Annotated in this window: 51 protein-coding genes and 4 tRNA genes (1 of these 55 running past the window's edge); 25 read left to right on the top strand and 30 right to left on the bottom strand. The window is 59.6% G+C overall.

What is annotated here, in order from left to right:
* Positions 1-986: the 5' portion of an outer membrane protein assembly factor BamD gene (locus HU727_RS13500; protein WP_186532466.1), read on the bottom strand. It extends 31 nt beyond the left edge of the window; only the first 986 of its 1,017 coding nucleotides appear in the window; the start codon lies at positions 984-986; the stop codon falls past the left edge of the window.
* Between the two features lie 151 nt (positions 987-1,137).
* Between HU727_RS13500 and rluD the strand changes: the two genes are divergently transcribed.
* The 7 genes from rluD (at position 1,138) to HU727_RS13465 (ending at position 6,226) form a co-directional block, all read left to right on the top strand.
* On the top strand, positions 1,138-2,100 hold the full coding sequence (gene rluD, locus HU727_RS13495) for a 23S rRNA pseudouridine(1911/1915/1917) synthase RluD (RefSeq protein WP_186532467.1): 963 nt from the start codon (positions 1,138-1,140) through the stop codon (positions 2,098-2,100).
* A complete protein-coding gene (gene pgeF, locus HU727_RS13490; protein ID WP_186532468.1) occupies positions 2,097-2,819 on the top strand; it encodes a peptidoglycan editing factor PgeF in 723 nt (240 codons plus the stop codon). Before rluD ends, pgeF begins: the two co-directional genes overlap by 4 nt.
* A 130-nt stretch (positions 2,820-2,949) precedes the next feature.
* Positions 2,950-5,514, top strand: coding sequence for an ATP-dependent chaperone ClpB (gene clpB / locus HU727_RS13485; RefSeq protein WP_186532469.1), 2,565 nt, complete (start codon positions 2,950-2,952; stop codon positions 5,512-5,514).
* Between the two features lie 295 nt (positions 5,515-5,809).
* Positions 5,810-5,885, top strand: a tRNA-Asn gene (locus HU727_RS13480).
* 9 nt (positions 5,886-5,894) lie between these two features.
* Positions 5,895-5,971 (top strand) — tRNA-Pro (locus HU727_RS13475).
* Positions 5,972-5,976: 5 nt separating this feature from the next.
* Positions 5,977-6,052 (top strand) — tRNA-Lys (locus tag HU727_RS13470).
* Positions 6,053-6,149: 97 nt separating this feature from the next.
* A tRNA-Pro gene (locus HU727_RS13465) sits at positions 6,150-6,226 on the top strand.
* 300 nt (positions 6,227-6,526) lie between these two features.
* On the opposite strand, the gene HU727_RS13460 is transcribed toward HU727_RS13465, so the two are convergent.
* The 4 genes from HU727_RS13460 to HU727_RS13445 are packed head-to-tail and all read right to left on the bottom strand — an operon-like array spanning position 6,527 to position 9,261.
* The gene (locus HU727_RS13460) at positions 6,527-7,825 is read right to left on the bottom strand and encodes an NAD(P)/FAD-dependent oxidoreductase (protein ID WP_186532470.1); all 1,299 of its coding nucleotides are present in this window, start codon (positions 7,823-7,825) and stop codon (positions 6,527-6,529) included.
* Positions 7,826-7,885: 60 nt separating this feature from the next.
* Positions 7,886-8,059 (bottom strand): DUF3094 domain-containing protein, encoded by a 174-nt coding sequence (locus tag HU727_RS13455; protein ID WP_007909875.1) that lies wholly within the window; start codon positions 8,057-8,059, stop codon positions 7,886-7,888.
* A gap of 51 nt (positions 8,060-8,110) precedes the next feature.
* On the bottom strand, positions 8,111-8,638 hold the full coding sequence (locus HU727_RS13450; RefSeq protein ID WP_186532471.1) for an MOSC domain-containing protein: 528 nt from the start codon (positions 8,636-8,638) through the stop codon (positions 8,111-8,113).
* Complete coding sequence (locus HU727_RS13445) at positions 8,635-9,261, bottom strand: DUF1780 domain-containing protein (RefSeq protein WP_007909887.1); 627 nt, start codon at positions 9,259-9,261, stop codon at positions 8,635-8,637. Before HU727_RS13445 ends, HU727_RS13450 begins: the two co-directional genes overlap by 4 nt.
* Positions 9,262-9,466: 205 nt before the next feature.
* Here HU727_RS13445 and HU727_RS13440 point away from each other — a divergent pair, with 205 nt between their 5' ends.
* Positions 9,467-10,156 carry an energy-coupling factor ABC transporter permease gene (locus tag HU727_RS13440; RefSeq protein WP_186532472.1) on the top strand — a complete coding sequence of 230 codons (690 nt, stop codon included), beginning with the start codon at positions 9,467-9,469 and terminating at the stop codon, positions 10,154-10,156.
* A 69-nt stretch (positions 10,157-10,225) separates the two neighbouring features.
* On the opposite strand, the gene yacG is transcribed toward HU727_RS13440, so the two are convergent.
* Genes yacG through pilB form a run of 5 tightly spaced genes read right to left on the bottom strand, consistent with a single transcriptional unit; the run spans position 10,226 to position 14,837 of the window.
* A complete protein-coding gene (gene yacG, locus HU727_RS13435; RefSeq protein WP_186532473.1) occupies positions 10,226-10,426 on the bottom strand; it encodes a DNA gyrase inhibitor YacG in 201 nt (66 codons plus the stop codon).
* Positions 10,423-11,046: a dephospho-CoA kinase gene (gene coaE / locus HU727_RS13430; RefSeq protein WP_186532474.1), complete on the bottom strand. Its 624-nt coding sequence runs from the start codon at positions 11,044-11,046 to the stop codon at positions 10,423-10,425. Before coaE ends, yacG begins: the two co-directional genes overlap by 4 nt.
* Positions 11,043-11,915 carry a prepilin peptidase gene (locus HU727_RS13425; RefSeq protein WP_186532475.1) on the bottom strand — a complete coding sequence of 291 codons (873 nt, stop codon included), beginning with the start codon at positions 11,913-11,915 and terminating at the stop codon, positions 11,043-11,045. The genes coaE and HU727_RS13425 overlap by 4 nt, the downstream gene beginning before the upstream one ends.
* A gap of 1 nt (position 11,916) precedes the next feature.
* A complete protein-coding gene (locus HU727_RS13420; protein ID WP_186532476.1) occupies positions 11,917-13,134 on the bottom strand; it encodes a type II secretion system F family protein in 1,218 nt (405 codons plus the stop codon).
* A 2-nt stretch (positions 13,135-13,136) separates the two neighbouring features.
* Positions 13,137-14,837: a type IV-A pilus assembly ATPase PilB gene (gene pilB / locus HU727_RS13415; protein WP_186532477.1), complete on the bottom strand. Its 1,701-nt coding sequence runs from the start codon at positions 14,835-14,837 to the stop codon at positions 13,137-13,139.
* A 226-nt stretch (positions 14,838-15,063) separates the two neighbouring features.
* On the opposite strand from pilB, the gene HU727_RS13410 reads away from it, so the two are divergent.
* On the top strand, positions 15,064-15,501 hold the full coding sequence (locus HU727_RS13410) for a pilin (RefSeq protein ID WP_186532478.1): 438 nt from the start codon (positions 15,064-15,066) through the stop codon (positions 15,499-15,501).
* Positions 15,502-15,795: 294 nt separating this feature from the next.
* On the top strand, positions 15,796-16,149 hold the full coding sequence (locus HU727_RS13405) for a BON domain-containing protein (protein ID WP_186532479.1): 354 nt from the start codon (positions 15,796-15,798) through the stop codon (positions 16,147-16,149).
* Positions 16,150-16,462: 313 nt separating this feature from the next.
* Here HU727_RS13405 and HU727_RS13400 read toward each other — a convergent pair whose 3' ends face one another.
* The 14 genes from HU727_RS13400 to dksA all read right to left on the bottom strand — a co-directional run bounded on the left by HU727_RS13400 (position 16,463) and on the right by dksA (position 36,111).
* Positions 16,463-16,762, bottom strand: coding sequence for a DUF2845 domain-containing protein (locus tag HU727_RS13400; protein ID WP_186532480.1), 300 nt, complete (start codon positions 16,760-16,762; stop codon positions 16,463-16,465).
* Positions 16,759-19,710 (bottom strand): DUF748 domain-containing protein, encoded by a 2,952-nt coding sequence (locus HU727_RS13395; protein WP_186532481.1) that lies wholly within the window; start codon positions 19,708-19,710, stop codon positions 16,759-16,761. Before HU727_RS13395 ends, HU727_RS13400 begins: the two co-directional genes overlap by 4 nt.
* Before the next feature lie 222 nt (positions 19,711-19,932).
* Positions 19,933-20,949, bottom strand: a complete 1,017-nt coding sequence (locus HU727_RS13390) for a class I SAM-dependent rRNA methyltransferase (RefSeq protein ID WP_186532482.1) — start codon at positions 20,947-20,949, stop codon at positions 19,933-19,935.
* 134 nt (positions 20,950-21,083) lie between these two features.
* Entirely contained in the window at positions 21,084-23,021 is a 1,938-nt protein-coding gene (gene acs / locus HU727_RS13385) for an acetate--CoA ligase (protein ID WP_186532483.1), read from the bottom strand.
* Between the two features lie 200 nt (positions 23,022-23,221).
* Complete coding sequence (gene pgi / locus HU727_RS13380; RefSeq protein ID WP_186532484.1) at positions 23,222-24,886, bottom strand: glucose-6-phosphate isomerase; 1,665 nt, start codon at positions 24,884-24,886, stop codon at positions 23,222-23,224.
* A 356-nt stretch (positions 24,887-25,242) separates the two neighbouring features.
* Positions 25,243-26,103: a pantoate--beta-alanine ligase gene (gene panC / locus HU727_RS13375; RefSeq protein WP_186532485.1), complete on the bottom strand. Its 861-nt coding sequence runs from the start codon at positions 26,101-26,103 to the stop codon at positions 25,243-25,245.
* The gene (panB, locus tag HU727_RS13370; RefSeq protein WP_186532486.1) at positions 26,100-26,900 is read right to left on the bottom strand and encodes a 3-methyl-2-oxobutanoate hydroxymethyltransferase; all 801 of its coding nucleotides are present in this window, start codon (positions 26,898-26,900) and stop codon (positions 26,100-26,102) included. Before panB ends, panC begins: the two co-directional genes overlap by 4 nt.
* Positions 26,901-27,297: 397 nt before the next feature.
* Positions 27,298-27,777 carry a 2-amino-4-hydroxy-6-hydroxymethyldihydropteridine diphosphokinase gene (folK, locus tag HU727_RS13365; protein WP_186532487.1) on the bottom strand — a complete coding sequence of 160 codons (480 nt, stop codon included), beginning with the start codon at positions 27,775-27,777 and terminating at the stop codon, positions 27,298-27,300.
* Positions 27,778-27,780: 3 nt separating this feature from the next.
* Positions 27,781-29,181, bottom strand: coding sequence for a polynucleotide adenylyltransferase PcnB (locus HU727_RS13360; protein WP_186532488.1), 1,401 nt, complete (start codon positions 29,179-29,181; stop codon positions 27,781-27,783).
* A 733-nt stretch (positions 29,182-29,914) separates the two neighbouring features.
* A complete protein-coding gene (locus HU727_RS13355; protein WP_186532489.1) occupies positions 29,915-31,351 on the bottom strand; it encodes a sigma-54-dependent transcriptional regulator in 1,437 nt (478 codons plus the stop codon).
* A 22-nt stretch (positions 31,352-31,373) separates the two neighbouring features.
* Complete coding sequence (locus HU727_RS13350) at positions 31,374-34,328, bottom strand: sensor histidine kinase (protein WP_186532490.1); 2,955 nt, start codon at positions 34,326-34,328, stop codon at positions 31,374-31,376.
* Positions 34,312-34,488 carry a hypothetical protein gene (locus HU727_RS13345; protein ID WP_003176118.1) on the bottom strand — a complete coding sequence of 59 codons (177 nt, stop codon included), beginning with the start codon at positions 34,486-34,488 and terminating at the stop codon, positions 34,312-34,314. Before HU727_RS13345 ends, HU727_RS13350 begins: the two co-directional genes overlap by 17 nt.
* A gap of 77 nt (positions 34,489-34,565) precedes the next feature.
* Positions 34,566-35,462: a tRNA glutamyl-Q(34) synthetase GluQRS gene (gene gluQRS, locus HU727_RS13340; RefSeq protein WP_186532491.1), complete on the bottom strand. Its 897-nt coding sequence runs from the start codon at positions 35,460-35,462 to the stop codon at positions 34,566-34,568.
* 205 nt (positions 35,463-35,667) lie between these two features.
* Entirely contained in the window at positions 35,668-36,111 is a 444-nt protein-coding gene (gene dksA / locus HU727_RS13335) for an RNA polymerase-binding protein DksA (protein ID WP_186532492.1), read from the bottom strand.
* Positions 36,112-36,444: 333 nt separating this feature from the next.
* Between dksA and HU727_RS13330 the strand changes: the two genes are divergently transcribed.
* Positions 36,445-37,617: a pyridoxal phosphate-dependent aminotransferase gene (locus HU727_RS13330; RefSeq protein WP_186532493.1), complete on the top strand. Its 1,173-nt coding sequence runs from the start codon at positions 36,445-36,447 to the stop codon at positions 37,615-37,617.
* Positions 37,617-38,330 (top strand): DNA/RNA nuclease SfsA, encoded by a 714-nt coding sequence (gene sfsA, locus HU727_RS13325; protein WP_186532494.1) that lies wholly within the window; start codon positions 37,617-37,619, stop codon positions 38,328-38,330. Before HU727_RS13330 ends, sfsA begins: the two co-directional genes overlap by 1 nt.
* Here the strand turns inward: sfsA and HU727_RS13320 are convergent.
* Positions 38,327-38,644: a Rieske (2Fe-2S) protein gene (locus tag HU727_RS13320; RefSeq protein ID WP_186532495.1), complete on the bottom strand. Its 318-nt coding sequence runs from the start codon at positions 38,642-38,644 to the stop codon at positions 38,327-38,329. The two genes, sfsA and HU727_RS13320, sit on opposite strands and share 4 nt — an antisense overlap.
* A gap of 163 nt (positions 38,645-38,807) precedes the next feature.
* Here HU727_RS13320 and HU727_RS13315 point away from each other — a divergent pair, with 163 nt between their 5' ends.
* Genes HU727_RS13315 through HU727_RS13300 form a run of 4 tightly spaced genes read left to right on the top strand, consistent with a single transcriptional unit; the run spans position 38,808 to position 42,349 of the window.
* Complete coding sequence (locus tag HU727_RS13315) at positions 38,808-39,680, top strand: heme/hemin ABC transporter substrate-binding protein (protein WP_186532496.1); 873 nt, start codon at positions 38,808-38,810, stop codon at positions 39,678-39,680.
* Between the two features lie 50 nt (positions 39,681-39,730).
* Positions 39,731-40,714, top strand: coding sequence for a FecCD family ABC transporter permease (locus HU727_RS13310; protein WP_186532517.1), 984 nt, complete (start codon positions 39,731-39,733; stop codon positions 40,712-40,714).
* Entirely contained in the window at positions 40,714-41,481 is a 768-nt protein-coding gene (locus HU727_RS13305; RefSeq protein ID WP_186532497.1) for a heme ABC transporter ATP-binding protein, read from the top strand. Before HU727_RS13310 ends, HU727_RS13305 begins: the two co-directional genes overlap by 1 nt.
* A 19-nt stretch (positions 41,482-41,500) precedes the next feature.
* Positions 41,501-42,349 carry a ChaN family lipoprotein gene (locus tag HU727_RS13300; protein ID WP_186532498.1) on the top strand — a complete coding sequence of 283 codons (849 nt, stop codon included), beginning with the start codon at positions 41,501-41,503 and terminating at the stop codon, positions 42,347-42,349.
* Positions 42,350-42,580: 231 nt separating this feature from the next.
* Here the strand turns inward: HU727_RS13300 and HU727_RS13295 are convergent, their stop codons facing one another.
* The 4 genes from HU727_RS13295 to HU727_RS13280 all read right to left on the bottom strand — a co-directional run bounded on the left by HU727_RS13295 (position 42,581) and on the right by HU727_RS13280 (position 45,946).
* Positions 42,581-43,375: a Crp/Fnr family transcriptional regulator gene (locus tag HU727_RS13295; RefSeq protein ID WP_186532499.1), complete on the bottom strand. Its 795-nt coding sequence runs from the start codon at positions 43,373-43,375 to the stop codon at positions 42,581-42,583.
* A 15-nt stretch (positions 43,376-43,390) separates the two neighbouring features.
* The gene (locus tag HU727_RS13290) at positions 43,391-43,666 is read right to left on the bottom strand and encodes a TfoX/Sxy family protein (RefSeq protein WP_186532500.1); all 276 of its coding nucleotides are present in this window, start codon (positions 43,664-43,666) and stop codon (positions 43,391-43,393) included.
* Positions 43,667-43,953: 287 nt separating this feature from the next.
* Positions 43,954-44,298 (bottom strand): pentapeptide repeat-containing protein, encoded by a 345-nt coding sequence (locus tag HU727_RS13285; RefSeq protein WP_186532501.1) that lies wholly within the window; start codon positions 44,296-44,298, stop codon positions 43,954-43,956.
* A 91-nt stretch (positions 44,299-44,389) separates the two neighbouring features.
* Positions 44,390-45,946: a bifunctional aminoglycoside phosphotransferase/ATP-binding protein gene (locus tag HU727_RS13280; RefSeq protein ID WP_186532502.1), complete on the bottom strand. Its 1,557-nt coding sequence runs from the start codon at positions 45,944-45,946 to the stop codon at positions 44,390-44,392.
* Positions 45,947-46,063: 117 nt separating this feature from the next.
* On the opposite strand from HU727_RS13280, the gene mrcB reads away from it, so the two are divergent.
* From mrcB to HU727_RS13265, 3 genes are read left to right on the top strand one after another with little or no spacing between them, the layout of a single operon-like run.
* Complete coding sequence (mrcB, locus tag HU727_RS13275; RefSeq protein ID WP_186532503.1) at positions 46,064-48,388, top strand: penicillin-binding protein 1B; 2,325 nt, start codon at positions 46,064-46,066, stop codon at positions 48,386-48,388.
* A gap of 16 nt (positions 48,389-48,404) precedes the next feature.
* Positions 48,405-49,154 carry a tetratricopeptide repeat protein gene (locus HU727_RS13270; protein ID WP_186532504.1) on the top strand — a complete coding sequence of 250 codons (750 nt, stop codon included), beginning with the start codon at positions 48,405-48,407 and terminating at the stop codon, positions 49,152-49,154.
* A complete protein-coding gene (locus tag HU727_RS13265; protein WP_186532505.1) occupies positions 49,154-49,489 on the top strand; it encodes a YqcC family protein in 336 nt (111 codons plus the stop codon). The genes HU727_RS13270 and HU727_RS13265 overlap by 1 nt, the downstream gene beginning before the upstream one ends.
* Positions 49,490-49,617: 128 nt before the next feature.
* Here HU727_RS13265 and HU727_RS13260 read toward each other — a convergent pair whose 3' ends face one another.
* Positions 49,618-50,034 carry a DUF4124 domain-containing protein gene (locus tag HU727_RS13260; RefSeq protein WP_186532506.1) on the bottom strand — a complete coding sequence of 139 codons (417 nt, stop codon included), beginning with the start codon at positions 50,032-50,034 and terminating at the stop codon, positions 49,618-49,620.
* A 400-nt stretch (positions 50,035-50,434) separates the two neighbouring features.
* Here HU727_RS13260 and HU727_RS13255 point away from each other — a divergent pair, with 400 nt between their 5' ends.
* The 6 genes from HU727_RS13255 (at position 50,435) to msrQ (ending at position 56,422) form a co-directional block, all read left to right on the top strand.
* Positions 50,435-52,159: an acetolactate synthase 3 large subunit gene (locus tag HU727_RS13255; RefSeq protein WP_186532507.1), complete on the top strand. Its 1,725-nt coding sequence runs from the start codon at positions 50,435-50,437 to the stop codon at positions 52,157-52,159.
* Positions 52,160-52,161: 2 nt separating this feature from the next.
* A complete protein-coding gene (gene ilvN, locus HU727_RS13250) occupies positions 52,162-52,653 on the top strand; it encodes an acetolactate synthase small subunit (RefSeq protein WP_003176102.1) in 492 nt (163 codons plus the stop codon).
* A 46-nt stretch (positions 52,654-52,699) separates the two neighbouring features.
* Positions 52,700-53,716 (top strand): ketol-acid reductoisomerase, encoded by a 1,017-nt coding sequence (gene ilvC / locus HU727_RS13245; protein WP_003228216.1) that lies wholly within the window; start codon positions 52,700-52,702, stop codon positions 53,714-53,716.
* Positions 53,717-53,864: 148 nt separating this feature from the next.
* The gene (pssA, locus tag HU727_RS13240) at positions 53,865-54,722 is read left to right on the top strand and encodes a CDP-diacylglycerol--serine O-phosphatidyltransferase (RefSeq protein ID WP_016773182.1); all 858 of its coding nucleotides are present in this window, start codon (positions 53,865-53,867) and stop codon (positions 54,720-54,722) included.
* A 63-nt stretch (positions 54,723-54,785) separates the two neighbouring features.
* The gene (gene msrP / locus HU727_RS13235; RefSeq protein ID WP_186532508.1) at positions 54,786-55,799 is read left to right on the top strand and encodes a protein-methionine-sulfoxide reductase catalytic subunit MsrP; all 1,014 of its coding nucleotides are present in this window, start codon (positions 54,786-54,788) and stop codon (positions 55,797-55,799) included.
* Positions 55,799-56,422, top strand: a complete 624-nt coding sequence (msrQ, locus tag HU727_RS13230; protein WP_186532509.1) for a protein-methionine-sulfoxide reductase heme-binding subunit MsrQ — start codon at positions 55,799-55,801, stop codon at positions 56,420-56,422. The genes msrP and msrQ overlap by 1 nt, the downstream gene beginning before the upstream one ends.
* The last annotated feature ends 196 nt before the right edge of the window (positions 56,423-56,618 follow it).

Here is a 56,618-nt window from a genome sequence, read left to right as displayed (position 1 = left end):
AACCAGGAGCGGTCAGTGTCGGTGGATTCCGGCTCCGGCTCTTCGATCACGTCGCCATTTTCGTCTTTAGGCTTGAGCTCGTTCGGGATGGCGTCCTTGGCATCCTGGAATTGCTTCTGCACGTCCTGGTTGGCGCGGGTTTCGCCCGGCGGCAGGGGTGGACGCGACTCGATCAGGCCCAAGGTAGCCTTGCTCAGGAACGAACGGTTGTCGGCTTCGGCCACGCGAGGCACGAACTGACCGTCCTGCAGGCTTGGGTGGTCCGGGTAGTTGAGCTTCAGGGTTTCCAGGCTGGTGGCGGCCAGATCATCGAGGTGCAGACGCTGGTACGCTTCGGTCATGACCGCCAGGCCGTCGCCGACCGATGGGGTTTCCTGGAAGTTTTCCACCACGTAACGGCCACGGTTGGCGGCAGCGACGTAGGCCTGACGGGTCAGGTAGTAGTCGGCCACGTGGATTTCGTAGGCAGCCAGCAGGTTGCGCAGATAAATCATGCGCTGCTTGGCGTCCGGCGCGTAGCGGCTGTTCGGGTAGCGGCTGGTCAGCTGCGCGAACTCGTTGTACGAGTCGCGTGCGGCGCCCGGGTCACGCTTGGTCATGTCCAGCGGCAGGAAGCGCGCCAGCAGGCCGACGTCCTGGTCGAACGAGGTCAGGCCCTTGAGGTAGTACGCGTAATCCACGTTCGGATGCTGCGGATGCAAACGAATGAAACGCTCGGCGGCGGACTTGGCAGCTTCCGGCTCGGCGTTCTTGTAGTTGGCGTAGATCAACTCCAGCTGAGCCTGATCGGCGTAGCGACCGAACGGATAACGCGACTCCAGCGCCTTCAGCTTGGCTGTGGCGCTGGTGTAGCTGTTGTTGTCCAGATCAGTCTGAGCCTGCTGATACAGCTCGGCTTCGCTGAGGTTTTCGTCTACGACTTCCTTCGATGAGCAAGCAGCGGTCAATGCGAGGATGGCGATCAGCAGCAGGTGTTTCACTTGCATGGCGGCTTGCGTCCCTATGACGGCCGCTGTCTTGGGCGGGGCCGTCCTGTTATGATGAGCGCCCCGTTGAAAAGCCTCGGGGCAAAAGACGCCGTATTTAACCACAAGCGCGCAGCCGAAACCAAAGGCTGTGCCGACGCCCAGTCAGAGCATGTCCGATAAAATAGAACTTCGCGCAGAGGTGCCGTCCGAATTGGGCGGCCAACGCCTCGATCAAGTCGCCGCCCAACTCTTCGCTGAGCACTCACGCTCGCGCCTTTCCGCCTGGATCAAAGAAGGTCGCCTGACTGTGGACGGGGCGGTGATCCGCCCGCGCGACATTGTGCATGGCGGTGCCATCCTTGAGCTGACTGCCGAGCAGGAAGCCCAGGGCGAATGGATCGCCCAGGACATCGAGCTCGACATCGTCTATGAAGACGACGACATTCTGGTGATCAACAAGCCGGCGGGCCTGGTGGTGCACCCGGCTGCCGGTCACGCCGATGGCACCCTGCTCAACGCCTTGCTGCACCACGTGCCGGACATCATCAATGTCCCGCGCGCCGGTATCGTGCATCGTCTGGACAAGGACACCACCGGTCTGATGGTGGTGGCCAAGACCATTCAGGCGCAGACCAAACTGGTCACGCAGTTGCAGAGCCGCAGCGTCAGCCGTATCTACGAGTGCATCGTGATCGGCGTCGTGACGGCCGGGGGCAAGATCAACGCCCCGATCGGTCGTCATGGCCAGCAGCGTCAGCGCATGGCAGTAATGGAAGGCGGCAAGCCTGCCGTCAGCCACTACCGCGTGCTGGAGCGCTTCCGTTCGCACACCCACGTACGGGTGAAGCTGGAAACCGGTCGTACCCACCAGATCCGCGTGCACATGGCTCACATCAACTTCCCGTTGGTCGGCGACCCTGCATACGGCGGTCGTTTCCGCATTCCGCCCGCCGCCAATATCAACATGGTGGAAACCCTCAAGCAATTCCCGCGTCAAGCGTTGCACGCGCGGTTCCTTGAGCTGGATCACCCGACGAGCGGTGAGCGGATGAGCTGGGAATCTCCGCTGCCGGAAGATTTTGTCTGGCTGCTGACCCTGCTCAAGCAGGATCGCGAGGCCTTCGTCGGATGAACTGGCTGACGCCGGACTGGCCTGCGCCGGCCAGCGTCAGAGCCTGTGTCACCACCCGCGAGGGTGGTGTCAGCGAAGCGCCGTACGAAAGCCTCAACCTGGGCGATCATGTCGATGATCGCCCCGAAGCGGTCGCCGAGAATCGTCGGCGTCTGACCGATCACTTCTCTATAAAGCCTGCCTGGTTGCAGCAAGTGCACGGGACTGCCGTGGCGCATGCTGATCCAGGCGTGGTTGCGACCGCCGATGCCAGTTGGACGGCGACGCCCGGCATTGCCTGCGCCGCAATGACCGCTGACTGCCTGCCGGCATTGTTCTGCAACCGCGCCGGCACCCGGGTTGCAGCGGCCCATGCCGGTTGGCGTGGTCTGGCGGCGGGCGTGCTTGAAGCCACGCTCGACAGCCTCGATGTTCCAGCGCAAGACATTCTGGTCTGGCTTGGCCCGGCCATCGGTCCAACAGCTTTTGAAGTCGGCCCGGAAGTGCGTCAAGTCTTCGTCGAGCAATTGCCGGAAGCGGCGACAGCCTTTGTCCCGAGCCACAACCCCGGCAAGTTCATGGCTGACATCTATGAGCTGGCGCGCCTGCGTCTGGCGGTCCGTGGCGTCACGGCGGTTTACGGCGGCGGATTCTGCACCGTGACCGATCCGCGCTTCTACTCTTACCGGCGTTCCCCGCGCACCGGTCGGTTTGCCTCTTTAGTCTGGCTCAGCCGCTAGACTGTCTGATCTGCATCAACCCTGCGACGCTTGAATCTTGCAGAATCGACCGCATCTATAGCGGTATCTGGCAGGTTTCTTCATTCAGGATGGTTTCTTAGGTCCGGCCTGCTCAAAAGGAAGGTGACCCATGCGTATAGACCGTTTAACCAGCAAATTACAGTTGGCCTTGTCCGACGCCCAGTCGTTGGCGGTTGGCCACGATCATCCGGCCATTGAGCCGGCGCACCTGATGCACGCCATGCTTGAACAGCAGGGTGGTTCGATCAAGCCTCTGCTGATGCAGGTTGGCTTTGACGTCAACAGTCTGCGAAAAGAGCTGACCAAAGAGCTCGATCAATTACCGAAAATCCAGAATCCGACGGGCGACGTGAATATGTCGCAGGATTTGGCGCGCCTGCTCAACCAGGCCGACCGTCTGGCCCAGCAAAAAGGCGATCAGTTCATCTCCAGCGAACTGGTGCTGCTGGCCGCGATGGACGAGAACAGCAAGCTTGGCAAGTTGCTGCTTGGTCAGGGGGTGAGCAAGAAGGCCCTGGAAAACGCGATCAACAACCTGCGTGGTGGCGAAGCCGTCAATGACGCCAACCACGAGGAGTCGCGTCAGGCGCTGGACAAATACACCGTCGACCTGACCAAGCGCGCCGAAGACGGCAAGCTCGATCCGGTGATCGGTCGCGATGACGAAATTCGTCGCACCATTCAGGTCCTGCAGCGCCGGACCAAGAACAACCCGGTGCTGATCGGTGAGCCCGGCGTCGGCAAGACCGCCATCGCCGAAGGCCTGGCTCAACGCATTATCAACGGCGAAGTGCCGGACGGCCTCAAGGGCAAGCGTCTGCTGTCGCTGGACATGGGCGCACTGATTGCCGGTGCCAAGTATCGCGGTGAATTCGAAGAGCGCCTCAAAGGGCTGCTCAACGAGCTGTCGAAACAGGAAGGGCAGATCATTCTGTTCATCGACGAATTGCACACCATGGTCGGCGCCGGTAAGGGCGAAGGCTCGATGGACGCTGGCAACATGCTCAAGCCCGCGCTGGCTCGCGGCGAACTGCATTGCGTCGGTGCGACCACGCTCAACGAGTATCGCCAGTACATAGAGAAAGACGCGGCGCTTGAGCGGCGTTTCCAGAAAGTATTGGTAGATGAGCCGAGCGAAGAGGACACCATTGCGATCCTGCGTGGCCTGAAAGAACGTTACGAGGTTCACCACAAGGTTGCGATCACCGACGGCGCGATCATCGCGGCGGCCAAGCTCAGCCATCGCTACATCACTGACCGTCAGTTGCCGGACAAGGCCATCGACCTGATCGACGAGGCCGCCAGCCGCATCCGTATGGAGATCGACTCCAAGCCGGAAGTGCTCGATCGTCTGGAACGACGCCTGATTCAGTTGAAGGTTGAATCCCAGGCGCTAAAGAAAGAAAGCGACGACGCGGCGAAGAAACGCCTGGAAAAACTTCAGGAAGAAATCGAGCGCCATGAGCGTGAGTACTCGGATCTCGAAGAAATCTGGAACTCGGAAAAAGCCGAGGTGCAGGGTTCTGCGCAGATTCAGCAGAAGATCGAACAGTCCCGTCAGGAACTGGAAACCGCACGGCGCAAAGGTGACCTGAATCGCATGGCCGAGTTGCAGTACGGGGTGATCCCTGACCTGGAGCGCAGCCTGCAGATGGTCGATCAGCACGGCAAGAGCGAAAACCAGTTGCTGCGCAGCAAAGTGACTGAGGAAGAGATTGCCGAAGTCGTGTCGAAATGGACCGGCATCCCGGTGTCGAAAATGCTCGAAGGCGAGCGCGACAAGCTGATGAAGATGGAGAGCCTGTTGCACAAACGGGTGATCGGTCAGGAAGAAGCCGTGGTCGCGGTGGCCAACGCTGTCCGGCGTTCGCGTGCCGGGCTGTCGGACCCGAACCGTCCGAGTGGCTCGTTCATGTTCCTCGGCCCGACCGGTGTGGGCAAAACCGAGTTGTGCAAGGCGCTGGCCGAATTCCTCTTCGATACTGAAGAGGCGATGGTGCGAATCGACATGTCCGAGTTCATGGAAAAACATTCCGTGGCTCGCCTGATCGGTGCGCCGCCGGGATACGTCGGTTACGAGGAGGGCGGTTACCTGACCGAAGCCGTGCGGCGCAAGCCTTACTCGGTGATCCTGATGGACGAGGTCGAAAAGGCGCATCCGGATGTGTTCAACATCCTGCTGCAGGTGCTTGAGGATGGTCGCCTGACCGACAGCCATGGCCGTACGGTGGACTTCCGCAATACCGTGATCGTGATGACCTCCAACCTTGGCTCGATGCAGATCCAGGAACTGGTCGGTGATCGTGAGGCGCAACGTGCAGCCGTCATGGACGCGCTGACGTCGCACTTCCGGCCGGAATTCATCAACCGGGTAGACGAAGTGGTGATCTTCGAGCCGCTTGCGCGAGATCAGATCGCGGGCATCACCGAGATCCAGCTGGGCCGTCTGCGTAGCCGTCTGGCCGAGCGCGAGCTGAAGCTGGAGCTGAGTCCGGAAGCGATGGACAAGCTGATTGCTGTCGGTTACGACCCAGTGTATGGCGCGCGGCCGTTGAAACGTGCCATTCAGCGCTGGATCGAAAACCCGCTGGCGCAGTTGATCCTGTCGGGGCATTTCCTGCCCGGCGCGACGGCGACAGGCGCTGTCGTGAACGACGAAATCGTTTTCAACTGAGTCTCGGCGTCAATGAAACAGGGAAGGCCTCGCATTGCGAGGCCTTTTTTTCGCCAGGCTGTTGAACTCAAAGGAAAAGGCTTGTAAAGTGCGCCCCGCAGTCAGTCACCGGCAGCGTTTCAGCTTACTGAGCTGGAAACTGAAATAAGTTGCAAATCATTAACTTGAAAGCAATTTAGGGGGTTGACAGAGGTGTTCTAGGTTGTAGAATAGCGCGCCTCAGACACACGAACGCAGCGATGCGAACAGTGTCGAGAAGCTTCAGGTTTCAACGTTGTAAATTGAAATATGTAGTTCCGTGATAGCTCAGTCGGTAGAGCAAATGACTGTTAATCATTGGGTCCCAGGTTCGAGTCCTGGTCACGGAGCCAATTTCAAATCGGGGTATAGCGCAGTCCGGTAGCGCGCCTGCTTTGGGAGCAGGATGTCAGGAGTTCGAATCCCCTTACCCCGACCATATTTGGGTCGTTAGCTCAGTTGGTAGAGCAGTTGGCTTTTAACCAATTGGTCGTAGGTTCGAATCCCACACGACCCACCATTTTTGAAACCAGTTAGCGCTGGGATCGAATCTTAAGATCAGAGGCCAAAAGCGCTGATCGAAGAAGGCGATCTTTGAAAGGTCGCCTTTTTTTTACCGGGGTATAGCGCAGTCCGGTAGCGCGCCTGCTTTGGGAGCAGGATGTCAGGAGTTCGAATCCCCTTACCCCGACCATACTAAAAATCCTCGTATCGAAAGATACGGGGATTTTTTTTGTCTCTCGAAAGCCGAATCCCTTCAGGCGCAGGTCGCGCGTGAAGTGGTCGCAACCTGATGAACATCCGCAATCTTTCGGTACGATCCGCTGCAGGCGCAGATCAGCGCATCGAGTCATGAATTGTTGCAACTGGCCAATGCCCTGCAGGGCATGGTGCGGCGCTTTCCACTGTAATCGAAGGCCAATGAAAAGCCCCGCTCGATGCGGGGCTTGGAACGATCAATGTGGGAGCAAGCCAGCTCCCACACGTTTTGGTTTCAGTGCAGTTTCAGACGCGGTTCGGTGCCGCGGCCGATCTTGCTGCCGAGCATCAGCATCGCCGTGCGGAACGGTCCATACAGCGCCACTTGGTGCATGCGGTACAGCGACACGTAAAACATCCGTGCCAGCCAGCCTTCGAGCATCACACTGCCGGTAAGGTTGCCCATCAGGTTGCCCACCGCGGAAAAACGCGAAAGCGAGATCAGTGAGCCGTAGTCGGTGTATTTGTACTCCGGCAGGGTCTTGCCTTCGATTCGCAGCTTCAGCGATTTGGCCAGCAGGGAAGCCTGTTGATGCGCCGCCTGAGCGCGCGGAGGCACGTTGCGATCGGTGCCCGGTTGCGGGCAGGCCGCGCAGTCCCCGAAGGCAAAGATATTTTCGTCGCGAGTGGTTTGCAGGGTAGGCAGCACTTGCAGCTGGTTGATGCGGTTGGTTTCCAGTCCATCGATGTCCTTGAGGAAACCTGGCGCCCGAATGCCCGCCGCCCACACTTTCAGGCTGGCCTTGATCTCGTTGCCATCGGCAGTGATCAGGCTATCGGCCGTCACTTCGCTCACCGAGGCGTTGGTCATCACGTTGACCCCGAGTTTCTCCAGGGTCTTGTGCACCGGGCCGCTGATGCGCTCCGGCAAGGCAGGCAGCACCCGTGGACCGGCTTCGATCAGGGTGATGTGCATGTTTTCCGGTTTGATCCGGTCCAGGCCATAGGCCGCCAGCTCATGGGCGGCGTTGTGCAGCTCCGCGGCCAGCTCGACGCCTGTGGCACCGGCGCCGACAATCGCCACGCTGATCTGCTCGACCACATCGGTCTGCCCGGCATGGGCGCGCAAATAGTGGTTGAGCAGTTGTTGATGAAAGCGCTCGGCCTGTTTGCGGGTGTCCAGGAACAGGCAATGCTGCGCTGCGCCCTGGGTGCCGAAATCATTGGTGGTGCTGCCGACTGCGATTACCAATGAGTCATAGGCTACTTCGCGAGCGGGCACCAGTTCGACGCCGTTTTCATCGTATGTCGCGGCCAGCTGAATTTTTTTCTGTGCGCGGTCGAGCCCGCTCATGCGCCCCAACTGGAACTCGAAGTGGTTCCATTTCGCTTGGGCGACGTAGTTGAGTTCGTCTTCGGAAGAGTTCAGCGAACCGGCGGCCACTTCGTGCAGCAGGGGTTTCCAGATGTGTGTCAGGTTCGCGTCGACCAGCATGACACTGGCCGTTCCACGCTTGCCCAGAGTCTTACCCAGACGGGTAGCCAACTCCAGGCCGCCGGCGCCGCCGCCGACAATGACAATACGATGGGACATGAGGATAACTCGCAAGGCTAAAGGAAATCGGTGTGGCTACCTTCGCGAGCGCGATGCGGCTCATAGCGTCAGGTAACTGATAAATCGGCTCAACAGGCCAAGACCAATGGTCACTGCCAGCACCAGCACCAGGAGCATCCACGGCCTGAAAGGCCTGCGCTCGACACGGTGTTGGGACAGTTGCAGATATTCTTCGACATGCTTTTGGTCTTCGGGGTTCAGGCGGCTGGTCATATTTGCCTCGTCAGGTAGACGTTGCTGGATGTGCGCAAGCTACAGCGGTTTTTAACCGGGGTTGAATGCAGCATAGCCGCTGTCAGGAACCGGCTCGACGCGAACGCCATCGCCCAAGCGAATGATGCCGCTTTGTAGCACCCGGGCGGTGATTCCGCCATGCCCGCGCACGGCCTGGAAAGTACCGGGGCCCAGGTTGTTTTGCAGGCGCGCGCACGGCTGACACCAGCCCGTGGTTTCGAATATTGCCTGACCGATGCGAAAGCGCCGCCCCTTGAGGCTAAACAAATTGATTCCACTTATAACGAGATTGCGTCGCAGGTCTTCAGGCCTGATCGGTTGATCCTCTGGTCGCCCCATTAATGCGCTTATGACCGCCAGGTGTTCCCATTGAATCAGCGTCACCTGCCGGGCGTTGCGTATGCCGGGGCGGGCATGGTCGCCGGTCAGCCCTGCTTCCAGCCGCGCTTCGACCGCCTCTAGTTCTAGCATCGGACCACGGGACTCGGGACGCACGCCGATCCAGCGCACGCGGCCCGTTTGCGGAACCTCGGCGATCAATTCCTGCAGAGGCGTCACAGGCTGATGCCCACGTCGAAAACGATGCTGCGCCCCAGGTTGCTGCGCAGAAAGTCAGGCGCATCGGGGTGAGCGAACAGCACACGGGCGAACGTCGGCCCGACCAAAGACAGCGAGCGCCAGCCCTGGCGCAGGTATTCGGTGGGTGGCGGAAAGTGACTGTTGAGGTCCAGCACTTCGCGTTTGAGGCTGGCGAAGGCGATGATGTCGAGCTCGCCCAGATCCATGCCGCGTTCCTTGTAGTTGTGCGCTTTTTTGCGCAGGGTCGGCGCCAGGCGCAAGAGAAATTCGTTGGCCGGGATGCGTTTGGGCTTGGCTTCGCGGCGCACCAGCTGGCTGAGGGAAAACGCACTGCGCCGCCGCTGCAATTCATCGCGCCATTCGTCATTCAAACGGCGGCCTTCATCGAGGACAAAAAACACTTCGAAATTGGCATCGCGAAACAACACGTCCGGGGGCTCACCGGCCGGAGCAAATTCGTCGGCGCGGTAGGGGATGTTCAAGCCTTGCAGCAGGCGCTGGCAAACCCAACGCTCACGCTCCCACTTGCGGGCATTGGACAGGAACGCGTTGGCTTGCTCGGCCGCGATGGTCAGCAAACGTAAATAATCTGAATCATCCATAAGCCCAAGCTTAGCGTCCAAATGCGACAAACAGGTAGCTTTGCATCGGCTGACGGATACAGCTGTCGCGGCATTGCGCACTTGTAGGCGCTGCCGAAGGCTGCGATCTTTTGATTCTGTTCTTTTAACGTCAAAGGATCGTCCGATCGCGGCCCGAGCCTTCGGCAGCTCCTGCGGGGAATTTGCGTTGGCGAGGTGAAGGGTCATGATTGGAGCTGAACTGCTTTCGATGGCAAGCCTGACGCTCGGCTGGCTGATTTATCTGCCGGTGCTGCTTTGGGCAATCGCGCGGGCGCCGTGGGTCGAGTTGTTCAGCGACAGTCGGCGCCAACACCTGCTGTTCGGCACGGTGTTCGCTCTGTTTCTGCTGTGGCTGGTGCGCAGGGATTTCGACACCGGGGTGTCTTATCACTTCATTGGCATGACGGCGGTGACGTTGCTGCTCGACTGGCCATTGGCAATTGTCGGTGGCCTCGTCGCGCAAGTGGGGCTGACCCTGCTCGGGCGTCAGGATCTCGCGGCGCTCGGCGTCAACGGCGCCTTGTTTATTCTGTTGCCGGTGCTGATTACCGAATGCGTGGCGATCCTCGTCGAGCGCGCCCAGCCTCGTAATCCATTCGTCTATATCTTCTGTTCCGGTTTTCTTGCTGCCGCATTGTCAGCGCTGATGTGCCTGACGCTGAGCCTCACGTTGCTTTGGTACGACGGTCTCTTCGCCATGCCCGAATGGCTGGAGGACTTCGTCGGCTACCTGTGGCTCATCCTCTTCCCCGAGGCGTTTATCAACGGCATGGTCGTCAGCGCGCTGGTGGTGTTCAGCCCGGAGTGGCTGGAGACTTTCAACCGCACCCGCTACCTATCGGCGCCGTGGAAGGACGACGATCCGAAGTCCTGATCCCTATCAAAGCGGCGTTCGCCGCGTAATTTCATGCTCAGGACTACGGCTTTATGAGGCCCTGACGGATCAGTGGCGCGGATCGAAATCGCCGGAAAACAGTTCGTCTTCGGCATCCGGGGCGACCGGAATCTTGTGTTCTTCCGACGCCCAGGCGCCGAGGTCAATCAGCTTGCAGCGGTGGGAACAGAACGGACGAAATTCGTTTTGCGGGGTGAACTCGACGGGTGCGCCGCAGGTTGGGCATTCAACGGTTGGAATCTGGCTCATGCTTGGCCTCCGGATAATGTCAGGTAAAAGTGGTGCAGACGCTCGACTTCGCTCTGCAACCAGGCGAGGTCGCGATCATTGACGATCACGTCATCGGCACGGCTCACGCGGTCTTCACGGCTCGATTGCGCCTTGAGGATCGCCTCGACCTGCTGTTCGCTGGTCTGGTCACGCTGCAAGGTGCGTTCGATCTGCAATTGCTGTGGCGCATCGATCACAAGGATGCGCTGAGTCATCGCGTATTGCCCCGACTCGATCAACAACGGCGAAACCAGAATCGCGTAAGGCGATTTTGCCTGCGCCAGATGATGGACGATTTCTTCGCCGATCAACGGGTGCAGCAGGGCTTCGAGCCAACGACGCTGTTCGGGTTCTTCGAAAATCAGCTTTCGCAGGGCGGCGCGATCCAGGGTGCCATCGGCCTGCAACACCGTGGGGCCGAAATGTGCGGCGATTTTTGCCAGCGCCGGACGCCCCGGCTCGACTACCCAGCGTGCAGCATGATCGGCGTCCACCACATGCACACCGAGGTCGATAAAGTGCTGCGCCGCCGCGCTTTTCCCGCTGCCGATGCCGCCGGTCAGGCCGAGAATCCAGGGTTTTTCCACAGGGGTATTCATTTCAAACCGACAGACTGCCAATAGAAGTCGGTCATTTGACCACCCCAGAGCAAGGCAATCCAGCCGGCAATCGCCAGAAAGGGCCCGAAGGGGATCGGCGTCGAGGTTTCCTGGCCGCGCAGGCGCAGCATGACGACGCCCAGAATCGCCCCGACCAGTGATGACAACAGAATCGTCAGCGGCAGAATCTGCCACCCGCCCCAGGCCCCTAGCAGCGCCAGCAGCTTGAAATCGCCATGGCCGATGCCATCCTTGCCGGTGAGCAGCTTGAACAGCCAGAACACCGACCACAGCGCCAGGTATCCCGCCACCGCCCCCCACAGTGCATCATGCAGCGGCGCGAATACGCCGAAACTGTTGACGATCAGCCCCAGCCACAACAACGGCAGCACCAACACATCGGGCAGCAGTTGGTGTTCGCTGTCGATCAGACTCATCGCCAGCAACCCCCAGGTGAGGACGATCAGCAACCCCGCCGGCCAGCCGAATCCGAAGTGCCAGGCGATGAACGCCGAGAGCAGGCCGCAGGCCAGTTCGGTCAACGGGTATCGCTTGCTGATCGGCGCAGAACAGGCTGAACAGCGCCCGCGTAACCACAGATAGCTGAGCAGCGGAATGTTTTCCCACGGGCGAATCCGGTGCGCGCAATGAGGGCACTGCGAATGCGGCAGCATCAGGTTATAAACAGGCGCTGGCATTTCAACGGGCATGCCGAGGACGTCATGGGCCTGCTGACGCCAATCGCGCTCGAGCATTTTCGGCAGCCGCCACACGAGCACATTGAGGAAGCTGCCAACGACCAGGCCAAGCAGCAGCGCAGTGAGGACAAACGCCAGTGGGTACACGGCAAACATTTCGTCGACAGGCATATCAGATCGCTGAGCCGAGCTGGAAGATCGGCAGGTACATGGCCACCACCAGTCCGCCGACGATGACCCCCAGCACCACCATGATAAAGGGCTCCATCAGGCTGGTGAGGTTGTCGACCATGTTATCGACTTCGGCTTCGTAAAAACCGGCAACCTTGTCGAGCATGTCGTCCAGTGCGCCGGACTCCTCACCGATTGCAGTCATTTGCACCGCCATGTTGGGAAATACGCCGGTGCTGCGCATCGAGAAATTCAGCTGCATGCCAGTGGAGACGTCCTGACGAACCCGCAGCACCGCGCGCTTGAACACCACGTTGCCAGTAGCGCCGGCGACCGAATCGAGCGCTTCGACCAAAGGCACACCGGCGGCAAACGTCGTGGACAACGTGCGGGCAAAACGCGCGACCGCTGACTTGTACATCAACGTCCCCACCAGCGGCAGTTTCAGCAGCCAGGTATCCCGGCGGTCGCGCAAGGCCTGGGACTTCTTCAGGGCGTGGCGGGTCCCGAAAAACGCCGCCACCATTGCGAACAGAATCGCCCACCACCATTGCTGCATGAACTCCGACAAACTGATGATCATCAGCGTGAAACCCGGCAATTCAGCGCCGAATCCGGAAAAAACCGACTGGAATTGCGGCACCACTTTGACCAGCAGAATGCCGGTCACCACCGCCGCGACCAGCACCACGGCGGTGGGATACGTCATGGCTTTCTTGATCTTGGCTTTGAGCGCTTCACTTTTTTCCTTATAGGTTGCGACCCGCTCAAGCAAGGTATCGAGGGCACCGGACTGCTCCCCGGCATCGACCAGATTGCAATACAACTCGTCGAAATATTGCGGCTTCTTGCGCAGCGACGTGGCGAAGCTGTTTCCCGAGGCGACTTCCTGTTTTACCTCATCGACCAGTTTGCGCATGGCCGGGTTTTCAAAGCCTTCGCCAATGATGTCGAAGGACTGCAACAACGGCACACCGGCCTTCATCATGGTTGCCATTTGCCGGGTGAACAGGGCGATGTCCTGAGCTTTGATGCGTTTGCCAAAACTCAGCAAGGCTCCGGATTTCTTGCGCACCTTGCCGGGGTTGATGCCCTGTTTGCGTAACTGGGCCTTGATCAGCGCGGGGCTTTGCCCACTCAATTCGCCGGTGACCTTGCTGCCTTTTCTGTCCGTGCCCTCCCAGGCGTAGACGCTGACTTTCGCTGCCTTGACCGCCATGTTCAATCCTTGGTGACCCGGTTGATCTCTTCAAGGCTGGTGACGCCTTGCATGGCTTTGTGCAGCCCCGACGTGCGCAGGTCAGCGAAGCCGTCGCGACGCATCTGGCTGTCGATTTCCAGCGAATTGCCTTCGGCCATGATCAGCCGTTGCAGGTCCGGTGTGTTCTTCACCACTTCATAAATCCCCACGCGTCCTTTGTAGCCGCCGTTGCAGTGATCGCAACCGACCGGCTCGTAGATCGTGAAACTGCCGATACGTTCCTCGGGCAGGCCTTCCTTGAGCAAGGTTTCGCGAGGAATCTCCAGCGGCCGCTTGCAATGAATACACAGCTTGCGCGCCAGGCGCTGGGCAATGATCAGACTGACCGAGGTGGCGATGTTGAAGCCGGGAATGCCCATGTTGTGCAGGCGCGTCAGCGTTTCCGCCGCGCTGTTGGTGTGCAGGGTCGACAGCACCAGGTGACCGGTCTGCGCAGCCTTGATCGCGATCTCGGCGGTTTCCAGGTCACGGATTTCGCCGACCATGATCACGTCCGGGTCCTGACGCAGAAACGAGCGCAGCGCCTGCGCAAAATCCAGCCCTTGCCGGGGATTGACGTTGACCTGGTTGATGCCTTCCATGTTGATTTCAACCGGGTCTTCGGCGGTAGAAATGTTGATGTCGACGGTGTTGAGGATGTTCAGGCCGGTATAAAGCGACACGGTTTTACCCGAGCCGGTGGGGCCGGTGACCAGAATCATGCCCTGAGGCTGTTTGAGCGCGGCCAGATACAAGGCTTTTTGCTCAGGCTCGTAACCCAGCGCGTCGATGCCCATCTGCGCACTGGACGGGTCAAGAATCCGGATCACTACTTTTTCGCCCCACAGGGTCGGCAGGGTGTTGACCCGGAAATCGATGGATTTGCTTTTCGACAGGCGCATCTTGATTCGCCCGTCCTGCGGTTTGCGCCGTTCCGAAATATCCAGGCTGGCCATGACCTTCAAGCGCGCGGCGATGCGCCCGGCCAGCTGGATCGGCGGCTTGGCCACTTCGCGCAGCATGCCGTCGGTACGCATGCGCACGCGGTAGTTTTTCTCGTAGGGTTCGAAATGCAGGTCGGAAGAGCCGCTCTTGATCGCGTCCAGCAACATCTTGTGCACGAAGCGCACGACCGGCGCGTCGTCGGCGTCGAGGCCGCCGATCACGTCCTGCTTGCTGTCGTCGATGGATTCGACGTCGAGCCCGTCAAGATCGACATCGGCCATTTCCTCGAGGCCGGTGGTGTGGGTATCGAAGAATTTGTCGATGGCGTCGCTGAGTTTGTCGTCCTCCACCAGAATCGCTTCGGTGCTCAGGCCGGTGCTGAATTGGATATCGCTGATCGCCTGTTGATTGCTCGGGTCTGAAATGCCCACGAACAGTTTGTTGCCGCGCCGCCACAGGGGCAGGGCGCAATGCTGACGCACGAGTTTTTCGCTGACCAGGCCCCTGGGCTGGGTTTCCTTGTCGAGGCAGTTCAGATCGATAAGGGCCATGCCGAAATGTTCCGAGGCGATCTCGGCAATCTGCCGGCTGTTGACCAGTTTGTTGTGCACCAGATAGTTCACCAGCGAGACGCGGTTGCGCTGGGCCTGCGTCCAGGATTGCCGGGCGCTTGTTTCCGTAAGCAACTCGGCCTGGACCAATTGCTTGGCCAGACCGCTCAGAGCGATGTCATTCATGGGAATTCCGCACACTTGCTGTTCATGACTTATAGCCTAGTCAAGTGACAGCGCCAAACACGGCCGGTGCAGGTGACAAAAAGCGTCAGATAGTGCGGTTGCAGGTTGTAGGAAATCGCGTTGTTGTCTGCTGGCGCCCGGCAAGCAGGGGCTGAAAGCCGTTGGCATGGCCTGTGCTGGGCCTTGATCAGATCATGAGATTTCCACTCATGCATGGAGCGAGTCTATGAAAAAACAACAAGGTTTTACGCTGATCGAACTGCTGATCGTGGTGGCGATCATCGGCATTCTGGCGACTATTGCCCTGCCCCAGTATTCGAAATATCAGGCGCGGTCGAAGGTGACGGCGGGGCTGGCGGAGCTCAGTGCGCTCAAGGTGCCGTTTGAAGACACGATCAATCAGGGGACCGCACCGACTCTGGCCAATGTGGCTAACGGTACGACAGCCACTTCCAACTGTACGTTGGCAGTTACAGGTACAGCGGCGACTGGCGAGGGCACCATCACATGCACTTTGCTCAACGCCCCGGGACCTGTATTGGGCAAAACCATTACGCTCTCTCGTTCCGGTGCCGCCACCGGTAATACATCGGGCACCTGGACTTGCGCAACGACCGTCAATGCGGATTATTCCCCTCGAGGCTGCACTGCGAGCGGCGCGTAAACCAGCCATTGCATTGGAATGCCCCGCACTGCGGGGCATTTTCGTATCTCTGCCGCTTCACAAAAGCTCTAATAATTTCAGCAGCTTATGAACTTTCCAAAAAACCGCAACTTGCATGTGATTCTCGCTCGAGTCATGCATTTTGCACGAAAATGAAAATTGCCTGAATTCATAACCTATTGATTTGAATCGATTTTATCGAGTACAAAAAGTTGGCACAGCGTTCGCACTATCCTCGGTAACCCTGCTGACAAGCGTTACAGCAGACTTCAAGTAAAAACAGGAGTTACTCGTATGAAGAAGTTCGCTATCACTGCCGCTGCTACCGCTCTGACCCTGACCATGGCTGGCGGTGCATTCGCCCAGTCCGCTCAGGCAACCCAGTCTCCGATGGTTCTGGCTGCCGGTGAAGTTACCCAAGCGAAAGAAGCTACTTCCGACACCTGGATCACCACCAAGGTCAAAGCTGACCTGGTTACCGAAAAAGGCATTCCTGGCACCGACATCAAGGTTGAAACCAACAAAGGTGTTGTTTCCCTGTCGTCCACCACTGCGGTGACCGAATCGCAAAAAGATACAGCGGTTGCCATTGCCAAGAAAATCAAAGGCGTCAAAGCAGTCTCTGCTGACGGCCTGAAAGCCGAGTAAGACAAGACTTCTCGCCTGGACCGGGAGAAGGTGCGACAGACGGGCCGAGCCATACGTCTGCCGCAACTTTAGAGTTCATGCGAACGGTCACACGGATGTGACCATTACAGGCCCCGGCACTTGTGTCGGGGCCTGTTCTATTTCGTAAAAGAAAAGATCGTCCGATCTTTTCAGTTACCGCGCTACCCGTGGGACCGACCGGATACCAATGTGGGAGCGAGCCTGCTCGCGAATGCGTAGTGTCGGCAAATTCGTCCGCAGACAGACCGTATTCGCGAGCAGGCTCGCTCCCACAGGGTAAATTCCGTTTGGCTTAATTACCGCGTTTGCTGGTGATCTGCCGCAGGCGATTGCCTTCAAAGCGCAGGTATTGGTACATGCCGTTGTTCGGGCCGTAGGTCCATTCTTCGACCTGAAACTCTTCGCGGCGATTGGCGCTGCGCTTGTAGCCGAGCAGGTCCCGGCTGGCCGGCTCGCCACATTTTTGCAGCACCTCGCTTGCGCGGTCGCCGAGGCTGATCAACTGGCTGCCGCAGCGCAAGGTGTCCGAGGCCGACGCGTGGCCAGCGGCGCACGCCAGTGCGAGCACGGCCAGCCAGTTACGCAGGGTCATTCGGCATCCAGGTGCATTTGCGTCACCACGCGGCCATCGCTCTCGGCCTCGCCAAGGTTGGCGTCGATGAAGTACACCCGGTCGTCCTCCAGCTTGCCCTTGTCGACCAGGTAATCCTTGATGGTGCTGGCGCGATCCTGACCCAACTGACGCAACAGCACATCGCTGCCACTCCAGAAACCGATCACGCCTTCGCGCATTTTCGCCGTGCGTTCTTCCTTGCCCAGGTCTTTCCATTGTGCCGGTGGCTGGGTTTTCAGACGGGTGCGGTAAATGCCTTCGAGCAGCGCGCCTTTCTCGCCTTCGGGCACCTGCAGCAAAGAGGCCTGCGCAGGGACTTTGTCGCCACGGCGCTGGAGCATTTTGTAGTAGTTGTATTGGTATTCGCGCTCCAGACGTTGCTCGGCGAGCAAAGGCCCATCGCTGCTTTTCGCGGCAGTGCCTTCGATTTCCAGGCGCAAGGCCGGACGTTCCTTGAGCGCTTGCGACAGTTTTACCAGCGCCGCTTCGGCGTCCTTGCTCAACTCGCTGGAGCCCGGCGCGAAAGACACGGTACCGAGGTCTTCGGAGCCGCCGCCGCTGACCAGCCCGCCAATCATCTTGAACGGCGCGGCGGCCGCTTTGACGATCAGATTGCGCAGGGTCTGCCAGACAATCGGCATCACGCTGAACTGCGGGTTGTTCAGGTCACCGGTCACTGGCAATTCGATAGAGATCTTGCCATCGACATCCTTGAGCAAGGCGATCGCCAGTTTCAACGGCAGGCTCACCGCATCGGGACTGTCGACTTTTTCGCCCAGTTGCAGTTGCTCGACGACCACTTTGTTCTCGGCTTTCAGTTGCCCTTTGGTGATCAGGTAATGCAGATCAAGGTTAAGCCGGCCTTTGCGGATGCGGTAACCGGCGAACTTGCCCGAGTAGGGCGTAAGGGTTGTCAGCTCGACCCGTTTGAAGCTGGTGGCGATGTCGAGACTGGCCATCGGATCGAACGGGTTGACGGCACCTTTGATGGTCACCGGCGCATAACGGTCGACCTTGCCTTTGATGTCGACGCTGGCCGGTTTCGCCTGCCGGCTGTCGATGGTGCCGATCTGGCCGTTGAGCTGTTGCACGGCGGTGGCAAAGTTCGGTGTCAGGCTGAAGTCGGCGAAGTTGGCGGAACCGTCATTGATCGCGATGGCACCGATGTGAATACCCAGCGGCTTTTCCTTGCCGGCCGGTTTGGCGCCGGCGGTTTTTGCGCTGTTGTCCGCGGGTTGCGGGATGAGCAGGTCATCGACGTTGGTGGTGCGGTCATCGTTGATCATGAAACGCACGTACGGCTGGAACAGGTTCACCTTGGCGATCGACAGGCTGTCGCCATGTTGATAGTTCAGACCCTCGACCACCACTTGCTGCCATTTTAGGAAGTCGCGCGTCTTGAGCGTGTCGAGCGTGTGCAGTTGATCGATCTGCGCGCGGCCGGTCACGCTGAGCGCGAGAGGTTCGGTGCTTTTGAGGTTGACCTTGAGATCACTGCCCAGCATGCCGCTGCGCAGTTCCAGACGAATGAAGGGATTGATGTAGGACTGCGCGACACGCAAGTCGATGTCCTGGGTTTTTACATTGAGCTGCGCATTGACCGGGGCCAGATTGACGGTGCCGTCCGCACTGATCTTGCCTTGCTTGCCCAATCCGCTGTCGAGCTTGAGCTTGAAAGGCGAGCCGTTGAGGCTGTCGAAATCCTGCAGATCGACGTTCAGCGGGGTGATGTCCAGCGCCACCGCCGGTTGAGCTGAACGGTCGGCGAGGTGCACGGTGTAGTTGCGCAACTGCACGTCTTTGATCAGCACTTGCCATGGCTTGCCGGGTGAAGTCGGCTCAGCTTTCGGCGAGTCGGCGGCGGCAGGGGCATCGGCCGGTTCTGCGGCAGCTTTGGCGGCCGCTTTAGACGGTTGGCTAGCGAAGAGTTTCTGCCAGTCCAGTTGACCGTCGGCTTCCAGTGCCGCCCATGTCTCCAGTTTGCTGCTGCGGATCTTGCCGACCACCACCTGCTGCCTAGCCAGATCAACAGAGGTTTCGCTGACGTCCAGGCGCTCGAGTTTCGCCAGCGGGCGTCCGTCTGGTGCCTTGATGGCGAACGGCGCGATGCTCACTGCCACGTCGTTCAACAGCAGTTCGGTTTCTTTCGACAGGTTGAGTTTGTACTTTGTACTGAGGCTGATCACGCCGTTTTCCAGCACCAGCGGCACAGCGTCCCGCACGTAAGGCCAGAAGGATTTCATCTGGCCATCGGTGACTTTCAAGGTGCCCTCGGAGGTGAACGGGATGAGGCTGAAGTTGCCGGTCCAGTCGATTCGCCCGCCAGCAGGGCCGATCGCGACGAGGGTCATGTCGGCGCTGTCTTCGGGCAGGGTGCTGAGGTTTTTCAGTTCGAAGCTGAGATCGTCGTACAGGAATTCGATGGGCTCGCTGGGGCGTACGTCCTCGAAATGCACGACGCCGCCGGCCAGTTTGATGTTGTCGATGCGCAGCGGAAATGGCTTGGCGTCGGGATCGGCGGGCGTTGGCTCGCTGGGCGGGATGTTGAACAGGCCCAGCAGGCTAAGCTTGCCGTCCTTGGCGAAGAGGATTTCGCTCTTGGGTTTGTCCAGCTCGATGTCGGACAGGTGCAGCGCTTTGGTCCACAGGCTGTCGAGTTGCAGGTTGGCGTACAGGCGATCGAAGGCGACCTGTTCCTTGCCCGGCTCGCCGATGACCAGACCCCACAGGGTGACTTCAAGGCTGAACGGGTTCAGTTCGATGCGCTGCAGGTGCGCCGGCACCGTCGCGTAGTTGGCCAGTTGCTGGTTGGCCACGCGCAAGGCAATGCCCGGCAGGATCAGAAACCCCAGCAGGCTGTACAGGGCCAGGGCAGTCAACAGGGCGCCAATCGCGCGAATCAATCCTTTGGGCATGTGCGGCTTCATCTGTCTGAATCGGAGTGCCTTGGAGTATGGCACGCGATTCTGGTTCCGAAGTGCTTGATGTGGGACAGGATTGTTCAGTTTTATCTGCAGGAGCAAATACCCAGTGTGGGAGCGAGCCTGCTCGCGAACTCGGCGGTGCAGTAGACAAAAAGTCGACTCGCCCACCGCTTTCGCGAGCAGGCTCGCTCCCACAGAAAAATATGATCACTCATGCCTGAGGTGTTACAGCTGCAGGATCAGCGTCTTCAGCGGTGGTTGCTGGTCCAGCGACGGGAAGTCGGCGCCCGGGGTCATCACGCTCCACTCGCGCACCGGGCGGCCTGCCTTCTCGGCGCAACGCAGCACCTGTTCGCGCCAGTCGTCCATGCTGACTTTCGCCAGGTTGTTGCAGCAGATCAGCACGCCGTTGTCGGCGGTGGTCAGCAGGGCCGGTTTGAGGAGGCTCTGATAATCACGCAACAGGTCGACAGTGCCGAACGCGCTTTTTGCCCAGGCCGGCGGGTCGAGCAGAACCAGATCGTATTGGCGCTGTTCGAGGCGCTGATAGCTCGGCAGTTTCTGCCCGCGACGCTGGGTGATGGGCAGACCGGCGAGCTGGCGGATCGCCGGGAAATAATCGGACTGGACGAATTCCATTTCCGGCAAGTGCGGGTTGAGCAGGCCGTTTTCGCGCCCTACCGCCAGATTGCCCTCGGCGAAATCAAGATTGCACACCTCACGCGCACCGCCAGCCGCAGCACTGAGGCCAACGCCACAGGTATAGGCGAACAGGTTGAGCACGCTTTTGCCTTTGGCGTGATCCTTGACCCAGCCGCGAGTGTTGCGCAAATCGAGGAACAGCAGCGGATCCTGCCCGGCGTGCCGGCCGCGCACGCGGTAGTTCAGTCCCCATTCATGCCCCACCAGATCCGCCAGTGCGGCGTCGTCGGCTTTGTAGACGCTGTCCTCACGATCGATGCGCGAGTTGCCACGGGAGCGGTCGTTGTAGACCAGCAGGGTGTCGAAGCCCAGCGTCTGGTTGGCCATCGCATGCAACTGCAGCAGATCATCCCGCTCCAGCGTTTGGTGAAAACTCTGCACCAGCAGTTGCGGGCCGTAGCGGTCGATCGTCAAGCCGCCGGCGCCTTCCTGGCTGCCATGGAACAAGCGATAACAGTCGGTGCCCTGGCTGTGCAGTGCAGCGAGCAAATCCTGGCGTTGGTCGAGAGCGGCGCGCAGCGCCTGGTTCAAGAAAGACATGCGGCGCCTTGCTGAGGGGTATTGGGGCGCGGAAGTTTAACAGTTTGACGGAGGATCGCGTGATGGGCCTTCGCGAGCAGGCTCGCTCCCACAGTGACAATGCGCTCACTCTGGATGCGAGCCTGTTCGCGAGGCTATTGATTCAAACGCTTGTCAACGAGGTCCTGCACCACACTCGGGTCGGCCAGGGTCGAAGTATCACCGAGGCTGTCGAGTTCGTTGCAGGCGATCTTGCGCAAGATCCGCCGCATGATCTTGCCTGAACGGGTTTTTGGCAGGGCGGGGGCCCACTGGATCAGGTCCGGTTTGGCGAAACTGCCGATCTCCTTGCTGACATGGGCCAGCAAGTCCTTCTTCAACTCCTCATTGGCGTCGGTGCCGTTCATCGGCGTGACGAACGCGTAGATTCCCTGGCCTTTGACGTCGTGGGGGTAGCCGACCACCGCAGCTTCGGCAATGCTGTCATGCAGCACCAGCGCGCTTTCCACTTCGGCGGTGCCGATGCGATGACCGGAAACGTTGATCACATCGTCGATGCGTCCGGTAATCCAGTAATCGCCGTCCTCGTCGCGGCGGGCGCCGTCGCCGGTAAAGTAATAGCCGGGGTAAGGCTTGAAATAGGTGTCGATCATTCGCTGCGGGTCGCCGTAGACACTGCGGATCTGGCCCGGCCAGCTCGATTTGATCGCCAATACGCCGCTGCCGGCGCCTTTGATTTCCTTGCCGACTTCGTCGAGCAGCACTGGCTGCACGCCGAACATTGGTTGCGTGGCGCAGCCGGGTTTGATGCGTTGCGCACTGACCAGCGGGCTGAGCATGATGCCGCCGGTTTCGGTCTGCCACCAGGTATCGACGATCGGGCAGCGCTGATCGCCCACGACGTTGAAATACCACTCCCACGCTTCCGGGTTGATTGGCTCACCGACGCTGCCGAGTAGTCTGAGGCTTTCGCGCGACGTTCCCTCCAACGGTTTGGCGCCTTCGCGCATCAGGGCGCGCAGGGCGGTCGGCGCGGTATAGAAAATGTTGACCTTGTGCTTGTCGATCACCTGCCAGAACCGCGAACTGCTCGGATAGCTCGGCACACCCTCGAACATCAGCGTGGTCGCTCCGTTGGCCAGCGGGCCATAGACGATGTAACTGTGACCGGTAACCCATCCAACGTCGGCGGTGCACCAGAACACTTCGCCGTCGCGGTAGTCGAGCACGTATTTAAAGGTCATCGCCGCTTGCAGCAAATAACCGCCGGTGGTGTGCAGCACGCCTTTGGGTTTGCCGGTGCTGCCAGAGGTGTAGAGGATGAACAGCGGATCTTCGGCGTCCATGGGCTCTGGCGGGCAATCGTCGCTGACATCGCGCACCGCCTGGTGATACCAGAGGTCACGGCCCTCAACCCAATCGACTTTGCCTTGGGTGCGTTCAACCACCACTACAGTGCTGACGTCGGGGCAGCTCAGCAGGGCTTTATCGACATTGTTTTTCAGCGCCACAAACCGGCCGCCGCGCACGCCTTCATCGGCGGTGATCACGGTACGGCAGTCAGCATCGAGAATGCGGTCGCGCAGTGAGTCCGGTGAAAATCCGCCAAACACGACGGAATGAATTGCGCCGATCCGCGCGCAGGCAAGCATGGCGTACGCGGCCTCGGGAATCATCGGCATGTAAATGCACACACGGTCGCCTTTCTTCACGCCACGGTTTTTCAGCACATTGGCCAGGCGGCAGACATGGTGGTGGAGTTTTTTGTAGGTGATCTGTGCCGATTCGGCCGGGTCGTCGCCTTCCCAGAGCAGGGCCGTCTGGTCGCCGCGTTGTTCGAGGTGACGATCGATACAGTTGTAACTGACGTTGAGCTTGCCACCGGCAAACCAGGCGGCTTCGCCGGTTTTCAGGTCATAGCGCTGAACGGTCTGCCACGGGGTGCTCCAGTCGAGAAAGCGCGTGGCCTGCTCGCCCCAGAAGGCGCTGGGGTGTTCAATGGATTCGCGGTAGAGGCGCCGATAATCATCCTGACTCAATTGAGCAGCCCGGCGGACGGCATCGGCTTTGGGGAACGTGCTGATATCGAACATGACGGTTCCTTATTCTTGTGGTGCGACAGGAATAAAGATGCGCCGAGCGGTGCAGAGGTTCAAGTCATGCGCCAAAACAACTGTGGGAGCGAGCTTGCTCGCGAAGGCGCCTTGCCAGCCACCAATGATGTCGACTGACCGATCGCATTCGCGAGCAAGCTCGCTCCCACAGGGAAAAGCGTTAACCCGAAGGCCGCTCTTTAGCCGCGGTGACGACCGCGGAAGTAGTTGATCAGGCCCTGAGTGGACGCGTCGTCAGCGGTGGTTTCATCGCTGCCGACCAGGCGGTTGTAGACACCTTTGCCCAATTCCTTGCCCAGCTCCACGCCCCATTGGTCGAAGGCGTTGATGCCCCAGACCACGCTTTGCACGAACACTTTGTGTTCATACATGGCGACCAGCGCGCCAAGACGACGCGGGCTGATGCGTTCAACCACCAAGGTATTGCTCGGACGGTTGCCCGGGATCACCTTGTGCGGCGCGAGTTTGCGCACGTCTTCTTCGCTCATGCCTTTGTCGCGCAGCTCGACTTCAGCTTCCGGCAAGGTTTTGCCGAGCATCAGCGCCTGGCTCTGCGACAGGCAGTTGGCGTACAGCCACTGGTGGTGGTCGGACACCGGGTTGAAGCTGACGATCGGCACGATGAAGTCGGCCGGGATCAGTTGGGTGCCCTGGTGCAGCAACTGGTGGTAAGCGTGTTGACCGTTGCAGCCGACGCCGCCCCAGATCACCGGACCGGTCTCGGTCGACACGCTGGTGCCGTCCTGACGCACGCTCTTGCCGTTGGATTCCATGTCCAGCTGTTGCAAGTGCTTGGTGATGTTGCGCAGGTAGTGGTCGTACGGCAGGATCGCGTGGCTTTGCGCGCCCCAGAAGTTGCCGTACCAGACGCCGAGCAGTGCGAGCAGCACGGGCATGTTCTGCTCGAACGGCGCGGTCTGGAAATGCTGGTCCATGGTGTAGGCACCGGACAGCAGTTCCTTGAAGTTGGACATGCCGATCGCCAGGGCAATCGGCAAACCGATGGCCGACCACAGCGAGTAACGACCGCCGACCCAGTCCCACATCGGGAAGATGTTTTCTTCGCGGATACCGAACGCCACGGCGGCGGCGTTGTTGCTCGATACGGCGATGAAGTGACGATACAGCTCGGCTTCGGAACCGCCCTGCGCCAGGTACCAGGCACGAGCAGCCTGAGCGTTTTTCAGGGTTTCGAGGGTATTGAACGATTTCGACGAAACGATGAACAACGTGGTTTCAGCACGCAGCTTTTGCGTCAGCTCGTGGAATTCACTGCCGTCGATGTTCGCCAGGTAGTGGCAACGCACGCCTTTCTGGGCGTAGGACAGCAGCGCTTCGGACACCAGTTCAGGGCCGAGGAACGAGCCGCCGATGCCGATGTTGACCACGTCGGTGATCGGTTTTTCGGTGTAACCGCGCCACAAGCCATCATGAATGCGGCCGACCAGATCGGTGATCTGGTTCAACACCTTGTGCACTTCCGGCATCACGTTGACGCCGTTGACCGACAGCTTGTCGCCGACCGGACGGCGCAGCGCGGTGTGCAGGGCAGGACGCGCTTCGGACGAGTTGACGATTTCGCCGTCGAACAGCGCCTTGATCGCGCCCTTCAGATCGACTTCATTGGCCAGACCGACCAGAAGGTTGCGGGTCTCGGCATTGATCAGATTCTTCGAATAGTCGAGAAACAGTCCGCAGCTGCTGAGAGTGAACTGATTGAAGCGCTGCGGATCGGCGTTGAAGGCCTCGCGCATGCTGAAATCCTGCATGGCCTGGCGGTGATCTTTCAACGCTTGCCAGGCAGGCAGAGCGGTAACGTCATGAGGGGTGCGGTAGTACGCCATCGCTGCGGTTTTCCTTTTTACTTGAACGGCTTTTTGAACACTGTACAGATGCGGCACGCCGCGCCGGGCGTGGATCAACTGCGTCAACACGATTTCTGGACACAGGGCGGATACAGTAAACCTCGCGCTGCGTTCTGTCTTGACTTTGTCTGACCAGATCCCTGTACTTTTTTAACATCCGAACAGTAATTTGGCCGACAAACGGAGTGGGGCGACCTCGGCGGGAATCTTTCAGGTGCGCAAAAAACCTGTGGGAGCGAGCCTGCTCGCGAAAAGCGTCGTGTCAGTCGGCCTCACAGTCACTGATAGATCGCATTCGCGAGAAGGCTCGCTCCCACAGGATGATGGCGGGGGCTTCAGGTCGGGTTGTCGAGGTTCAGATGCAGGTTATCGATCAACCGCGTAGTGCCCAGGAACGCTGCCACCAGAATGACCAGGTCGCGATCTTCCGCCGTCGCCGGGCGCAGTGTCAGGCCGTGACGGATTTCCAGGTAATCCGGGCGCAGCCCCGCCGCTTCCAGCTGCTGCAACTGCGCATTGATCAGCGCCGGGTAATCGCGCTCACCTTGCTTGATCGATTCGGCAATGTTGCTCAGGGTGCGATAGACCACGGGTGCCACCGCACGTTGCTCCTCGCTGAGAAAACCATTGCGCGACGACAGCGCCAGGCCGTCCGCCGCACGCACGGTCGGCTCGCCGATGATCTGGATCGGCATGTTCAAGTCGTGCACCAGCGCGCGGATCACCGCCAGTTGCTGGTAATCCTTCTGGCCAAAGATTGCCAGATCCGGCTGAACCATGTTGAACAGTTTGCTGACCACCGTCGCCACGCCTTCGAAGTGCCCCGGACGGCTGGCGCCACACAGGCCTTCGGACAATTGCGGCACGCTGACCCGGGTTTGCCCGGCCATGCCGTCCGGGTACATCTCTTCGACGGTTGGCGCGAACAGCAGATCGCAACCGGCTTCAAGGAGTTTTTCCTGATCGGCCGCGAGCGTGCGCGGGTATTTGTCGAGGTCTTCGCCCGCGCCGAATTGCAGTGGATTGACGAAAATACTGGCGACCACGAAATCCACTCGCTGCGTGGCTTTCGTGATCAGGGCGACGTGGCCGCTGTGCAGGTTGCCCATGGTCGGCACGAAGCCGATGCGCTTGCCTTCACTGCGGGCGCGCGCTACGGCTGCGCGCAATTCGCGTACGGTTTTGACGGTGTTCATGCAGAGAATCCGTGTTCGATGCCGGGGAACGTGGTGGCTTTGACTTCGCTGACGTAAGCCTTCAGCGCGGACTGGATACTGTCCTGGCCGTGCATGAAGTTCTTGACGAATTTCGGGACGCGGCCGGTGATCGACAGACCGAGCATGTCGTGCAGGACCAGGACCTGACCGTCGGTGGCGTTGCCGGCGCCGATACCAATCACCGGAATGCTCACTGCCTGGCTGATTTCGGCTGCCAGTTCGCTTGGCACACATTCCAGCAGCAACATCGCCGCGCCGGCCTGTTCCAGGGAGATCGCATCGGCACGCATCTGTCGCGCCTGGTTCTCGTTGCGGCCCTGTACTTTATAGCCGCCGAGAATGTTCACCGCTTGCGGGGTCAGGCCCATGTGCGCGCAGACCGGCACGCCGCGTTCAGCCAGCAGGCGAATCGATTCGGCCAGCCACAGCGCGCCTTCGACCTTCACCATGTGCGCGCCGGCCTGCATCAGCATGGCGCAGTTGGTCATGGTTTGCTCAAGGGTCGCGTTGGCCATGAACGGCAGGTCGGCGAGGATCAGGGCATCGCTGTTGCCACGTTTGACGCAGGCGGTGTGGTAGGCCATTTCTGCAGTGGTCACTGGCAGGGTGCTGTCGTGACCTTGCAGAACCATGCCGAGAGAGTCTCCCACCAGCAGCACTTCGACACCAGCCTCGTTGCAGGCTTGGGCAAAAGTCGCGTCATAGCAGGTCAGCATGGTGATCTTTTCACCTTTCTGCTTGAGGCTCTGGAGCGTGGTCAGGGTGATGGCTGGCATGTAAAAAATCCTCGTTCAGGCGCTCTGGAAACTACTGCGAGTAACGCGCGTGATTCGTCATCTGCTCAGGCGCACGCTCTTGTGTCGTGCTTATAAGGCCTGGATTGCGCCCGTATATACCGGGTTGTCGGCAGCGGGACGCCTATAGTCGTGATGAGCCAACAGGAAGTCAATTGCGTGTGTTACCGCGTTGTTACGCCGGCGGTGTTACCGGCGTTACTGATGCGATTCAGCGGTGCGGCGGGGCTGATTCGGGGGATTTTTGTCTGACAAAAACAGAATGCCGAACGCTGCACCTGTGTAGGCGCTGCGGAACGCTGCGATCTTTTGATTTGATGTTGGAGATCAAAAGATCGCAGCCTCGTTTTACTCGACAGATCCTACAGAGGGATTGTTGTCAGGGGAGGCGTTCAAGGCCGACGAATGGGCAGGCGGCGAGCAGGGCGGGGAGGGTGCGACCGTCCGCGAGGCGCAGGTCTGGCGGGGCCAGTTCGGCGAGGGGATAGAGCACAAACGCGCGCTCCTGAATCTGGTAGTGAGGAACCTTCAGGCGCGGCTCGTCTATCAGTCGATCGCCGAACAGCAGGATGTCCAGATCCAGCGTACGCGGGCCCCAGCGCTCCAAGCGTTCGCGGCCCTGGTCGTTTTCGATCGCCTGCAGAGCATCGAGCAGTTCAATCGGTGCAAGCGAACTGTCGAGCGCGGCCACTGCGTTGGTGTAACGCGGCTGGCCGGGGAGCAGGGAATCGCTCTGGTAAAAGGCTGAAACGCCGGCGAGGGAGGTCTTCGGCAATTGCCCCAGCGCCGTAATGGCGCTGCGCAATTGTTCGGCCGGGTCAGCGAGGTTGCTGCCCAGACCGATGTAGATGCGCTCCATGGCTTATTCGCCCGTCGCGCTCGGCGCACCCGCGCGCTTGCGTTTGGAACCACTGCTGCGGCGACGCTTGCGTGGCGCGCCGCTGGCATCGTCACCCTTGCCGCTGAGGTCGCGGATCATGTCGCGGCGTTCGCTGTCGTTGGCGTCCTGATAGTCCGTCCACCATTCACCGAGGCCGTCGGTCTCCTCGCCGGCGCTTTCACGCAGCAACAGGAAATCGTAACCGGCACGGAAACGCGGGTTGTCCAGCAACAGGTCGGCGCGCTTGCCGCTGCGCCGTGGCAGGCGTTCCTGCATGTCCCAGATTTCGCGGATCGGCATGGTGAAGCGCTTCGGAATCGCGATCCGCTGGCACTGTTCAGCGATCAGCTCGTGCGCGGCCTCTTGCATCGCCGGAATCGGCGGCATGCCACGTTCCTGTAGACGCAGCACGCGGGCCGGCAACGCAGGCCAGAGCAGGGCGGCAAACAGGAACGCCGGGGTGACCGGTTTGCTCTGCTTGATTCGCAGATCGGTATTGGTCAACGCTTCGCTGATCAGCGTGTGGGTGTATTCCGGGTTGTATTCCAGCGCCTCGGCACTGGCCGGGAACAGCGGGGCAAACAGCTGCAGATCGACCAGCATTTCAAAGGTGATCGCGCCGTGGCCGGAAAGGAACAGCTTGAGCACTTCTTCAAAGAGCCGCGCCGACGGAATCTCGCGCAGCATCGGCGCCAGCTCACGTATCGGCTGGACGGTGTGCTTCTCGATACCGAAATTGAGCTTGGCGGCAAAACGAACGGCGCGCAGCATGCGCACGGGGTCTTCCTGGTAGCGCTGCTTCGGATCGCCGATCAGACGGATCAGGTGATTGCGGATGTCGTGCACGCCATTGGCGTAGTCGAGAATGCGCTCGCTGACCGGATCGTAATACAGGGCGTTAATGGTGAAGTCGCGGCGTTGCGCGTCTTCTTCCAGGGTGCCGTAAACGTTGTCGCGCAGAATCCGCCCGCTCTCGTTGCGCGAAGACTGGTTGCTGTCCTCGTCGTCTTCGTTGACCGGATGATTGGCGCGGAAGGTCGCGACTTCAATGATTTCGCGCCCGAAATGGATGTGCACCAGTTTGAAGCGGCGACCGATGATTCGCGCATTGCGGAATTCGGCACGGACCTGCTCGGGGGTGGCGCTGGTGGCGACGTCGAAATCCTTGGGCGTGATGCCCAGCAGCATGTCTCGCACGCAACCGCCGACCAGATAAGCCTGGTAACCGGCGCCTTGCAGACGTTCGACGATATTCACCGCATAGCGGCTGAACTGCGTTTTCTGCAGCGAATGTTGACCGCTATTGAGCACTTCAGGGGTGCTGCGGATGTGTTGCGTACGACGCACGGGAGTTCGGAATGACTGGAACAGCTTCTTCAGCATGGGATGCACTGTTTGAAGGAATGTTCGGCCATACCAAAGAATGACCGCATGATGGGCGCAGATTCTAGCATTTAGTCGAGGGATGGTGTAGGCGACAGCAGATTCGAGCTGCAAGCCGCGAGCTACAAGGGTCGAGGGAGGCGAAAAGGGAGGATTTCGCAGAAGGGAGAAACTACAAGGGGAGCCGAAGCTCCCCAAGAAGTAGTTGCGTGCTCTTTTTATTATTGATTCGGGCTTCTTGTTTTTGTTGAGTGCCCTCGCCACGAAGTGTTTCCTTCGTGACCCTCCCAATCGGGAGCCAAGAGCAAACGGATTGCTTTGGTCGCTGAATTGCAGTGATCTATCGATCCAACCAGTACAGGCTCTGTCTTAGGACAGTTTTTGTTGTTCTCGGCCTGGTCGTGGGGCAAGCCCCAAATACAACGCCTCTCCAAAAGAATCAGTTAGCTGCGCCTCTCGCCGTCTTGTTTTTATTGTGCGTGAGTCGATTCGTCTTATTTTTATTGTCTTGTGCATTGCTTGTTATTGTTCTTGTACCAAACATATAGCAGGGTGCGTGCCAACTTTTGCGTAGCCCAGTAAAACATGGGGTTAGGTCGATATAACCGTTTTGTCGGGGCGAAAAAAAGCCGGGGTTTCGTTACCGATAACCCCGGCTTCTGTTACGTGAATCGACTGCGGTAACAGTTTTTTCACATTGTCATGCGTTACCCGCGCACACGGTGGGTAACGCTCAGCTCTCGCTGGCGACCCCGGTCTTGCGCCGTGGGATGCCCAGGCGCTGGCGGCGTTCCCACAGGCATTTACGGCTGACGCCCAGTTTGCGCGCCAGTTCGGTCTCGGTCATGTGGTCTTGATGCTCGAGAACGAAGTGCTGGAAATAGTCCTCCAGCGACAGATCCTCGGTCGGCTCATGGCTGCTGTTGCTGGCGTTACCGCCGGTCTGCGGTGGCAGGCCGATGAATTCGTCGTCCTCCAGATCGCTGAGCTCGATGTCGATGCCCAGCAGGTCGGCCGAAATTTCAGGGCTTTCGCTGAGAATGACCGCGCGCTCGACGGCGTTCTCAAGTTCGCGAACGTTGCCCGGCCAGGAATAATGCCGGATCGCCTGTTCGGCATCCGCCGCGAATTTCAGATCGGTGCGGTTGATGCGCGCACTCTGGCGGGCGAGGAAGGCATTGGCGATTTCATTGACGTCGGCGCCACGCTCGCGCAGGGCCGGCAACTTCAAGGCAATCACGTGCAGACGGTAATAAAGGTCTTCGCGGAACTGGCCGATTTTTGCCAGGCTCTTCAAATCCCGGTGCGTCGCGGCGATCAAACGCACATCGACTTTTTGCGATTGCACCGAACCAACCCGGCGAATCTCGCCTTCCTGCAATACACGCAGCAGACGGGCCTGGGCTTCGAGCGGCAGTTCGCCGATCTCATCGAGGAACAGCGTGCCGCCGTCCGCCGCTTCGACCAGACCGGCGCGACCAGCGCTGGCGCCGGTGAACGCGCCTTTCTCGTGACCGAACAATTCGGACTCGATCAGACTCTCCGGAATGGCTGCGCAGTTCACCGAGATCATCGGTGCCTTGGCGCGTTTCGACAGGTTATGCAGGGCGCGGGCTACCAGTTCTTTACCGGTACCGGACTCACCCTGAACCAACACATTGGAATCCGTCGGCGCGACCTTGCGGATCTTGCTGTACAGATCCTGCATCGGAGGGCAGGAACCGATGATGCCGATGTCGCCATTGCTGTTGTCAGCAGCGGCTTTACCGTTACCGTTGGTCGGCTTGCTGGCAGCGGCTTCACTGGCGGCGGGCGCCGACTGGCGGTCACGCAGGATCCGGGCGACAGCCTGGAGCATTTCATCGTGGTCGAAGGGCTTGGCGATGTAGTCCACCGCGCCCATCTTCATCGAGTCGACCGCCGAGCGCAGGCTGGCATAGCTGGTCATGATCAGCACCGGCGTGCCCTGGCCGAGCTTGATCAGCTCGGTGCCCGGAGCGCCGGGCAGGCGCAGATCACTCACGATCAGATCGAACGTAGGAATGGTGAAGCGTTCTTGTGCTTCCTGCACTGAACCGGCTTCGCTGACCTGGTACTGGTTGCGTTCCAGCAGGCGGCGCAAGGCGGAGCGGATAATTGTTTCGTCTTCGACGATCAAAATGTGCGGCATTGATTCGATACTCTCGACGGTCTCAGTTCACAGCGGACGTCGCTTCGACATGACGCGGTAAGGTCACCCGGATACGGGTGCCGCGCTGGCTTTCTACATCAGCCGGGCTGTCGATGGTGATTTGTCCATAATGCTCTTCAACGATGGAATAGACCAGTGCAAGGCCCAGACCGGTGCCTTCACCCGGGTCCTTGGTGGTGAAGAAAGGTTCGAACAATCGGTCCATGATGCTCGACGGAATTCCGCTGCCTTCATCCTCCACGATCAGGTCGACCGTGTGTTCGCCGGCTTCGCTCTTGACCCGCACGGCACTGCCCGCAGGCGAGGCATCACGGGCGTTGGAGAGCAGATTGATCAGCACCTGAGCGAGCCGCTGCGGGTCGCCTTCGACCCAATGGTCGGGATCGCACAGGTTATAGAATTGCACTTCGAAGTTGCGTCGGTTCAACGCTAGCAAGCCGATGGCGTCCTGGGCGACTTCTGCCAGACAGACGGGCTCGTCGCTGTGCTGATGGCTGCCGGCATGGGCAAAACTCATCAGCGACTGGACGATGCGCGACACGCGTTTGGTCTGTTCGAGAATCTGCCCGCTGATTTCGGTCAGCTCGCCGTCGTCTTCACGTTCTTCGCGCAGATTCTGCGCCAGACAGGCGATGCCGGTGATCGGGTTGCCAATCTCATGGGCCACACCCGCGGCGAGGCGACCGATGCTGGCCAGGCGCTCGGAGTGCACCAGTTTGTCTTCGAGCATCTGCGTTTCGGTCAGATCCTCGACCAGCAACACCAGACCACTGTTGCCGGGCGCCAGTGGCTCGTCGATCGCGGCTTTGTGCAGATTGAGCCAGCGAGTCTGGCCGTCGAGGGCCAGGTGCTGTTTGTGCAAATGCTCGTCGGGCAGATCGATGAAGCCTTGCAGCAGGCCTTTCCATGGCTCGGCGATGGTGCTCAGGCGCGAGCCGACCACACGTTGCGCGGCGATTCCGGTGAGTTCTTCCATGGCCTTGTTCCACATCAGGACCTCTTGATCCTTGGCCAGCGAACACACGCCCATCGGCAATTCCTGCAAGGTCTGGCGGTGGTAGCGGCGCAAGGCATCGAGTTCGGCGGCAAGGCCGGTGAGACGCGAGTGGTAATCCTCGAGACGGCTTTCGATGAAGTGAATGTCTTCGGTGACGTAGTTCTCGCCGCCAGCCTTGTACGGCAGGAAGGTCTCGACCATGTCCTGGGCAACGCTGGGGCCCATCAGGCCGGACAGGTTGGCTTCGATGCGGTCGCGCAATCGGCGCAAGGCGTACGGCCGGCGTTCGTCGAACGGCAGATACAGATCACGCAGCGCCTGTTCGACTTCCTTTTGCGCGGCTTTGGCGCCCAGCGGTTTGGCCAGTTGCGTGGCGAATTCCTGAGGCGAGGCGGCGTGCAGTTCCCGGCGTTGCGGACGACGGACGTTATCCACAGCGCAAGCCTCGGCGGCGCTGGCTTCTTCGGGACTGGCATTGGTGAACAGCGAAATCAGCGTGAACATCAGCACGTTGGCTGCCAGCGAGGCGATGGCCGCCATGTGCCAACTGGTGTCGTCCAGCACGTAAATCATGTTCAGCAGCGGAATGTAGAACCCCTGCAAATTGCCGACCAGCGGCAGTAACATGGTCACCACCCAGACCAGGATCCCTGCCAGCAGGCCGGCGATGAAGCCGCGTCGGTTAGCGGTCGGCCAGTACAGAACCGACAACACGCCCGGCAGAAACTGCAGAGTGGCAACGAAAGCGACGATGCCGAGGTTGGCCAGGTCCTGCCCCGCGCCGAGCATCAGGTAGAAACCGAACCCGGCCATGATGATCGCGACAATCAGCGCTCGGCGCGTCCATTTCAGCCAACGGTAAATGTTGCCTTCGGCGGGCGGCTGATAAAGCGGCAGCACCAAATGGTTCAGCGCCATGCCTGACAGCGCCAGAGTGGTGACGATGATCAGGCCGCTCGCCGCCGAGAGGCCGCCGACGTACGCGAGTAATGCCAAGGGCTTGCTGTTGGCGGCAATGCCGATGCCGAGGGTGAAATATTCCGGGTCGGTGGTGGCGCCGAGCTTGAGGCCGGCCCACAGGATCAGCGGCACCGCCAGGCTCATCAACAGCAGGAACAGCGGCAGGCCCCAGCTGGCGCTGACCAGTGAGCGCGGATTGAGGTTTTCGGTGAACGTCATGTGATACATGTGCGGCATCACGATCGCCGAGGCGAAGAACACCAGCAGCAGCGTCCGCCACGGGCCCTCCTGTAGCGGCGTATGCAAGGCGGCCAGGGCGGTCTGGTTCTGCAACAGCCACAGTTCCAGTTGCTGCGGACCGTCAAACACGCCGTACAACGCATAAAGGCCAACCCCGCCGAGGGCGATCAGTTTGATCACCGACTCGAACGCGATCGCGAACACCAGTCCTTCGTGCTTCTCGCGGGTAGCGATATGTCGCGAGCCGAAGAAAATCGTGAACAGAATGATCAGTGCACAGAAGGCCAGCGCCACACGGCTCTGGATCGGCTCGCCCGTGAGAATGCCAATGGAATCCGCCACCGCCTGAATTTGCAACGCCAGCAGCGGCAGGACGCCGATCAGCATGAATATGGTGGTCAGTGCCCCGGCCCACGTGCTGCGAAAGCGAAAGGCAAACAGGTCGGCCAGCGACGACAGTTGATAAGTACGGGTGATCTTCAGGATCGGATAGAGCAGCACCGGTGCCAGCAAAAATGCGCCGGACACGCCGAGATAACTGGAGAGAAAACCATAGCCATATTGGTAGGCCAGGCCGACCGTGCCGTAAAACGCCCAGGCACTGGCGTAAACCCCGAGCGACAAGGTGTAGGTCAGCGGGTGGCGAATGATCGCGCGCGGGATCATGCCCCGTTCGCTGACCCAGGCCACGCCGAACAGCGTCGCCAGGTAAGCGGCGCTGATCAGGAGCATCTGGGTCAGGCTAAAGCTCATCGGCATCTTTTTGGCTCTGCAGGATGAAGGTCACGACAATCAGGATCAGCCAGAGCAGATAAGGGCGATACCAGGCGCCCGTCGCGTCGATCCACCAATCCATGATGGCCGGCGAAAACAGGTAGATCCCTACGACCAAAAGCAGGACCAAGCGATAGATGTACATCCCGGCCTCTCTTTTTTATGCGCGTGCCCGAAAACGTGCGGCGATGGTAACGGATGGGCGCGCGACTGCAAGTGTCGTCATAGCAGTTGCGCTTCGGGCAAGGTCAGTGTGCGCGGGATCTTCGCGGCGTCCCAGTGGGCGCTGCCCCAGGTGAGTAGTTCCTGCGGCGAGGCGTGCAACAGCTCCGCGCCGGGGTTTTGTCCCAGCGCCCGCAATGCCCGCAGCAGCAAGGGCGTGGCCTGATCCGCTTCAAGCGGTGGCGAACGATAGGACTTGCCGAGTTTGTTGCCGTCCGGTTGAGTGATCAGCGGCAGGTGCAAATAGCGCGGCTGTTTCAAACCGAGCAGCTCTTGCAGGTACAACTGACGTGGGGTCGAGTCGAGCAGGTCGGCGCCGCGCACGATGTCGGTGATGCCTTGCCACGCGTCGTCAAGCACCACGGCCAGTTGATACGCATAGAGCCCGTCGCGACGACGAATGACGAAATCTCCGACGTCGCGGCCCAGGTGCTGACGGTATTCGCCCTGGACGCGATCGATAAAGTGATATTCCAGCTCCGGCACGCGCAGACGGATGGCCGCGTCCTGCTGATCGTGGCCGGCGTTGCGGCACAGCCCCGGATAAATTCCATGATAGGGCTCCAGTTGTTTGCGCGAACAGGTGCAGGCGTAGGCCAGGCCATGATTGAACAGGCTGTTGAGCACTTCGGCGTAGGCGTTGTGCCGGGCACTCTGGCGCACCATTTCGCCGTCCCATTCGAAGCCGTAGCTTTCAAGCGCCTTGAGAATGGCGGCCTGCGCGCCGGGTTCTTCTCGCGGCGGATCAAGGTCTTCCATGCGCACCAGCCAGCGACCGCCGACCGAGCGGGCGTCGAGGTAGGAGGCCAGCGCAGCGACCAGCGAACCGAAGTGCAAGTGGCCACTGGGGGTTGGGGCGAAACGGCCGATGTAAGCAGGGGAGGTTTTGGCAGTCATGGAAACGATAAAAGCTATTCAGAATTTACGCAGGTTACCCCTGTGGGAGCGAGCCTGCTCGCGAAAGCGCTGTGTCAGTCAACAATGAGTTTTCTGAAAGGGTGCTTTCGCGAGCAGGCTCGCTCCCACAAAGGCCAAGGGCAGAGGCAAACCGCAGAAACAAAAACGGAGCGTTCGCACGCTCCGTTTTTCGTTCAGGTCGAGATTACTTGCCGACCTGCTTTTCCTTGATCTCAGCGAGATTCTTGCAGTCGACGCACATGTCGGCGGTTGGGCGGGCTTCGAGGCGCTTGACGCCGATCTCGATGCCGCAGGATTCGCACCAGCCGTATTCACCGTCTTCGATCAGTTGCAGTGTCTTGTCGATCTTCTTGATCAGCTTGCGCTCACGATCACGGGCGCGCAGTTCGAGCGCGAACTCTTCTTCCTGACTCGCACGGTCGGCCGGGTCGGGGAAGTTGGCTGCTTCGTCCTTCATGTGATCAACAGTTCGGTCGACTTCCTGCATCAAGTCCAGTTTCCACTTGGTCAGGATCTTGGTGAAGTGCGCGCGCATGGGCTTGCCCATGTACTCTTCATCTTTGGCCTGAACGTAAGGTTCGAAGCCACTGATCGCCGTTTGCTGCTGTTGCTTTGCTTGGGTGGACATGAAATAGACCGCCTCTACTCTTGTAATCCATTGCGCAGGATTGCTCCATCACCGACACCTGCCGGCCCTGCGGCTGCAAGCGGGCGAACTTACCAGATCAACTCAGCCTGCGCTACTCCCGGATGTCGAGCCCCCGGCGGGTGGCGCTTGCAGATATTTGGCAAGTCGTGTCTGGCGGGATGGGAGACCTGTTCAATCACTGATGTTAGTCAATCCTGGAGCGTACGTTGAGATCGTTACAGTCCAGCGTTCTTGAGGCTGTGACCGCTACGGGTTCTCGCTCGTTCCGGTAGATGAGTAGAATCGTCTCTTTTTTCCGTCGAAGGCGACCCAATGGCCCAGCCCTACAGTGCGCGCAGTCGTGCAATCGAACCGTTTCATGTGATGGCGCTGCTGGCGCGGGCCAACGAATTGCAGGCCGAAGGCCGCGACGTGATCCACCTCGAAATTGGCGAGCCCGATTTCACCACGGCCGAGCCGATCATCCGTGCCGGGCAGGCTGCGTTGACGGCTGGCAAGACACGATACACCGCAGCCCGTGGCATTCCTGAACTGCGCGAGGCGATTGGCGGCTTCTATCAATCGCGTTACGGCTTGAACATCGATCCGCGGCGAATCCTGATCACGCCCGGCGGCTCTGGCGCGCTGTTGCTGGCGACCGCGTTGCTGGTCGATCCCGGTAAACACTGGTTGCTGGCGGACCCCGGCTACCCGTGCAACCGGCATTTCCTGCGCCTGGTCGAAGGCGCGGCGCAATTGGTGCCGGTCGGGCCGGACGTGCGTTATCAACTGACACCGGATCTGATCGAGCGGCACTGGGATCACGACAGCGTCGGCGCACTCGTCGCTTCGCCGGCCAACCCGACCGGGACCCTGCTGACTCGCGATGAACTCGCCGGGTTATCCACAGCGATCAAGGCCAGACACGGCCATCTGGTGGTGGATGAGATCTACCATGGCCTGACCTACGGCACCGATGCCGCCAGTGTGCTGGAGGTCGATGACAGCGCCTTTGTCCTCAACAGTTTCTCCAAGTATTTCGGCATGACCGGTTGGCGCCTCGGTTGGCTGGTGGCGCCGGAGGCGGCGGTCAGCGACCTGGAAAAACTCGCTCAGAATCTCTACATCAGCGCGCCGAGCATGGCGCAGCACGCGGCACTGGCGTGTTTCGAGCCAGCCACCATCGCGATTTTCGAAGAGCGCCGTGCCGAATTCGCGCGCCGTCGCGACTTCCTGCTGCCAGCCCTGCGCGAACTGGGTTTCAACATCGCCGTCGAGCCGGAAGGCGCGTTTTATCTGTACGCCGATATCAGCCGGTTCGGCGGAGATGCCTTCGCGTTCTGCCGACATTTCCTTGAAACCGAGCACGTTGCATTCACGCCGGGCCTGGACTTTGGCCGTTATCAAGCAAGTCATCATGTGCGTTTTGCCTACACGCAAAACCTTGCGCGCCTGCAGGAAGCGGTGGAGCGGATCGCCCGTGGCTTGAAGAGCTGGCAAGGCTGATGCGCTTTTATCCTGCTCTGGAAGAGGCGCGCCTGATCCGCCGTTACAAGCGTTTTCTCGCCGATGTCGAAACCGTGGGTGGCGAGTTTCTGACCATTCATTGCCCAAACACCGGTTCGATGCTCAATTGTCAGGTCGAGGGCGGGCAGGTCTGGTTCAGCCGCTCCAACGATCCGAAGCGTAAGTTGCCCGGCACGTGGGAAATCGGCGAAACCCCGCAGGGAAGGCTGTTCTGCGTTAACACCGCGCGCGCCAACGGCCTGGTAGAAGAGGCCTTGCAGGCCGGTGTCATTACCGAGTTGGCCGGGTTTACCGCGTTGAAGCGTGAAGTGGCTTACGGGCAGGAAAAAAGTCGCATCGATTTCCGCCTCGAATACCCCGGCGGTCCGGCGTATGTCGAAGTGAAAAGCGTCACCCTGGGCTTCGACGGTACGGCGGTAGCGGCGTTTCCTGATGCCGTGACCCAGCGCGGCGCGAAACATCTGCGTGAACTGGCGCATCTGGCGCGTGACGGGATTCGGGCTGTTCAGCTTTACTGCGTGAACCTCACCGGAATCGATGCGGTGCGCCCGGCCGAGGAAATCGATTCGGCCTATGCCGAGGCGTTGCGTGAAGCGGTCGCCTGCGGTGTGGAAGTGCTGGCCTACGGTGTTCGGCTTGACCATGAAGAGATGGTCATCGACCGCCGACTCGATGTGCGGCTTAACGGTTAAACGTCGATCCACAGCCCTTGCGCGTCTTCCCGGCAGGCAATCGCTGTGAGTGACTGCCCGGCGCAAGGGCCGGCGACGCATTCTCCATCCTCGATCAAGAACAGCGCGCCGTGGGTGGCGCACTGGATCAGGCTGTTGCTCGGGTCAAGGAACCGGTCGGGCTGCCATTCGAGGCCGACGCCACGGTGGGGGCATCGATTGAGATAAACGTAGGCCTGACCTTTGCGGCGTACGGCGAAGATTTTTTTTCCGTCGATTTCGAAACCGCGACTGCCGGCCTCGGCCAGATCGCTGCCAGCGCAGAGAAACTTCATGGCTATCCTCAGGTGTCCGCTCATGTCTGGATGTGTCCGAGCTTGACGTTTAAATGCAAACAATTATCAAATGGCCGCCTTCTCCTCAGGGAGTCTGGCAGCTGTCGAGGATACTTGGCTCGCTCTGCCGATGCTCGGGAAACCTTCTTCAAGGAAGCTGTGTATGCGCCTGAAAACCCGCGTTGCTGTGCTGTGTATCGGCCTTTTTATCTGCCATCAGGCGGCAGCGGCGGATTTACCGCAACGCTGGGTCAGTGCGGGCGGCGCGCTGTCGGAATGGGTCAGCGCCCTGGGCGGCGAGTCCAGGCTGGTGGGAGTCGACACCACCAGTCAGCATCCCGAGTCGTTGCAGGCACTGCCGAGCATTGGGTATCAACGCAGTCTGTCGGCAGAGGGCATTTTGAGTTTGCGCCCCGATATCCTGATCGGCACTGAGGAAATGGGCCCGCCGCCGGTGCTGGCGCAGGTAAAAGCGGCCAAGGTGAGGGTCGAGTTGTTCTCGGCGCAGCCTGATCTGCCGACGCTGGAAAAGAATGTCACTCATCTGGGCCAGTTGCTCGGTGCGCAAAAACAGGCAGCGCAGCTGCTGCAGGCTTATCAACAGCAACTCGATGCGCAGAAAGCGCGAGTTGCCCAAGTGCAAACCGTACAGAAAACGCCGGGCGTATTGCTGTTGCTCGGGCACGCCGGCGGCAAGCCTTTGATCGCCGGCAAGCACACCGCCGCGGACTGGCTGCTGCAACAGGCTGGAGGGCATAACCTCGCAACGCACACCGGTTACAAACCGTTTTCCGTGGAGTCCCTCGCCAGCCTCGATCCCGAGGTGCTGGTTTTCGCCGACCGTGCGCTGACCGGCGAAGCGGCAAAAGCGGCGTTGTTCAAGGAAAACCCCATCCTCAATTCAAGCCGTGCGGCAAAGTCCGGGCGCGTAATGGAGCTGGATCCGACGCTGCTGGTAGGCGGTCTCGGGCCGCGCCTGCCGGCTGCGCTGAAAACGCTGTCTGACGGTTTCTATCCGGTCAAGAGCAACCAATGACCACACTGGTCAAACCCCGTGGCCTGTTCATCGGCCTGACGCTTTTGTGCCTGCTGGCGATCTGGCTGTCTCTGGCGCTGGGGCCGGTCAGCCTGCCGCTGTTCGATACGCTGCGCGCAGCGTTGCGCCTGATCGGCATACCGTTGGCATCTGAGGGCCTGGAGCAGGCCGAGTTGATTCTCGGGCAGATTCGCCTGCCACGAACCTTGCTCGGACTGGCAGTCGGAGGTGTGCTGGCCTTGTCCGGGGTGGCAATGCAGGGATTGTTTCGCAATCCGCTGGCCGATCCGGGCCTGGTCGGTGTTTCCAGTGGCGCGGCGCTTGGCGCGGCGATTGCGATTGTCGGCGGCTCGTTCTTCGGCGACTTACCCGAATGGTTTGGGCCTTATCTGTTATCGGTGTGCGCGTTTCTCGGCGGGCTCGGGGTGACGGCGCTGGTCTATCGCCTGGGCCGACGTAACGGCCAGACGCACGTGGCGACGATGTTGCTTGCCGGCATCGCACTGACCGCGCTGGCCGGTTCGGCGGTCGGGCTGTTCACTTATCTGGCCGATGACGCGACGCTGCGCACCCTGACGTTCTGGAATCTCGGCAGCCTCAATGGCGCCAGTTATGAGCGGCTGTGGCCATTGCTGATCATCACCGCCGGTGTGGCACTGTGGTTGCCACGTCGGGCCAAGGCTCTGAACGCGCTGTTGCTGGGTGAGTCAGAAGCCGGACACCTGGGCATCGATGTTGAACGGCTCAAGCGCGAACTGGTGTTCTGCACGGCGCTTGGTGTTGGCGCGGCAGTGGCGGCGGCAGGGATGATCGGGTTTGTCGGGCTGGTGGTGCCGCATCTGGTGCGCTTGCTGGTGGGGCCGGATCACCGGGTGTTGTTGCCAGCCTCGGTGCTGGCGGGTGCGAGCCTGCTGTTGTTGGCCGATCTGGTGGCGCGACTGGCGCTGGCGCCGGCGGAGTTGCCGATCGGCATCGTCACGGCGTTTATCGGCGCGCCGTTTTTCCTTTATCTGCTGCTGCGAGGGCGTACCTGATGCTGCGAGCGCATCATCTGCATGTCCGCCGTGGTCGCAAGGCCGTGCTCAGTGACGTCACGCTGCAACTCGAACCGGGTGAGGTGCTGGGTGTACTGGGGCCCAATGGTGCCGGGAAAAGCACATTGCTCGGCGCCCTTTGCGGGGAGTTGGCCGTCAGTGAAGGTGACGTCTCGCTCGATGGTCAAGCATTGAGCCATTGGAGCGGAACGCAGCGGGCGCAGCGTCTGGCAGTCTTGCCGCAGGTCTCGACGCTGGACTTTGCCTTTGCGGTTGAAGAGGTCGTCGGCATGGGGCGTTTGCCGTATCACACGGGGCGGGCGCGCGATGACGAGATTGTCGCGGCGGCGCTGGCGGCTGCGGATGCCGGCCACCTGAGCGGCCGCAGTTATCTGGCGTTGTCCGGTGGCGAGCGTCAGCGTGTGCATCTGGCGCGGGTGCTGGCGCAACTGTGGCCTGGGCAGGCTGGGCAAACGTTGCTGCTGGATGAACCGACGTCAATGCTCGACCCGTTGCATCAGCACACAACGCTGCAGGCAGTGCATGAATTTGCCAATCGCGGCGCGGCGGTGCTGGTGATCCTGCATGACCTCAATCTGGCAGCACGCTATTGTGATCGGGTGTTGTTGCTTGAGAATGGCCGTCCGGTCGCGTTGGATACCCCGGAGCAGGTGTTGCGCCCGGAGACGCTGCAGGCGGTGTTCGGCCTTGAAGTGCTGGTGCAACCGCATCCGGAGCGCGGGCACCCACTGATCATCGCCCGCTGATTCATCATTGAGGTGTTGCATGCGTGGAGTCTGGCTGTTGACGTTGATGTTGCTTGCCGGGTGCCAGCATGTTGCGCCGCCGCCCGTCAGCGGTGAAATCCGTGAACTTCGCAGCGGCAAGGCGTTGACCGCGCAGCAACTGCTGGAGCGTCTCGCGGCACCGGAACGCGTAATCATTGGTGAACAGCATGACAATGCCGATCATCACGCTGCTCAATTGTGGCTGCTGCAGTCGCTCGGCGAGCAGCGGGCGCAAGGCAGTCTGCTGCTGGAAATGCTCAATACGGATCAACAGGTGAAAGTAGACGCGGTGCGCGCAGCCAAATCCGAACCGGCTGATTTGCCCGCTGCATTGGCTTGGCAGGACGGCTGGGACTGGAATCTTTACGGGCCGATCGTACGCTTCGCCCTGACGCAACCGTATCCGCTGCTGGCGGCGAATCTGGACAACAGCGAAATTCGCGCTTTCTACCGCAATCCGCCTGCTCTAAGCGGTGCACACAGTAACGCCGTGTCGGTGAAAGACACGCTGCTGCAACAGATCGGTGAATCCCACTGCGGCTTGCTCCCGGAATCTCAAATGCCTGCGATGTTGGCCGTTCAGCAACAGCGTGATCGGCGTATGGCTGAACGCATCTTGGCAGCACCCGCGCCTTCGATCTTGCTGGCCGGTGCCTGGCATGCGCGCAAGGATGTTGGCGTGCCGTTGCATCTATCGGACCTGGGCGCTGGGGAGGCACCGGCCGTGTTGATGCTGGCGGAGCAGGGCGATGCGGTTACAGCGGCCATGGCCGATTACGTCTGGTACACACCGGCCGTGCCGAAGCCTGATTACTGTGAGCAAATGCGTAAACAATTCGGCAAATGACTTTTCCACAAGCAAAAAAAGACCCGGTAAAAACCGGGTCAAATAACCGTGATTAGCCTGATGAGGAGATAATCTGAGAGTCCGAACCAAGGGCTTTTCAGAATATCGACTGATCTCGCGACCAGTTGTGATAATCATAGCGATTCTCATTACCGAGTCAACCGCTGTTTCTGCAAATCTGTAATTTAGTTTTTCGAGCAGCCGCGAAGCCTCGGAAACGAAGGCTCTGCGTCAACTGCGACTCGCCGCCAACTGCGTGATTTGTCGGTTCAACTGGCCGATCCGTCTCGCCATGCCTTCGATCAGGCTGTGAGCGATCTTCGGATTGCTCCGGGTCATGCTCAGAAACTGATCGCCGGGGATCAACATCACTGTGCTAGGTTCGCGGGTTATGACGGTCGCGTTGCGCGGCTCGCCAGTGAAGAGCGCCATGGCGCCGAAAATCTCGTCCTTGGGCACGTCGCCAACCTTGTGTCCGTCTACAAATGCTTCAGCGTGCCCGTCGATGATCACGAACACATGGTCCGCCGCATCGCCTTGCTCGATCAGCATGACGCCAGCCTCGACCCGTTTGAAACCGTTGGTGCTGCGAAACTCCCTGGGCTTCAGTTCGGCCACGGCGTGGGCGAGCATCGCCATTTGCCCCAGCAGGTAAGCAAGGAACTGCTCCGCGCGGCCAGGTTCGGCATGCAGGTGCTGCAGGACTTCAGCACGGCGGTAGGGCCGCAGGCGCAGTGGGCCTTCGCTGCACGAACGGCAGTTGCTCCATTCTTCGCCCCATTGAAGGCCGATCAGATCGCCTTCCTGCCAATAAAACAGCGCTCGGCCGTCGAGGTAGCCGTTCACGACGCCCTCGCACAACAGGAACAATTGATCGCCGGGCAATTGCGCAGTCAGATCGTCCGTGGCCTCCAGCTCCAGAACCGGGCCGCAAGGCACCAGCCCTTGCAGCCACTGCACTGGCAGGTTCTGCAAGCGATTGATCAATGTGTCGGCGTACGCCGATGGTTCCCCCAGTAAATACATGGCAGCAGCGCCTGTTCAGCTTTTTTTGTGACGCGCGGAAATGGCTTCAAGTTGCTTGTTCAGCGCGTCTTTGCGTTCAGCAGGGATTTCGTTCCAATGCACGTCCATCAGTGCGCCCTCAATCGCATACAACAACACCTTTGAGGCGCGAAACCCTCGAGTACGCACGGCCCGGTAGGCATCCACCGCGCCCAGACGACGCAAGTCCGAGGCGCTGTGGATGCCCACCGCATGCAGCCATTGCGCCGACGTCTTGCCAAGATTCTTCAGGTGCTGCAGTTCATCATTCATCAAGCCTCCTTGCGACGGCCGAATGGTGCGTGGGCGAGCTTCTGAGGAGTGTAGCCATCAGTAGGAAAAGCGTGGTTGTTTGGTCGGATTCGACGCAAATGCTTCTAAGAAAGGGCGTTTGAAGGCCTGCGAACGCAGAAAGAAGGGAGGGAACCCATAACAAATGTGGGAGCGAGCCTGCTCGCGAAAGCGGTCTGACTTTCAAGATCAGGGTGGCTGACACGACGTCTTCGCGAGCAGACTCGCTCCCACAGGGAAAAGCGTGGTGTCAGCAATATTTCCAGGTCTCAGCGCGTGCGATAACGCAAGCGCGTGCCGAAATTCATCGACATCAGAATCTCGTCGGCACTTAGCTCCGGCGGAAAGTAAGCGCCGGAAATCTGCGCGTGGGCCAGGCTAGCGCCTTCGAGCGATGCCTTGCGGAAGTCGATGCCGCGCAAATCCGCGGAACGGAAATACGCATCACGGAAATCCACACCATCGGCGTTCAGTTCACGCAAGTCGAGACCACGGAAGTCGCCGCCAACCATATCGATCGGCCCGTCTTGCGGGCGCGTCTGGTTGAAACCGGTGATGTCATCCTTGTGCAGCAAAGCGTACAGCGGGGTGTCGAGAAGTTTCGGATGGCTCATGTCAGATCACCTGTTGGTTTTATGGCGCCAGTATAGTGCCACTATCTGGCGGCCGTGAAGCGGGCAAGGGCTTCACGGCCGAAATAGTTTTTTACAGGCCTGGCAGGCGCTGGCGAATTTGTGCGACAACCGTATCCAGCGTGCCGGATTCATTGGTCTGCACGCGTTTGCTGCGCAGAATTTCCTCCGGGGTCAGCGCTTCGCGGTTGGCCTGCTGTGCTTCGATCACCGCCAGGGTGGCATCGGACGGATCTTTCTGGTCGGCTTGACGAGTCGCCAGCCAGCTTTCGATCACGGCTTGTGGCGCATTGCAGTCGAGGATCAGGAACGGTGTGCCCGTCGCTTCGGCAATCTTCGCGGCGTTATCACGCTGTCCACGCTTGAGATAAGTCGCGTCGATCACTACCGGGAAACCGGCGTGCAGGATCACCTCGGCGATCTCGTGAAGACGCGCGTAAGTCGCGGCGCTGGCGTCGGCGCTGTAGATCCCGGCCTGGACATCATTGGCGCCGGTCTGATCGCCGAACAAACGCTTGCGCTCTATGTCCGAGCGCAGGCGGATCGCGCCCAGCGCTTCGACCAGACGCATGGCCACGTGGCTTTTGCCGACAGCGGAAACGCCGTGGGTGATGGCCATGAATCGCGAAGGAATGGTGCTGTAGCTTTCCGCCAGGTTGGCGTAGTTGCGATATTGGCGCAGGGTGGTGGCGCGCTGCACGGCCGTCGCCTCCGCCGGCATGCTGAACAGCGCAACCTTAGCACGCACCAGGGCGCGGTAGGCTTTATAGAAGTTCAGCACCTCAAGGCCCTGATAGTCGCCAGTCAGTTCCAGGTATTGGCTGATGAAACGACGCGCCAGCGACTTCAAGCCACGGTCTTCCAGGTCCATTGCCAGGAAACCGGTATCGGCATAGACGTCGGTAAAACGGAACGGCTCGTTGAACTCGATGCAGTCGAAGATCACCACGTTGCCGTCGATCACCGTGGCGTTGCCCAAGTGAATGTCGCCGTGGCATTCGCGGATGAAACCATCTTCCTTGCGCTGAGCCAGCAGTGGCTTCAGGCGTTCGAAGCTGCTTTCGGCCCAGGCTTGCAGGGCTTCGAGTTGCAGCAAGTCATTCTTGTCGCTGAGGAATGGCAGGATCTGTTCGAAGTTCTGCCGTACCGGCGCCATCACGCTGTCCGGAGTGCCAGCGTCGTGTTCGGCCGGGACTTTCGGGGCGTTGAGGTGAAAGTGCGCAATCTGCTCGGCCATCGCATCGATGTGCTGAGTGGTCAGTTCACCGTTGGCTTGCAAAGTGCTGAGCAACCCGGTCTGAGGGAACTGGCGCATTTTCAGCACGTATTCGATGGCCTGGCCGTCGCCACCGAGTTGCGGCGCGTCGATGCTGCCCGTCACCGGCAACACTTCCAGATACAAATCGTCGGTGAGGCGCTGATTCAAACGCAGCTCTTCAGCGCAAAAATGCGCGCGCGCTTCCAGGCCGGTGAAGTCGAGAAAACCGAAATTCACCGGTTTCTTCACTTTATAAGCGAAGGGGCCTGTGAGGATTACCCACGAGATATGGGTTTCGATGACCTGGAATCCTTCGACGGGATGCGGGTAGAGGGCCGGGTTTTGCAGGGCAGCGATCAGGGACTGGCTCACGGGCGATCCTTCAGAGACGGGAGAAATTCGAGGCGGCCATTATGGCTGCTTGCCCGCCTGACGCAAACCTCGGAGCGTGCCTGTTGAGGATCAATAAAGTGCGTATAATCCGCCGCCATGACTCGATCCCGATCCCCCCGTACCAAGAAAAAACCACCAGCCAAGGGCCTCAGCCCGTGGTTGAGCTGGGCCATTAAACTCAGTCTGGTCGGCCTTGTAGTGCTGGCCGGCTTCGCCGTTTACCTCGATGCCGTGGTGCAGGAGAAGTTCTCCGGCAAGCGCTGGACCATCCCGGCCAAGGTGTATGCGCGCCCGCTTGAGCTGTTCGTCGGACAGAAGCTCAGCAAGAACGATTTCCTCACCGAACTCGATGCCTTGGGCTATCGTCGCGAAGCCGTGAGCAACGGCCCCGGCGCCGCAGCCGTCAGCGGCAATACGGTTGATCTGAATACCCGCGGCTTCCAATTCTATGAAGGACTGGAAAAACCGCAGCCGGTGCGTGTCCGCTTCTCCGGCGACTATGTCGCCGAGTTGTCCGCGACCAATGGCTCGAAGTTGTCGGTAGTGCGCCTTGAACCGCTGATGATCGGCGGCATTTATCCGAAGAATCTTGAAGACCGCATCCTGATCAAGCTCGATCAGGTGCCGCCGTACCTGCTCGAAACCCTGATCGCCGTCGAAGACCGCGACTTCTATAGCCACTGGGGCGTGTCGCCGAAATCGATCGCTCGCGCGGTGTGGATCAACACCTCCGGCGGCAAGATGACCCAGGGCGGCAGTACGCTGACCCAGCAGCTGGTGAAGAACTTTTACCTGACGAGCGAACGCAGCCTGACCCGCAAGCTCACCGAAGCGATGATGGCGATGCTGCTCGAACTGCATTACGACAAGAAGGAAATCCTTGAGGCCTACCTCAACGAAGTCTTTGTCGGGCAGGACGGTCAGCGCGCGGTGCACGGTTTCGGTCTGGCCAGCCAGTTCTTCTTCGGCCAGCCGTTGTCCGAGCTGAAACTGCATCAGGTCGCGTTGCTGGTCGGCATGGTCAAGGGGCCGTCTTATTACAATCCGCGTCGTAATCCGGAGCGCGCGCTGGAGCGCCGTAATCTGGTGCTCGATGTGCTTGAGCAGCAAGGCGTGGCGACGCCCGAGCAAGTGGCTGCGGCAAAGCTGATGCCATTGGGCGTGACGACTCGCGGCAAGCTGGCCGACAGCTCGTTCCCGGGCTTTATCGATCTGGTCAAACGCCAGTTGCGCGAAGACTACCGCGACGAAGACTTGACCGAAGAGGGCCTGCGCATCTTCACCAGTTTCGACCCGATCCTGCAGATGAAAGCCGAGGCCTCGGTCAACGACACGTTCAAGCGCCTGGCCGGCCGCAAAGGTTCGGATGAGGTCGAAGCGGCGATGGTCGTGACCAACCCGGAAACCGGCGAAGTCCAGGCCATGATCGGCAGCCGTCAGGCCAGTTATGCCGGTTTCAACCGCGCGCTGGATGCGGTGCGGCCGATCGGCTCATTGATCAAGCCGGCGGTTTATCTCACGGCACTGGAGAAACCGAGCCAGTACACCCTGACCAGTTGGCTGTCCGATGATCCGTTGTCGGTCAAAGGCGCGAACGGCCAGGTGTGGAAGCCGCAGAACTATGACCGCCGTTCCCACGGCACGGTTTTCCTTTATCAGGGGCTGGCGCATTCCTACAACCTGTCGACCTCGCGTCTGGGTCTGGAAGTGGGCGTGCCGAACGTGCTCAAAACCGTCGGTCGTCTGGGTGTCACGCGTGAATTCCCGGCGTTCCCGTCGATGCTGTTGGGTGCCGGCGGCATGACGCCGATCGAAGTGGCGACCATGTACCAGACCCTGGCCAACGGTGGTTTCAACACACCGATGCGCGGTATTCGCAGCGTGCTGACTGCCGAGGGTGAACCGCTCAAACGTTATCCGTTCCAGATTGAGCAGCGCTTCGACCCGGCCTCCATCTATCTGATCCAGAACGCCATGCAGCGCGTGATGCGTGAAGGCACCGGCAGTTCGGTTTATAACGTGCTGCCCAAGACTCTGACACTGGCTGGCAAGACCGGTACCAGTAACGACTCGCGCGACAGCTGGTTCGCAGGCTTCAGCCAGGATCTGCTGGCGGTGGTCTGGCTGGGTCGTGATGACAACGGCAAGACACCATTCACTGGCGCCACCGGCGCATTGCAGGTCTGGACCAGTTTCATGCGCAAGGCCGATCCGCTGCCGCTGGACATGCCGCAACCGGACAACGTCGTGCAGGCCTGGGTCGATTCGCGCACCGGGCAGGGTTCCGACGCCAACTGCCCGGGAGCGGTGCAGATGCCGTATATTCGCGGCAGCGAACCGCCACCCGGCGCCGCGTGTGCGAGCGAAACGCCCGCTTCCGGCGAGTCGGTGATGGACTGGGTCAAGGGCTGGATGAATTAAGCAAAGAGGGCTTCAAGTGAACAAGTGGTTGATTCCAGCGGTGACAGCCGTGGCTTTGCTCAGCGGCTGCTCCACCGTGCAGCGTGGTTCGATTCCCGTGGTGGATTCGGGCACGGCGGTGTCCAACAGCGAACGCATCGGTGCCAATGGCGGTTTCCGCCAGACCACGGTCAAGCGCCCCGTGCAAGGCCAGACACAAGCTATCCCGCAAGGCGATACCGGTGTGGTGGTGATGGTGCCGGGCGGTGGTGCGGCCGTGTCGACACCGATCAGCTCTTCGCCGATCGTTCCAGGCCCGGCATCTGGCGGTATCACGTCGGGGCCATACAATCCTTCGGCGGTTGAATCGGCGCCAAGCAATTCCGGCAGCTACAGCATGCCGTCGACGCCGAGCGGGATTCCTTCGGCCAGCAGTGGCGGAGGTCTGTCGGCAGATGAACAATTGGACGGCCCGGTGCTTGCCCTGTTGACGACCGCGCAACAGCAGCAGGCCGGTGGTGACCTCAACGGTGCGTCTTCCAGTCTGGAGCGTGCGCAACGCGTTGCCCCGCGTGAGCCGCAAGTGCTTTACCGTCTGGCGCAGGTGCGCATGGCCCAGGGCGATGCGCCGCAAGCCGAGCAGTTTGCCCGTCGCGCGCTAACCATGGCCAACGGTCGTCCGGATCTGCAAGCCAGCCTGTGGGAAATCATCGCTCAGGCCCGTGAGAAACAAGGCGATTCCGCTGGCGCCGCGCTGGCCCGGCAGAAGGCCAAGGTTTCTCTGTGATGGATGTGCGCTTCCCGAAAATCGCCGATCAGCTGTTGCTGATCGAGCGAGAGCTGCGCACCCAGGGCTGGTGGGATGAGGTTGAGCCGTCGGCTGAAGCCCTAAGCAGTGTCGAACCGTTTTCGGTTGATACACTGGACTTCGAGCAGTGGCTGCAATGGATCTTCCTGCCGCGCATGAAGCTGATCCTGGAGCAGGATCTGCCGCTGCCGACTGCCTCGGGCATTCAGGAAATGGCCGAGATGGTGTTTGCCCAACGCAATCTTGGGGGTAAGGATCGTCAGCTGCAGGTGCTGCTCAAAGAGTTCGACCTGCTGATCACGGCTTCGCGCTGAAGCCTCTGTAGGTGCTGCGAAGGCTGTGGTCTTTTGATTAAAAAACAAATCAAAAGATCGCAGGCTCGTTTCACTCGTCAGCTCCTACACAGCTCCTACACAGCTCCTACACAGCTCCTACACGGAACCTACGAGCAATTTTCGGCAATCTGCTTCTGTGCTTCGACGATGCGCTCTTGACGCTGCCCATCATCGAGTCGCCGTAGCTTCCCCTCAACTTCCTCCCTCAGTCGCGGATTGTTCTGCAATTGCGCCAGATTCGTGCGTGCCTGTTCGCAAAACGCCTTGAGCTGAGCCTGCTGTTCGGCGACCTGTTTCTTCACGTTGCCATCGATAGCCTTCTGATCACCCAGCGTTCCGCTGCCTGGCATCGGTGCAGGTTTCGCAGGGGGCGGAGAAGGCGTCTGCACCGAGGTGGCCGGCTGACCCTGTGGCGGCTGTGCACCGAAATGCGTGACACCCTGGGCATCAACCCATTTGTAGATCTGAGCGGCCGAGCACCATGGGCTGAGGCCGATCAGCAGAGTGAGGAGGAGCGTTCGCATGCTGATTCCTTGGCAAAAATGCGCAATTGACGCTAACAGAGTAGCGCTTTTCAGGTTTTTTCTTGCGTTCTCATGTGGTTACCCACAATTAACCCAACAGACGACTTGACTTGCAGAGGGCGAAACAGAAGAATCCAAAGTCCGCTGTAGAGGGACTGCCAGAAGCAGACCCACTCGGTAGATCATGAGGCGCACATCCGCGCCGACCTGTTACACCCGCAACGCGTTACCTCGCGCTGGGTGGGAAAGGCCCGCAACACTTGGGACGATCCCAATACTTGCTCAGTCAGTGCTGACGTAGTCGGCGACCACCGTCGCTCATGCTCTGCCGAGAAGTAAACCTATTAAGACCCGCCCCTATTTTTGTGGACGGTATTCTGGCGTTTTAGAGGTGAACAACGTGGAGCTTTTATCTGGCGGTGAGATGCTCGTCCGCTTTTTGCGTGACGAAGGCGTCAAATACATCTACGGGTACCCGGGTGGTGCTCTCCTGCATGTTTACGATGCCCTGTTCAAAGAACCGGAAGTGACCCACATCCTGGTTCGCCACGAACAAGCGGCAACCCATATGGCTGACGGCTACGCCCGTGCCACCGGTAAAGCCGGCGTGGTATTGGTGACATCGGGTCCTGGCGCCACAAACGCCATCACCGGTATCGCCACTGCCTATATGGACTCGATTCCAATGGTGATCATTTCCGGTCAGGTGCCCAGCACCATGGTCGGTACCGATGCGTTCCAGGAAACCGACATGATCGGTATCTCCCGGCCGATCGTGAAGCACAGCTTCATGATCAAGCACGCTTCGGAAATCCCGGAAGTCATGAAGAAGGCTTTCTACCTGGCGCAATCCGGGCGTCCGGGCCCGGTCGTTGTCGATATCCCGAAAGACATGACCAACCCGGCCGAAAAGTTCGAATACATTTTCCCGAAAAAAGCCAAGCTGCGTTCCTACAGCCCGGCCGTCCGCGGTCACTCCGGGCAAATCCGCAAGGCGGCAGAAATGCTCCTGGCGGCCAAGCGTCCTGTCATGTACTCCGGCGGTGGCGTGATTCTCGGCAACGGTTCCGCGCCGCTGACCGAACTGGCCAAAATGCTCAACCTGCCCGTGACGAACACCTTGATGGGGCTGGGCGCTTTCCCCGGTACTGATCGCCAGTTCATCGGCATGCTCGGCATGCACGGCAGCTACACCGCCAACCTGGCGATGCACCATGCCGACGTGATCCTCGCAGTCGGCGCACGCTTCGACGATCGCGTGATCAATGGCCCGGCCAAGTTCTGCCCGAACGCCAAGATCATTCACATCGACATCGACCCGGCTTCGATCTCCAAGACCATCAAGGCCGACGTGCCAATCGTTGGCCCTGTCGAGAGCGTCCTGACTGAAATGGTCGCGATCCTCAAGGAAATCGGCGAGACCCCGAACAAGGAGTCCGTGGCCAGTTGGTGGAAGCAGGTGGATGAATGGCGTGGTGATCGCGGCCTGTTCCCTTACGACAAGGGCGACGGCAGCAAGATCAAGCCGCAGACCGTGATCGAAACCCTCTGCGAAGTGACCAAGGGCGACGCCTTTGTGACCTCCGACGTCGGTCAGCACCAGATGTTCGCCGCGCAGTACTACACGTTCAACAAGCCTAACCGCTGGATCAACTCCGGTGGCCTGGGCACGATGGGCTTTGGTCTGCCGGCGGCGATGGGCATCAAACTGAGCTTCCCGGACGACGACGTTGCCTGCGTCACCGGCGAAGGCAGTATCCAGATGAACATCCAGGAACTGTCGACCTGCCTGCAATATGGCTTGCCGGTGAAAATCGTCATCCTGAACAACGGTGTTCTGGGGATGGTTCGTCAGTGGCAGGACATGAGCTACGGCAGCCGTCACTCGCACTCCTACATGGAGTCGCTGCCCGACTTCATCAAGCTGGCTGAGGCCTACGGCCACGTCGGCGTGCGCATCACCGAATCGAAAGACTTGAAGTCGCAGATGGCCGAAGCGTTCGCCATGAAGGACCGTCTGGTGGTGATCGATATTTCGGTCGACACCAGTGAGCACGTCTACCCGATGCAGATCAAAGACGGCTCCATGCGCGATATGTGGCTGAGCAAGACGGAGCGTACTTAATCATGCGGCACATTATTTCCCTGCTTCTGGAAAACGAACCCGGCGCTCTGTCTCGCGTAGTCGGCCTGTTCTCACAGCGCAACTACAACATTGAGAGCCTGACCGTGGCCCCGACCGAAGACCCGACCCTGTCGCGTCTGACGCTGACCACCGTGGGCCACGATGAAGTCATCGAGCAGATCACCAAAAACCTGAACAAGCTGATCGAAGTGGTCAAGCTGGTGGACCTGTCGGAAAGCGCTCACATCGAGCGCGAACTGATGCTGGTCAAGGTCAAGGCCACTGGCGCCCAGCGCGCCGAGATCAAACGCACCACCGATATTTACCGTGGACAGATCGTCGATGTCAGCGCCAGCGTGTATACCGTTCAGTTGACCGGTACCAGCGACAAGCTCGACAGCTTCATTCAGTCCATTGGCACCGCATCGATTCTGGAAACCGTCCGTAGCGGCGTGACCGGCATTGCCCGCGGCGACAAAGTACTCAGCATCTAAACCAAATTAGCGCATGGCCTGAATGGCCGGATATAAGGGGAAATTCATGAAAGTTTTCTACGATAAAGACTGCGACCTGTCGATCATCCAGGGCAAGAAAGTAGCCATCATCGGTTACGGCTCCCAGGGCCACGCTCAAGCGTGCAACCTGAAAGACTCCGGTGTCGACGTTACCGTCGGTCTGCGTAAAGGTTCGGCCACTGTTGCCAAAGCCGAAGCTCACGGCCTGAAAGTGACCGATGTTGCTTCCGCTGTGGCTGCTGCCGACCTGGTCATGATCCTGACCCCGGACGAGTTCCAGTCCTCGCTGTACAAGAACGAAATCGAGCCGAACATCAAGAAAGGCGCCACCCTGGCCTTCTCCCACGGCTTCGCGATCCACTACAACCAGGTTGTTCCGCGTGCCGACCTCGACGTGATCATGATCGCGCCGAAAGCGCCGGGCCATACCGTGCGTTCCGAGTTCGTAAAGGGCGGCGGTATTCCTGACCTGATCGCCATCTACCAGGATGCTTCGGGCAACGCCAAAAACGTTGCACTGTCCTACGCTGCCGGCGTCGGTGGCGGTCGTACCGGCATCATCGAAACCACCTTCAAGGACGAGACTGAAACCGACCTGTTCGGCGAACAAGCCGTTCTGTGTGGCGGTACTGTCGAGCTGGTGAAAGCGGGTTTCGAAACTCTGGTTGAAGCTGGCTACGCGCCGGAAATGGCCTACTTCGAGTGCCTGCACGAACTGAAGCTGATCGTTGACCTCATGTACGAAGGCGGTATCGCCAACATGAACTACTCGATCTCCAACAACGCCGAATACGGCGAGTACGTGACTGGCCCGGAAGTGATCAACGCCGAATCCCGTCAGGCCATGCGCAACGCCCTGAAACGTATTCAGGACGGCGAGTACGCCAAAATGTTCATCAGCGAAGGCGCAACCGGCTACCCTTCGATGACCGCCAAGCGTCGTAACAACGCCGCTCACGGTATCGAAATCATCGGCGAGCAACTGCGCTCCATGATGCCGTGGATCGGTGCCAACAAGATCGTCGACAAAGCCAAAAACTAAGTCAGCGTCCCTTGTATGAAAAACGCGGCCTCGGCCGCGTTTTTTCGTTTGAGCCCGTGGTTCTGGTATAAAGCTGCATCGTTTGTGGCCGAACTGTCGTCCTCAAGCCTCTGTCGAATTTTCTTCAAACTGTTGCAAGGTAATGTCCATGAGCGAACGTCCCGAAGAGCCGAACAAGGCTTCTGACGCCGAAAGCCTGCTGCCCATCGATGAACACATCGAAGAAGGGCACGACGCAGAAGGTCGTAAAGTCCGGCATCGTGGTATCTATCTGCTGCCGAACCTGTTCACCACTGCCAACCTGTTCGCAGGCTTTTATTCGATTATCAACTCGATGAGCGCCCAAGCGGCACTGAGTGCCGGCGACTCGGTCAATGCGAGCAAGTATTTTGCCTTTGCCGCGATCGCGATATTCGTTGCGATGGTGCTCGACGGCCTGGATGGTCGTGTTGCGCGCATGACCAACACCCAAAGTGCTTTCGGCGCCGAGTATGACTCGCTGTCTGACATGGTCGCCTTCGGCGTTGCGCCGGCGTTGCTGGCCTTCGGCTGGGCTTTGGGCGATATGGGCAAGGTCGGCTGGATGGTCGCCTTTATTTATGTAGCGGGCGCAGCATTGCGTCTGGCGCGTTTCAACACGCAAGTCGGGACGGCTGACAAGCGCTACTTCATCGGCCTGGCCAGTCCGGCAGCGGCAGGTGTAGTGGCGGGGATTGTCTGGGCGTTCAGCGATTACGGCATCCAGGGTTCGAAGATGTCGTTCCTGGTGGCGTTGATGGTGGCGGCGGCCGGCATGCTCATGGTCAGCAACATCAAGTACAACAGCTTCAAGGAGCTGGATCTGAAAGGGCGCGTACCGTTCGTGGCGATCCTTGCGGTGGTGCTGGTGTTTGCCGTTGTGTTCAGCGATCCGCCGCGCATTCTGCTGTTGGTGTTCCTCGCTTACGCAGCGTCCGGCCCGGTGCAATACCTGTTGCGTCTTCGTCGTCACAAAAACGCCGAGTGATGTAATTTCCCGCATACTCCGCAGTCTATGGGTGCACCTGTCCTCCAAAGCTGCGGAGTTGTCATGTTGATCAAGATCCCCAAAGCATCTGACTGCCATGAGTCGGATGTCACGCCTGAATCCATTTATCTCTCCCGTCGCCAATTGCTCGGCGCCACTGCTGCCGGTATTGCCATGAGCAGCCTGCCGCGCTGGGCCAGTGCGGCGGATGCCGCTCGCTACCCTGACGTCGAACCTGGTAAGGCGCCGGCCTGGTTTGCCGAAAAGCTTCCTTCTACTCAGTGGGGTGCTGTCAACGTCAAGGATGAGGCGATCACGCCTTATAAAGACGCCACGCACTACAACAACTTCTATGAGTTTGGCACCGGAAAGGGCGATCCGGCGTCAAATGCCGACGCGCTGAGGACCGAACCATGGAGCGTGGTGATAGACGGGGAGGTGGGTAAGCCGGGGCGTTATGCACTGGAAGACTTCATGAAACCGTATCAACTGGAGGAGCGTATCTATCGTCTGCGTTGTGTCGAGGCGTGGTCGATGGTCATTCCCTGGATCGGTTTTCCCATCTCGGCGCTGCTCAAACAGGTCGAGCCGACTTCCAAGGCCAGATACATCCGCTTCGAAACCTTGCAGGACCCCAAGAGCATGCCGGGTCAGCGTTCAGGTTTCGCTTTGATTGACTGGCCTTATGTCGAAGGCTTGCGTCTGGATGAGGCAATGAATCCTCTGGCGATACTCGCAGTAGGCATGTACGGCCGCGAACTGCCGAATCAGAACGGCGCACCTCTGCGTTTGGTTGTGCCTTGGAAGTACGGCTTCAAAAGCGTGAAGTCCATCGTGCGCATCAGTCTGGTCAGCGAGCAGCCGAAGACAACCTGGCAAAGCATTGCGGCGGACGAGTACGGTTTTTATGCGAACGTGAATCCCACGGTCGATCATCCGCGCTGGACCCAGGCACGCGAACGCCGTTTGCCGAACAGTCTGTTCAAGCCGAACGTGCGCGATACCCAGATGTTCAATGGCTACTCGGATGAAGTCGCTTCTTTATATACAGGGCTCGATTTGCGGAAGAACTACTGATGCGCTATCCGTTTTGGCGAGTGGGCGTTTTCATTGCTGCAGCGATTTGGCCATTGCTGTGGTTCTATCAGGCATTTGCGGATTTGCTTGGACCTGATCCGGGTAAGGTGTTGGTTGATCGTCTTGGACTCGGCACGCTGGTGTTGCTGTTGATCACTCTGAGCATGACGCCCCTGCAGAAGCTGACCGGTTGGGCGGGGTGGATTGCTGTCCGTCGGCAGTTGGGGCTTTGGTGCTTTGCGTATGTTGCGTTGCATCTGTTCAGCTATATGGCTTTTATCCTCGGGTTCGACTGGTCTCAGCTCGGCATTGAGTTGCGCAAGCGGCCGTACATTATTGTCGGAGCGTTGGGCTTTCTCGGGTTGCTGGTGCTGGCGGTGACGTCCAATCGATATAGCCAGCGTCGCTTGGGGGCTCGCTGGAAGAAGCTGCATCGCCTGGTGTACGTCATTTTGGGGTTGGGTTTGCTGCATATGCTGTGGATTGTCCGTGCTGATCTTGAAGAGTGGGCAATCTATGCCTTTATAGGTGCAGTGCTTTTGGTGCTTCGTGTGCCGCCAGTGATGAAGCGAATCCCGCGTTTACTGGGTAAAAGGCTAAATCTGCAGGAAAAGCGAAATTAACGGTTGACGGCAGATTCCAGACGTCTATAATTCGCCCCACTTCCGGCGCAGTCGAAACGGAAAACTCCTTGAGATTCAAAGAGTTATGTGGTTTTCGACAGCGGCTTGCTTCAGATCATCGAAGCCTGGAAGGAGTTGAAAGAGCGGTGATGTTTGGCTCTTTTAACGGTTCGATCTTCTCAGTCGAAAGCGGAGA

Origin of the sequence: Pseudomonas khorasanensis (assembly GCF_014268505.2) — a bacterium.
GTDB classification, from domain to species: domain Bacteria; phylum Pseudomonadota; class Gammaproteobacteria; order Pseudomonadales; family Pseudomonadaceae; genus Aquipseudomonas; species Aquipseudomonas khorasanensis.
This window is presented reverse-complemented; position numbering and strand designations above follow the sequence as displayed.

Coding starts and splice junctions, on each gene's coding strand:
- rluD (WP_186532467.1), top strand. CDS start 1,138: ATGTCCGATAAAATAGAACTTCGCGCAGAGGTGCCGTCCGAATTGGGC.
- pgeF (WP_186532468.1), top strand. CDS start 2,097: ATGAACTGGCTGACGCCGGACTGGCCTGCGCCGGCCAGCGTCAGAGCC.
- clpB (WP_186532469.1), top strand. CDS start 2,950: ATGCGTATAGACCGTTTAACCAGCAAATTACAGTTGGCCTTGTCCGAC.
- HU727_RS13460 (WP_186532470.1), bottom strand. CDS start 7,825: ATGTCCCATCGTATTGTCATTGTCGGCGGCGGCGCCGGCGGCCTGGAG.
- HU727_RS13455 (WP_007909875.1), bottom strand. CDS start 8,059: ATGACCAGCCGCCTGAACCCCGAAGACCAAAAGCATGTCGAAGAATAT.
- HU727_RS13445 (WP_007909887.1), bottom strand. CDS start 9,261: ATGGATGATTCAGATTATTTACGTTTGCTGACCATCGCGGCCGAGCAA.
- HU727_RS13440 (WP_186532472.1), top strand. CDS start 9,467: ATGATTGGAGCTGAACTGCTTTCGATGGCAAGCCTGACGCTCGGCTGG.
- yacG (WP_186532473.1), bottom strand. CDS start 10,426: ATGAGCCAGATTCCAACCGTTGAATGCCCAACCTGCGGCGCACCCGTC.
- coaE (WP_186532474.1), bottom strand. CDS start 11,046: ATGAATACCCCTGTGGAAAAACCCTGGATTCTCGGCCTGACCGGCGGC.
- HU727_RS13425 (WP_186532475.1), bottom strand. CDS start 11,915: ATGCCTGTCGACGAAATGTTTGCCGTGTACCCACTGGCGTTTGTCCTC.
- HU727_RS13420 (WP_186532476.1), bottom strand. CDS start 13,134: ATGGCGGTCAAGGCAGCGAAAGTCAGCGTCTACGCCTGGGAGGGCACG.
- pilB (WP_186532477.1), bottom strand. CDS start 14,837: ATGAATGACATCGCTCTGAGCGGTCTGGCCAAGCAATTGGTCCAGGCC.
- HU727_RS13410 (WP_186532478.1), top strand. CDS start 15,064: ATGAAAAAACAACAAGGTTTTACGCTGATCGAACTGCTGATCGTGGTG.
- HU727_RS13405 (WP_186532479.1), top strand. CDS start 15,796: ATGAAGAAGTTCGCTATCACTGCCGCTGCTACCGCTCTGACCCTGACC.
- HU727_RS13400 (WP_186532480.1), bottom strand. CDS start 16,762: ATGACCCTGCGTAACTGGCTGGCCGTGCTCGCACTGGCGTGCGCCGCT.
- HU727_RS13395 (WP_186532481.1), bottom strand. CDS start 19,710: ATGAAGCCGCACATGCCCAAAGGATTGATTCGCGCGATTGGCGCCCTG.
- HU727_RS13390 (WP_186532482.1), bottom strand. CDS start 20,949: ATGTCTTTCTTGAACCAGGCGCTGCGCGCCGCTCTCGACCAACGCCAG.
- acs (WP_186532483.1), bottom strand. CDS start 23,021: ATGTTCGATATCAGCACGTTCCCCAAAGCCGATGCCGTCCGCCGGGCT.
- pgi (WP_186532484.1), bottom strand. CDS start 24,886: ATGGCGTACTACCGCACCCCTCATGACGTTACCGCTCTGCCTGCCTGG.
- panC (WP_186532485.1), bottom strand. CDS start 26,103: ATGAACACCGTCAAAACCGTACGCGAATTGCGCGCAGCCGTAGCGCGC.
- panB (WP_186532486.1), bottom strand. CDS start 26,900: ATGCCAGCCATCACCCTGACCACGCTCCAGAGCCTCAAGCAGAAAGGT.
- folK (WP_186532487.1), bottom strand. CDS start 27,777: ATGGAGCGCATCTACATCGGTCTGGGCAGCAACCTCGCTGACCCGGCC.
- HU727_RS13360 (WP_186532488.1), bottom strand. CDS start 29,181: ATGCTGAAGAAGCTGTTCCAGTCATTCCGAACTCCCGTGCGTCGTACG.
- HU727_RS13355 (WP_186532489.1), bottom strand. CDS start 31,351: ATGCCGCACATTTTGATCGTCGAAGACGAAACAATTATCCGCTCCGCC.
- HU727_RS13350 (WP_186532490.1), bottom strand. CDS start 34,328: ATGCCGATGAGCTTTAGCCTGACCCAGATGCTCCTGATCAGCGCCGCT.
- HU727_RS13345 (WP_003176118.1), bottom strand. CDS start 34,488: ATGTACATCTATCGCTTGGTCCTGCTTTTGGTCGTAGGGATCTACCTG.
- gluQRS (WP_186532491.1), bottom strand. CDS start 35,462: ATGACTGCCAAAACCTCCCCTGCTTACATCGGCCGTTTCGCCCCAACC.
- dksA (WP_186532492.1), bottom strand. CDS start 36,111: ATGTCCACCCAAGCAAAGCAACAGCAGCAAACGGCGATCAGTGGCTTC.
- HU727_RS13330 (WP_186532493.1), top strand. CDS start 36,445: ATGGCCCAGCCCTACAGTGCGCGCAGTCGTGCAATCGAACCGTTTCAT.
- sfsA (WP_186532494.1), top strand. CDS start 37,617: ATGCGCTTTTATCCTGCTCTGGAAGAGGCGCGCCTGATCCGCCGTTAC.
- HU727_RS13320 (WP_186532495.1), bottom strand. CDS start 38,644: ATGAAGTTTCTCTGCGCTGGCAGCGATCTGGCCGAGGCCGGCAGTCGC.
- HU727_RS13315 (WP_186532496.1), top strand. CDS start 38,808: ATGCGCCTGAAAACCCGCGTTGCTGTGCTGTGTATCGGCCTTTTTATC.
- HU727_RS13305 (WP_186532497.1), top strand. CDS start 40,714: ATGCTGCGAGCGCATCATCTGCATGTCCGCCGTGGTCGCAAGGCCGTG.
- HU727_RS13300 (WP_186532498.1), top strand. CDS start 41,501: ATGCGTGGAGTCTGGCTGTTGACGTTGATGTTGCTTGCCGGGTGCCAG.
- HU727_RS13295 (WP_186532499.1), bottom strand. CDS start 43,375: ATGTATTTACTGGGGGAACCATCGGCGTACGCCGACACATTGATCAAT.
- HU727_RS13290 (WP_186532500.1), bottom strand. CDS start 43,666: ATGAATGATGAACTGCAGCACCTGAAGAATCTTGGCAAGACGTCGGCG.
- HU727_RS13285 (WP_186532501.1), bottom strand. CDS start 44,298: ATGAGCCATCCGAAACTTCTCGACACCCCGCTGTACGCTTTGCTGCAC.
- mrcB (WP_186532503.1), top strand. CDS start 46,064: ATGACTCGATCCCGATCCCCCCGTACCAAGAAAAAACCACCAGCCAAG.
- HU727_RS13265 (WP_186532505.1), top strand. CDS start 49,154: ATGGATGTGCGCTTCCCGAAAATCGCCGATCAGCTGTTGCTGATCGAG.
- HU727_RS13260 (WP_186532506.1), bottom strand. CDS start 50,034: ATGCGAACGCTCCTCCTCACTCTGCTGATCGGCCTCAGCCCATGGTGC.
- ilvN (WP_003176102.1), top strand. CDS start 52,162: ATGCGGCACATTATTTCCCTGCTTCTGGAAAACGAACCCGGCGCTCTG.
- ilvC (WP_003228216.1), top strand. CDS start 52,700: ATGAAAGTTTTCTACGATAAAGACTGCGACCTGTCGATCATCCAGGGC.
- pssA (WP_016773182.1), top strand. CDS start 53,865: ATGAGCGAACGTCCCGAAGAGCCGAACAAGGCTTCTGACGCCGAAAGC.
- msrP (WP_186532508.1), top strand. CDS start 54,786: ATGTTGATCAAGATCCCCAAAGCATCTGACTGCCATGAGTCGGATGTC.
- msrQ (WP_186532509.1), top strand. CDS start 55,799: ATGCGCTATCCGTTTTGGCGAGTGGGCGTTTTCATTGCTGCAGCGATT.